Source organism: Emergencia sp. 1XD21-10, from assembly GCF_009936045.1.
Taxonomy (GTDB): Bacteria; Bacillota; Clostridia; order Peptostreptococcales; family Anaerovoracaceae; genus Senimuribacter; species Senimuribacter intestinalis.
Genome location: NZ_QWEQ01000013.1, coordinates 57,672 through 115,342, shown reverse-complemented (window position 1 = coordinate 115,342; position 57,671 = coordinate 57,672). Strand labels below are relative to the sequence as shown.

Annotated in this window: 59 protein-coding genes (1 of these 59 only partly in view); 35 read left to right on the top strand and 24 right to left on the bottom strand. The window is 40.0% G+C overall.

What is annotated here, in order from left to right:
• Positions 1-187: 187 nt before the first annotated feature.
• From D1151_RS09985 to D1151_RS09935, 12 genes are all read right to left on the bottom strand, one after another.
• Positions 188-355 carry a hypothetical protein gene (locus tag D1151_RS09985; protein WP_161908808.1) on the bottom strand — a complete coding sequence of 56 codons (168 nt, stop codon included), beginning with the start codon at positions 353-355 and terminating at the stop codon, positions 188-190.
• Between the two features lie 387 nt (positions 356-742).
• On the bottom strand, positions 743-2,743 hold the full coding sequence (locus D1151_RS09980) for a hypothetical protein (protein WP_161908807.1): 2,001 nt from the start codon (positions 2,741-2,743) through the stop codon (positions 743-745).
• A gap of 2 nt (positions 2,744-2,745) precedes the next feature.
• Entirely contained in the window at positions 2,746-3,612 is an 867-nt protein-coding gene (locus D1151_RS09975) for an ABC transporter ATP-binding protein (protein ID WP_161908806.1), read from the bottom strand.
• A 9-nt stretch (positions 3,613-3,621) separates the two neighbouring features.
• Entirely contained in the window at positions 3,622-5,025 is a 1,404-nt protein-coding gene (locus tag D1151_RS09970; protein ID WP_161908805.1) for a hypothetical protein, read from the bottom strand.
• A 439-nt stretch (positions 5,026-5,464) separates the two neighbouring features.
• On the bottom strand, positions 5,465-5,902 hold the full coding sequence (locus D1151_RS09965) for a hypothetical protein (protein WP_161908804.1): 438 nt from the start codon (positions 5,900-5,902) through the stop codon (positions 5,465-5,467).
• Positions 5,903-5,919: 17 nt separating this feature from the next.
• Positions 5,920-6,192 (bottom strand): amidase domain-containing protein, encoded by a 273-nt coding sequence (locus tag D1151_RS17355; RefSeq protein ID WP_369122403.1) that lies wholly within the window; start codon positions 6,190-6,192, stop codon positions 5,920-5,922.
• Complete coding sequence (locus tag D1151_RS17350; protein ID WP_161908803.1) at positions 6,092-6,400, bottom strand: amidase domain-containing protein; 309 nt, start codon at positions 6,398-6,400, stop codon at positions 6,092-6,094. Before D1151_RS17350 ends, D1151_RS17355 begins: the two co-directional genes overlap by 101 nt.
• 69 nt (positions 6,401-6,469) lie before the next feature.
• A complete protein-coding gene (locus tag D1151_RS09955) occupies positions 6,470-7,048 on the bottom strand; it encodes a hypothetical protein (protein ID WP_161908802.1) in 579 nt (192 codons plus the stop codon).
• Positions 7,049-7,273: 225 nt separating this feature from the next.
• Positions 7,274-8,122: a hypothetical protein gene (locus tag D1151_RS09950; RefSeq protein ID WP_161908801.1), complete on the bottom strand. Its 849-nt coding sequence runs from the start codon at positions 8,120-8,122 to the stop codon at positions 7,274-7,276.
• A gap of 12 nt (positions 8,123-8,134) precedes the next feature.
• The gene (locus D1151_RS09945) at positions 8,135-9,193 is read right to left on the bottom strand and encodes a hypothetical protein (protein ID WP_161908800.1); all 1,059 of its coding nucleotides are present in this window, start codon (positions 9,191-9,193) and stop codon (positions 8,135-8,137) included.
• 305 nt (positions 9,194-9,498) lie between these two features.
• Positions 9,499-9,714 carry a hypothetical protein gene (locus D1151_RS09940; protein ID WP_161908799.1) on the bottom strand — a complete coding sequence of 72 codons (216 nt, stop codon included), beginning with the start codon at positions 9,712-9,714 and terminating at the stop codon, positions 9,499-9,501.
• A gap of 16 nt (positions 9,715-9,730) precedes the next feature.
• Positions 9,731-10,240 (bottom strand): hypothetical protein, encoded by a 510-nt coding sequence (locus D1151_RS09935; RefSeq protein WP_161908798.1) that lies wholly within the window; start codon positions 10,238-10,240, stop codon positions 9,731-9,733.
• 510 nt (positions 10,241-10,750) lie between these two features.
• Here D1151_RS09935 and D1151_RS09930 point away from each other — a divergent pair.
• From D1151_RS09930 to D1151_RS09920, 3 genes are read left to right on the top strand one after another with little or no spacing between them, the layout of a single operon-like run.
• The gene (locus D1151_RS09930) at positions 10,751-11,113 is read left to right on the top strand and encodes a PadR family transcriptional regulator (RefSeq protein WP_161908797.1); all 363 of its coding nucleotides are present in this window, start codon (positions 10,751-10,753) and stop codon (positions 11,111-11,113) included.
• Positions 11,100-11,486, top strand: a complete 387-nt coding sequence (locus tag D1151_RS09925; RefSeq protein ID WP_161908796.1) for a DUF6120 family protein — start codon at positions 11,100-11,102, stop codon at positions 11,484-11,486. Before D1151_RS09930 ends, D1151_RS09925 begins: the two co-directional genes overlap by 14 nt.
• A gap of 15 nt (positions 11,487-11,501) precedes the next feature.
• The gene (locus D1151_RS09920) at positions 11,502-11,975 is read left to right on the top strand and encodes a DUF2083 domain-containing protein (RefSeq protein ID WP_161908795.1); all 474 of its coding nucleotides are present in this window, start codon (positions 11,502-11,504) and stop codon (positions 11,973-11,975) included.
• A gap of 98 nt (positions 11,976-12,073) precedes the next feature.
• On the opposite strand, the gene D1151_RS09915 is transcribed toward D1151_RS09920, so the two are convergent.
• From D1151_RS09915 to D1151_RS09905, 3 genes are read right to left on the bottom strand one after another with little or no spacing between them, the layout of a single operon-like run.
• Entirely contained in the window at positions 12,074-13,018 is a 945-nt protein-coding gene (locus D1151_RS09915; protein WP_161908794.1) for an aminopeptidase, read from the bottom strand.
• 9 nt (positions 13,019-13,027) lie between these two features.
• Positions 13,028-13,699: an AroM family protein gene (locus tag D1151_RS09910; RefSeq protein ID WP_161908793.1), complete on the bottom strand. Its 672-nt coding sequence runs from the start codon at positions 13,697-13,699 to the stop codon at positions 13,028-13,030.
• Position 13,700: 1 nt separating this feature from the next.
• Positions 13,701-14,639, bottom strand: a complete 939-nt coding sequence (locus tag D1151_RS09905) for a DUF1177 domain-containing protein (protein WP_160201017.1) — start codon at positions 14,637-14,639, stop codon at positions 13,701-13,703.
• 266 nt (positions 14,640-14,905) lie between these two features.
• On the opposite strand from D1151_RS09905, the gene D1151_RS09900 reads away from it, so the two are divergent.
• On the top strand, positions 14,906-16,069 hold the full coding sequence (locus D1151_RS09900; protein WP_161908792.1) for a PucR family transcriptional regulator: 1,164 nt from the start codon (positions 14,906-14,908) through the stop codon (positions 16,067-16,069).
• Positions 16,070-16,083: 14 nt separating this feature from the next.
• Here the strand turns inward: D1151_RS09900 and D1151_RS09895 are convergent, their stop codons facing one another.
• Positions 16,084-17,790, bottom strand: a complete 1,707-nt coding sequence (locus D1151_RS09895) for an OPT/YSL family transporter (RefSeq protein ID WP_243151196.1) — start codon at positions 17,788-17,790, stop codon at positions 16,084-16,086.
• 215 nt (positions 17,791-18,005) lie between these two features.
• Here D1151_RS09895 and D1151_RS09890 point away from each other — a divergent pair, with 215 nt between their 5' ends.
• Both D1151_RS09890 and D1151_RS09885 read left to right on the top strand, forming a co-directional pair.
• Positions 18,006-19,094 carry a DUF917 family protein gene (locus D1151_RS09890; protein ID WP_161908791.1) on the top strand — a complete coding sequence of 363 codons (1,089 nt, stop codon included), beginning with the start codon at positions 18,006-18,008 and terminating at the stop codon, positions 19,092-19,094.
• 11 nt (positions 19,095-19,105) lie between these two features.
• A complete protein-coding gene (locus D1151_RS09885; RefSeq protein WP_161908790.1) occupies positions 19,106-19,834 on the top strand; it encodes an aspartate/glutamate racemase family protein in 729 nt (242 codons plus the stop codon).
• Between the two features lie 41 nt (positions 19,835-19,875).
• On the opposite strand, the gene D1151_RS09880 is transcribed toward D1151_RS09885, so the two are convergent.
• The 7 genes from D1151_RS09880 to dnaA all read right to left on the bottom strand — a co-directional run bounded on the left by D1151_RS09880 (position 19,876) and on the right by dnaA (position 29,749).
• Positions 19,876-20,610 carry a sigma-70 family RNA polymerase sigma factor gene (locus D1151_RS09880; RefSeq protein ID WP_160201013.1) on the bottom strand — a complete coding sequence of 245 codons (735 nt, stop codon included), beginning with the start codon at positions 20,608-20,610 and terminating at the stop codon, positions 19,876-19,878.
• Positions 20,607-21,005 (bottom strand): ATP-binding protein, encoded by a 399-nt coding sequence (locus D1151_RS09875; protein WP_160201012.1) that lies wholly within the window; start codon positions 21,003-21,005, stop codon positions 20,607-20,609. Before D1151_RS09875 ends, D1151_RS09880 begins: the two co-directional genes overlap by 4 nt.
• Before the next feature lie 383 nt (positions 21,006-21,388).
• Positions 21,389-23,896, bottom strand: a complete 2,508-nt coding sequence (gene gyrA, locus D1151_RS09870; protein WP_161908789.1) for a DNA gyrase subunit A — start codon at positions 23,894-23,896, stop codon at positions 21,389-21,391.
• 17 nt (positions 23,897-23,913) lie between these two features.
• Positions 23,914-25,845 (bottom strand): DNA topoisomerase (ATP-hydrolyzing) subunit B, encoded by a 1,932-nt coding sequence (gyrB, locus tag D1151_RS09865; RefSeq protein WP_160201010.1) that lies wholly within the window; start codon positions 25,843-25,845, stop codon positions 23,914-23,916.
• Between the two features lie 205 nt (positions 25,846-26,050).
• Positions 26,051-27,148 (bottom strand): DNA replication/repair protein RecF, encoded by a 1,098-nt coding sequence (recF, locus tag D1151_RS09860; RefSeq protein WP_161908788.1) that lies wholly within the window; start codon positions 27,146-27,148, stop codon positions 26,051-26,053.
• A 2-nt stretch (positions 27,149-27,150) separates the two neighbouring features.
• Positions 27,151-28,266 carry a DNA polymerase III subunit beta gene (dnaN, locus tag D1151_RS09855; RefSeq protein ID WP_161908787.1) on the bottom strand — a complete coding sequence of 372 codons (1,116 nt, stop codon included), beginning with the start codon at positions 28,264-28,266 and terminating at the stop codon, positions 27,151-27,153.
• A gap of 145 nt (positions 28,267-28,411) precedes the next feature.
• On the bottom strand, positions 28,412-29,749 hold the full coding sequence (gene dnaA, locus D1151_RS09850) for a chromosomal replication initiator protein DnaA (protein ID WP_160201007.1): 1,338 nt from the start codon (positions 29,747-29,749) through the stop codon (positions 28,412-28,414).
• Between the two features lie 285 nt (positions 29,750-30,034).
• On the opposite strand from dnaA, the gene rpmH reads away from it, so the two are divergent.
• From rpmH to D1151_RS09725, 25 genes are all read left to right on the top strand, one after another.
• Positions 30,035-30,169 carry a 50S ribosomal protein L34 gene (gene rpmH, locus D1151_RS09845; RefSeq protein ID WP_160201006.1) on the top strand — a complete coding sequence of 45 codons (135 nt, stop codon included), beginning with the start codon at positions 30,035-30,037 and terminating at the stop codon, positions 30,167-30,169.
• Positions 30,170-30,176: 7 nt separating this feature from the next.
• Complete coding sequence (gene rnpA / locus D1151_RS09840; RefSeq protein ID WP_161908786.1) at positions 30,177-30,518, top strand: ribonuclease P protein component; 342 nt, start codon at positions 30,177-30,179, stop codon at positions 30,516-30,518.
• Positions 30,515-30,745 carry a membrane protein insertion efficiency factor YidD gene (gene yidD, locus D1151_RS09835; protein WP_160201004.1) on the top strand — a complete coding sequence of 77 codons (231 nt, stop codon included), beginning with the start codon at positions 30,515-30,517 and terminating at the stop codon, positions 30,743-30,745. The genes rnpA and yidD overlap by 4 nt, the downstream gene beginning before the upstream one ends.
• A 13-nt stretch (positions 30,746-30,758) precedes the next feature.
• Positions 30,759-31,463, top strand: a complete 705-nt coding sequence (locus D1151_RS09830; protein WP_160201003.1) for a YidC/Oxa1 family membrane protein insertase — start codon at positions 30,759-30,761, stop codon at positions 31,461-31,463.
• 8 nt (positions 31,464-31,471) lie between these two features.
• On the top strand, positions 31,472-32,293 hold the full coding sequence (gene jag / locus D1151_RS09825) for an RNA-binding cell elongation regulator Jag/EloR (RefSeq protein ID WP_161908785.1): 822 nt from the start codon (positions 31,472-31,474) through the stop codon (positions 32,291-32,293).
• Positions 32,294-32,340: 47 nt separating this feature from the next.
• On the top strand, positions 32,341-33,711 hold the full coding sequence (gene mnmE, locus D1151_RS09820; RefSeq protein WP_161908784.1) for a tRNA uridine-5-carboxymethylaminomethyl(34) synthesis GTPase MnmE: 1,371 nt from the start codon (positions 32,341-32,343) through the stop codon (positions 33,709-33,711).
• A 12-nt stretch (positions 33,712-33,723) separates the two neighbouring features.
• Entirely contained in the window at positions 33,724-35,604 is a 1,881-nt protein-coding gene (mnmG, locus tag D1151_RS09815) for a tRNA uridine-5-carboxymethylaminomethyl(34) synthesis enzyme MnmG (protein ID WP_160201000.1), read from the top strand.
• Between the two features lies 1 nt (position 35,605).
• Positions 35,606-36,310, top strand: a complete 705-nt coding sequence (gene rsmG, locus D1151_RS09810) for a 16S rRNA (guanine(527)-N(7))-methyltransferase RsmG (RefSeq protein WP_161908783.1) — start codon at positions 35,606-35,608, stop codon at positions 36,308-36,310.
• An 88-nt stretch (positions 36,311-36,398) separates the two neighbouring features.
• A complete protein-coding gene (locus tag D1151_RS09805) occupies positions 36,399-37,181 on the top strand; it encodes a ParB/RepB/Spo0J family partition protein (protein ID WP_160200998.1) in 783 nt (260 codons plus the stop codon).
• A 103-nt stretch (positions 37,182-37,284) separates the two neighbouring features.
• Positions 37,285-38,058 carry a ParA family protein gene (locus tag D1151_RS09800; protein ID WP_160200997.1) on the top strand — a complete coding sequence of 258 codons (774 nt, stop codon included), beginning with the start codon at positions 37,285-37,287 and terminating at the stop codon, positions 38,056-38,058.
• Positions 38,058-38,960 (top strand): ParB/RepB/Spo0J family partition protein, encoded by a 903-nt coding sequence (locus tag D1151_RS09795; RefSeq protein ID WP_161908782.1) that lies wholly within the window; start codon positions 38,058-38,060, stop codon positions 38,958-38,960. Before D1151_RS09800 ends, D1151_RS09795 begins: the two co-directional genes overlap by 1 nt.
• Before the next feature lie 74 nt (positions 38,961-39,034).
• On the top strand, positions 39,035-39,559 hold the full coding sequence (locus D1151_RS09790; RefSeq protein ID WP_160200995.1) for a SprT-like domain-containing protein: 525 nt from the start codon (positions 39,035-39,037) through the stop codon (positions 39,557-39,559).
• 138 nt (positions 39,560-39,697) lie between these two features.
• Complete coding sequence (locus tag D1151_RS09785; RefSeq protein ID WP_161908781.1) at positions 39,698-41,446, top strand: DHH family phosphoesterase; 1,749 nt, start codon at positions 39,698-39,700, stop codon at positions 41,444-41,446.
• Between the two features lie 14 nt (positions 41,447-41,460).
• A complete protein-coding gene (gene rplI, locus D1151_RS09780; protein WP_160200993.1) occupies positions 41,461-41,904 on the top strand; it encodes a 50S ribosomal protein L9 in 444 nt (147 codons plus the stop codon).
• Positions 41,905-41,938: 34 nt separating this feature from the next.
• Positions 41,939-43,255, top strand: a complete 1,317-nt coding sequence (dnaB, locus tag D1151_RS09775; protein ID WP_160200992.1) for a replicative DNA helicase — start codon at positions 41,939-41,941, stop codon at positions 43,253-43,255.
• Positions 43,256-43,289: 34 nt separating this feature from the next.
• Entirely contained in the window at positions 43,290-43,481 is a 192-nt protein-coding gene (locus tag D1151_RS09770; protein WP_160200991.1) for a DUF1858 domain-containing protein, read from the top strand.
• 12 nt (positions 43,482-43,493) lie between these two features.
• Positions 43,494-44,771, top strand: coding sequence for a DnaD domain protein (locus D1151_RS09765; protein WP_160200990.1), 1,278 nt, complete (start codon positions 43,494-43,496; stop codon positions 44,769-44,771).
• Entirely contained in the window at positions 44,741-46,315 is a 1,575-nt protein-coding gene (locus tag D1151_RS09760) for a peptidoglycan DD-metalloendopeptidase family protein (protein ID WP_160200989.1), read from the top strand. Before D1151_RS09765 ends, D1151_RS09760 begins: the two co-directional genes overlap by 31 nt.
• 112 nt (positions 46,316-46,427) lie before the next feature.
• The gene (locus D1151_RS09755) at positions 46,428-46,682 is read left to right on the top strand and encodes a YabP/YqfC family sporulation protein (RefSeq protein ID WP_160200988.1); all 255 of its coding nucleotides are present in this window, start codon (positions 46,428-46,430) and stop codon (positions 46,680-46,682) included.
• Positions 46,679-46,969 (top strand): spore cortex biosynthesis protein YabQ, encoded by a 291-nt coding sequence (gene yabQ / locus D1151_RS09750; protein ID WP_161908780.1) that lies wholly within the window; start codon positions 46,679-46,681, stop codon positions 46,967-46,969. Before D1151_RS09755 ends, yabQ begins: the two co-directional genes overlap by 4 nt.
• A gap of 17 nt (positions 46,970-46,986) precedes the next feature.
• The gene (locus tag D1151_RS09745) at positions 46,987-47,412 is read left to right on the top strand and encodes a septum formation initiator family protein (protein WP_161908779.1); all 426 of its coding nucleotides are present in this window, start codon (positions 46,987-46,989) and stop codon (positions 47,410-47,412) included.
• Positions 47,387-47,938, top strand: coding sequence for a ribonuclease M5 (gene rnmV / locus D1151_RS09740; RefSeq protein ID WP_160200985.1), 552 nt, complete (start codon positions 47,387-47,389; stop codon positions 47,936-47,938). Before D1151_RS09745 ends, rnmV begins: the two co-directional genes overlap by 26 nt.
• Positions 47,935-48,789 carry a 16S rRNA (adenine(1518)-N(6)/adenine(1519)-N(6))-dimethyltransferase RsmA gene (gene rsmA, locus D1151_RS09735; protein WP_160200984.1) on the top strand — a complete coding sequence of 285 codons (855 nt, stop codon included), beginning with the start codon at positions 47,935-47,937 and terminating at the stop codon, positions 48,787-48,789. The genes rnmV and rsmA overlap by 4 nt, the downstream gene beginning before the upstream one ends.
• A 16-nt stretch (positions 48,790-48,805) precedes the next feature.
• Positions 48,806-50,788 carry an LTA synthase family protein gene (locus tag D1151_RS09730; protein WP_160200983.1) on the top strand — a complete coding sequence of 661 codons (1,983 nt, stop codon included), beginning with the start codon at positions 48,806-48,808 and terminating at the stop codon, positions 50,786-50,788.
• A 19-nt stretch (positions 50,789-50,807) separates the two neighbouring features.
• Entirely contained in the window at positions 50,808-51,353 is a 546-nt protein-coding gene (locus D1151_RS09725) for a GNAT family N-acetyltransferase (protein ID WP_160200982.1), read from the top strand.
• 82 nt (positions 51,354-51,435) lie between these two features.
• Here the strand turns inward: D1151_RS09725 and aroB are convergent, their stop codons facing one another.
• Positions 51,436-52,482 carry a 3-dehydroquinate synthase gene (aroB, locus tag D1151_RS09720; RefSeq protein ID WP_161908778.1) on the bottom strand — a complete coding sequence of 349 codons (1,047 nt, stop codon included), beginning with the start codon at positions 52,480-52,482 and terminating at the stop codon, positions 51,436-51,438.
• A gap of 112 nt (positions 52,483-52,594) precedes the next feature.
• Here aroB and D1151_RS09715 point away from each other — a divergent pair, with 112 nt between their 5' ends.
• The 4 genes from D1151_RS09715 to D1151_RS09700 form a co-directional block, all read left to right on the top strand.
• Positions 52,595-53,314: an ElyC/SanA/YdcF family protein gene (locus D1151_RS09715; RefSeq protein ID WP_160200980.1), complete on the top strand. Its 720-nt coding sequence runs from the start codon at positions 52,595-52,597 to the stop codon at positions 53,312-53,314.
• A 4-nt stretch (positions 53,315-53,318) separates the two neighbouring features.
• Positions 53,319-53,855, top strand: coding sequence for a hypothetical protein (locus D1151_RS09710; protein ID WP_161908777.1), 537 nt, complete (start codon positions 53,319-53,321; stop codon positions 53,853-53,855).
• Between the two features lie 51 nt (positions 53,856-53,906).
• Positions 53,907-55,046 carry an aminotransferase class V-fold PLP-dependent enzyme gene (locus D1151_RS09705; protein ID WP_160200978.1) on the top strand — a complete coding sequence of 380 codons (1,140 nt, stop codon included), beginning with the start codon at positions 53,907-53,909 and terminating at the stop codon, positions 55,044-55,046.
• A 150-nt stretch (positions 55,047-55,196) separates the two neighbouring features.
• Positions 55,197-57,671: the 5' portion of an efflux RND transporter permease subunit gene (locus tag D1151_RS09700; RefSeq protein WP_161908776.1), read on the top strand. It continues 978 nt past the right edge of the window; the window shows 2,475 of its 3,453 coding nt (coding positions 1-2,475); the start codon lies at positions 55,197-55,199; the stop codon falls past the right edge of the window.

Below are 57,671 nucleotides of genomic sequence, written 5' to 3'. Positions count from 1 at the left end.
CTTTCAACAAAATACTATAATTGATTATCCTGTTATCCTCGTAATCTTCCAGCAGGTCAGCAAGACAAGCTTTCCGGGATTTCTTAATGGAAAGACTTTCAATCAACGTAGTTAACGGATAGTTGTATAAAATACAACTATCATAATCAAGAGACTGCAAAATACCAACAAGATCTAAAAATTATTTTTAATCCTTATTAAAAAATTCATCATAAAGTTTCCCCAAACAAAAAACCGAAGGTAATAAGAAACAAAAAATCCCGAAGATATTTGCCTCACCCCTGAATAATGCTGCATCTATCCACATTCCAAAAAAACCTAGAAAGAATGAAACTGGAATAATTACATATCTCATATAATCTTCCTTCCTCAAAAATCTTATTAGAAGTATTTATTTTTTTCCATGAAATTCAAAACATTTCATATCTATGTCACCTTTAACAGTTCCTGTTTCGACTATATAATCCCGAGAAAATGCAAGTCCCTCCCTTGGTTCACCGTGTAAATAGATGCTCCCTGCAAAGACCCGGTACAATATCCTCTGCCCGCTTTTTGAAATTCAACTTCTATATCAGCTTTATTATATAGGTCACCATGCACCACATATTCTAGCTTTCTTTCACTGCGAATCCAAAGGCTTATTGATCCCAAAAAAGCTTGGTCTTCATCATCAGGATTTTCAATCCATACAGATTCTATAGATTTAAGCTTCCAATCATCACTCTCTTTAAATGAGTCAACGTCATAATCCTAAATAAAACCACACTGCTACAACAGGCACTACAAGAAGCAGACTGCTTAAAAACAATACTGTACTGTCATGTGTGCATTTCCTAGATAAGTAAAACAGGAACTGCCCGACCAAAATGGCTATCACACCTTTTAACAAATAGATTAAAGTTACATAAACTCCCAACGACATCTGCCATTTTATTTGAGAGAAAAGAAGCAAACTTTGCACACTGTACTGGCTTCCAGACATTTCATAGTAATTTAAAATCTGCATCGGTCTCCATACAAAAGTAATTGCTGCAGCAACAAGAGAATACATTGTACACAAAATGGTTTTTATGTGATTGATGCCTTTAATTCCCTTTGCAGACGGTAAAATCAAGAGTTCTACAGAAGACGTTTTTTCTATAGTTCCAAGAGATGACAATGCCAAAATCATTATCAAAAAAAGCTTTGCAAAGTCGAGGAGTTCTTCTCGCCTTCCTTCCGAACCTAACAATTTATTCCATCCCGTATCATACAGATAGGCCACATTTAATCCATTTTTCCTCTGTTCTTCCACATATTGGTACTGAGTTTTCGCTCTATCAAACCCAATTTGTTCCGCCTGTCTGGGTGTCAACTTCTTAATGTAATAGTCCAATACAGTAGCACTAATTAGACCTTGCTGATATCGCTGATATTGCTTTTCAAGTTCTTCATCTAAACTCCTGAAATATTCTTCCTTCCGTTCTATCCAATCAGCTTTCTCCTTTGATAATTCTCCTGCTAGAACCTGCGAATATCTTTGGTAGTAGGCTTCTTCTTGGTCAGAGAAAAAATAATTTTCATAATAAAATAATGCCTGTATAACGAGTAGCGCTAAGAGAAGAAACAACCCCTTCTGCATAAATAACATTTTTTTACATTCTATGCTAAACAAATTTACAGAAATTCTAGTTCCACATGCTTTCATTCGAAATTTTTTCAACCATCTACTCTTTTTGGCTTCTGAAGAAGCTTCTGATATAAACAGTTTTATTGACCAAGTCAAAGAAATTATAATTGACAAAATACTTGTAACCAGTCCCGCCATTACAGCAGAAACCGGTATTCCTAAAAAGTTAAAATTCGTATAATCATTAAAAAAATGTGAAGTATCTAAAATGGCCGCTAAATTAAAATGCTTAACAGGACTGAGCCATGCATAGTCTTTTACGGTTAGCCAAAGCAACAGTTCTACACTAAGGGTTAAAATACTGCACAATATAGCATAAACATGATTACGGCAATAAATACAAAAAAGGAAAAATATACTGTTAATTGCAGTAACAGCAAGCCATTTACACAAAAGGAACAACCAAAAATATGTTCGGATATTGATTGCAAAAGGACTTGCCAAATATCCTTCTAAAGATTGAATTGCCGCATCTCCTTTCCCTAGTGAATTTATTACCGCAGCTAGAAAATAATTTGTACCATAAAACAAAATAGTAAGAATCAGTGCTCCTAAAACAAATGTCACATACTTAGCAAAAATCAGTCTGCCCTTTCCATTTAGAGTGGGCTTAAGCAAATGCAATAGACCTTCTGCTCTTTCCTGTAGCATAAGCTGAATCAACAGTGCTAAAACAGAAAAGAGAAGAAGACAATCTGTCATACGATAATCCGTCACATAACGTAATCCTGTCGGATAATCAGGTTCCAACTCAATTCCGTGAAGCCGACTATATGCGTTTTTAGTTTTTTCCAAGTTTTTTCTATTGAAGTAACTTGTATTAAAAATAGCAGTATTCTGCATATCTTCTGCTTGCAATTCAATGCTTAAGAGAAATGCTTCATAAGACTCATTTTTATTTTCACTTCTATTTTCTGTCCAACTATCTTCCTGGAAAGTTTCTTTTTTTTCAAAGTCACCTGTAATCTGTTCTAAAACTAATATTCCATTTAAAATAAAAATCAGTGGTAGAAAAATAAAAAGAAATCTCCATTGGAAGAGTTTTTTCCATTCAAATTTTATCAGATTCCCCACTCTCAAAATCCTCCAAAATAATAGAGATACACATCTTCCAGCGATGGTCTTACTTCTCTACAGTTCCATACCGAATCAGGCTTTTTTGTAATCACTCTAGCAATAATCTTTTGATCCATCTGTGAAACACCCGCAATACACCATGTAGCCGGTAAATCCTTATACTGTGCTTCCGTCAGCTCAGTTTCATACACCAGACCATACAATTGGCTTAAAATTTTTTCCTTACAATCTTTCTTAAGAATTTCACCTTCCCCCATAAGAATCAACTCTTTTGCGATAAATTCTACATCTGAAACTACATGGGTAGCGATAAGAACGATTTTATTAACAGCAATGCGAGAAATCAGATTACGTACCCCAATTCTTTGTTTCGGATCCAGTCCTGCAGTCGGCTCATCTAGGATGAGGATATCCGGATTGCTTAAAATTGCCTGTGCAATTAAAAGTCGCTGCTTCATACCTCCAGAAAGAGTTTTTATTCTACTTCCCATATGTTCCGAGAGATCAACTAATTTCAAAATTTCCGGTATCTGTCGTTTGGCTTCTTTTTTTTCCATACCCTTTAAAGCTGCCATATAACTCAAAAACTCTCCCACACGAAATGCCGGATACAATGCTTGCTGTTGTGGCATATAACCAAGCTTTCTTCTATAATCTTGATCTATTTCATTCACATTTTCTCCATTGAAATATATGGTTCCCCTATCGGCTTTTAAATTTCCTGTCAATATACCAATCAATGTTGATTTACCTGCTCCATTGGGTCCTAAAAGGCCGTAAATTCCTGGCGTCATGGAAAAAGAAACATTTTTCAACGCCTCTTTCTTCCCATAACACTTATGTAAATCCTTTATCTCAAGTTGCATAAATCCTCCCTAGAAATACTCATCCATTGTTTCAATGCGGATAGATTTTTCAAAATTCCCTTTATAATAATCATCTTTATCAAGCATATACATAGACTTCTTTGTTTCATCTGCCGTGTAATAGATGAAACAATTTTTCATTTCCCCTACAATCCGATATGGTACATTCCGAACTGTCTCATACATCTGTTCTTCCTGTTCTGTTTCAAAACAATAATAGTAATAGACGGCCTTTCCGTTTGGCTTTCTTCTTAGAAATAGAAGTTTATCATGGTCAACAATACTGCTACAATCTAATCCTCCGGCATCAAAAACATAGCCATCATCTATATGAAGAATTTTTTCTTTTGTATTCTTCTGCAAATCCCACCTATAGACTTGTTCTTTAATAATACCGGGATACTCTTCATCCTCAATAACCCCTTCTTCAAGCTTTTCAATCACCAAATCATTCTTATATACACCTATGATATAAAACGGTGGCTTTATGGCTGTTGTTTTTCCATTTTCATCCTTGACTTTTTCTAAATCTCCCATTTGCAATACATCTGTTTCTTTTTTATCTATATCAAAAATCAGATACTTATACCAACATGTTACTTCATCAAAATACCAATCACAATATGCCTCATAAGGATTCTCTGCCTTCATAATTTGAACATAATCTGCAAATTCTCCCTGCTCATACCGAGTGTAGAATTCATCTTCTGTAAAACGCTGCTCAGCATGCCCTGTCACCTTGATTATACTGTAATCCTTTGAAACCGCCTCAATAGTGCATTGCACAGGTTCTTCTGTTCTTTCCATAATTTCAATAATTTCACCTGACAGCAAATCCACGGAAATGCATTGCTGGGTCTGAATGATTTCTTCAGAGTTTTCTTTTGGATTATATAACCAGTTCAAAACTGTAATTACCTTATAGTTTGTATAATATGTATATGATAAGTCTAGATTTGCCTCCCAGTTTCCAGGCAAACTGTCTCCACAATCAATTTTTGCAATTACCTTTCGATTATTTCCATCCAAATCCATCTGAATAAATTCATATAAATTTTTTTCCTGCCGCTTGACAAAACAATACAGTTTGCCTCCATATTCAGCAAGTCCTAAAGCCCCATGATACCCGTCATACCAACCACTGCAACTACTATCATTGTGCCTGCAGTTTGCCCTGCTACAAACCACATAATCCTTCTTTGATTCGTAATCAAAAAATAGAAAATGGTTATCTTCGATGTATAATATTCCTGATTCGCCTGCAGAAAACGTTCCAAAATCATTTGCACCCTGTACAACTATATCTGACGGCGTTTCGGAAATTTTTACGGACAAATTGTCGGGTTCACTGCAGGAATAAAGGAAGAAAGTTATTGTATATAAAAATATAATGATTATCTTTTGCTTTCTCATAAATACCTCCCATCTAGTAATCCTTATAAGCCGCCCTTCTCACATACGTGCTATTCAGCTATACGATAATTGAATTGAAATAACAATCTGAATAACCTAGAAATCCTCATTTCTAAGAACTTCTAGGTCACTTTAGTACAAACCTATAACCTTTCCTACCATATAGCAGTAGTCGCCAAATCTTGATTACTTCACCATCCATACTGGCACTTCAAATTTATGAAGCTCCTAGAAATTTTTTTGGCTTACCACTACTCTTTACATTTCGGTATAAAAACTTACAGATCCTCCTTTGTATGAGAATTTATGTGTACTATATCTTGATTTGTGCATAAATTATAAAATTCTTTTCTATTTGTATGGATATTAAATGTATATAATATTTTGTATATTTTATATTATAATTATATTATGTAATTTGTTATAAATTTATGCTGTATTACTTTGAATATTCCAGTGTAGTTTCGTATTTCTTCCCGTTTTCTTCCCACTGTATTAGAACTGTGATTTCTTTGGGTTCGTCTGCGAATGCAATCATTTCACAAAAAACAGGTTCATCTTCATTAACTCTCAGTGCTAATCTCACTTTATTTTTCAACTTTCCATGAAACTCTTCCAATATCTTCATATCAACTATTTTCTCTTCACCGTTATATAAAAGTTCTACATGAAGATTCCTCACATCTCCTTTGCCTTCATAAACCAACATTCCTTCCCATCCACAGTCCTGATATTCTGAAAAAAATACTGCACGCCAATGGCCATCTACTGACTTCAGTTCTACTTTGGGCACAACTCCAATGCAAAGCATTGCAATCACAAGGACTACGGCACAAAGCAAAATCAGTCGTTTTGCAGTTTTCTTGTCCAGATTCATAAAATGTACTCCTTTACTTATGCAAATCTTAAAATTCTATATTCCGTCGCCTCTGTTATAGCTGAAATTGGCTTATCCTTTCTATTTGAAGTATGCCCACAATAATTCCAATTACCTGTTGTTCCGCTTGTTATGATAATGGAATGGTACCAAGATCCATCTTTTTTTAATTGTACAATGTCTCCTTTCTTAGCTTTTGACTGGAGCTGTGATTTGGAAAGTCCTGTAGTAACCAACCCTCCTCGAGTTTTCCAATATGTAAAAAAGTCTCCGGCATTTACACACTGCATACCTGTGATACGGTGAAATTTCTGTCCAATGCATAGAGTACCAATAAGATGTAGTTCCATACATTGATCCCAAATCCTTATAGTTGGATGGTTTAACCATGTTTTTTCCACCTGCCACAAGGCATTGTGAAACAAAGTTTGTGCAGTCTTTTAAATAACTTTCATATGCGGGTGAATTGTAACTTTCCGCCCTTAAAATTATTAGCATCATCCTTTTATAGGTTTTTTCTGAATTTCAAAATGCTTCGCCATTTAAAAGCTTTGTTTTTATAATTAACTATAGCAATTCCTCTTTTATATTGTCATATAATACTCTTGTTTCCAATTCCAAATTTTCTTCTGTTCCCGGTGATAAGATACTTTCCTTCTCATCCATTGGTATTTTACCTGCATTTACAGCTAATGGAATATACCAAGAATCAGAAGTTGAACTACGCAACAACAGTAAATATTCATGATTAGACTGCATTGCCTGATAATTGGCAATATGATAAACAATATTTGACGTTTCGTCATAACCCTGATTTTCCATGACGATTAATTCGTCTCCAATAGAAACATCACCTTTTTTCACAGATTTAACTCGAACCGTGGAAAGAGTATAAACTGCAAGAATATTTCCTGCTCCATCTTTTTGTACTACAGGTTCATCTTCAGAAATTTTTTCGCATACTGCAATAATTTCTGAGTCTGAGACTAAGGCATCTGTATCAGTATAAAAATCTACTTTTGCACTTACATTAACATGCTGGGGTTCCTTTTGTGGCTTCTCTCCAGAAAAAAGGGTAAATGTAGCGCAAATTCCTATAACCAAGAGAAGAAGCATAAGGAGACATATTCTTCTCTTTGCTTTCATAAAATTCTCCTTTCGCTAAAGTGTTATAATTAATTGATTCCTTATTACACGAGAACTTTGCTTTCGTTGCAACAAAAAAGAAATAAGTGGTCGTTTTTTCAATAACTGGTTAAAATTCGGATTTTTTTACAGTTTTTCTGTCTACATTGGGCGAAATGACGGGTTTGTAAAATCAAATGGTCTATCCTTTGAACCTTATTGAATCATATCATATCTTAAAATCCCTTAAAAAATCTCCCCTTTTATACCTCCCTCAAATACAGCGAAAGTCTCCAAATAATATCCGTCCTGCTTTTTTACCAAATAAAGAGGTTTCTGGTTTAATGTCATATTTTGGCTTTCAAAGTCCGTCTGCAGCATGGGGGACATATATCCCAATCCTTCAATATAACCTAAATACGATCCGTTAATGCCCTCTTCAATTTTCCAGCAAGCTTTGACATCATTCCACCCTTCCGGCACTTTAATCTGTTCCAGATTTAAGGCCGAACTGGATGCCACTGCTAAAAGAAACGTTGCTTTTTCCCTTTCGTAATTTGAGAATTCTACCATCAACTTCCCTAATAAGTTCTGCGCAATACTTGGAATCTGCATCTTCCCTTCTTCCACCTCTTTTGTGGAAATAAACGGAACTAAGCTGCTTTCATCAACGGAAGTAATCCAGCCTTTGCCTTTCTTTTCCGCATCGCTTTCAATTCTGACAGGCGTAATACCTTCGATGCTCCAATTCCCTTCCACGCTTCGTTTCAGCGTATAATCAGCTTCCACCTCCATCTCTAGAACCGACTTCTCTTTCGACCAGCCATAGCTGCATTGAAAGCCTCCGCGAATCACATACATATCATCCTTCATCTCAATAAAACGGAATTCCTCCGCCGAATTAATCTCATATGACATTATCGCAAAATTATCCGGAGATGTTTTAAACTTTTCTTCTATCAGGCGATGGGCCGCGTTCATCTCCTCACTGGGAGCCAGTTCATCGGTTTCTAAAAAATCATTTTCGCAGCCAAAAGAAAAGATTAAGCTAATTGTCAATAACATATAAAATATTACTATAATGCTCTTTTTCATTTTGGTATCCTTTTAAGCTACTAAATTCTCTTTAAATTTTTCCCAATCTGCTTTTAACTGTGTTTGGTATGATTCATAAGATAGAGTATTTATATATAGATTTCTTGACACATTATATTTTTTCAAAAAATCATTGTAAACCTTTTCTTCAGTTAATAAAACTCTGTATCCTTCAAAATCATTCTTAATCAGTTCTTCATAAGTCGTTCCGGCCATATTACATGCTGATTTAATCTCCTCCATATTATCAGCCTTTTGGTATATTGCGAATAACTCTTCTAAGTATTGTTCAACTTCCTCATCACCAACAGATAAGTTTTCCTGTTTTGCATATTTTAGTAAAGCCTGATATTCTTTATTCTGTTGAATGATAATTTTCTGTTGGTCCTTATTTTCAATATGAGCCTTTATAAATTTACTCATCTCCTCAATCTCGGATCTTGTCAGCTTATCATTATCTACTACAGTAATCATTTCATTTCCCATTATATCACTATTGGCACTATTTACTGTAACCGTCCCTGATGCCGTACCTAAACTATTAAATTTTAAAGTTTTTTTTGTTCCCCCGCTTACAGATTTCGGAACTCTTACTGAATAGGTGAATGTTCCATATGAATTTCCACCTGATTTCATTATTTTAACTGACGTTTTACTTCCGTTAGCTTGCGTAGAAATCCAATTAGGATCACTCCACATACTTGGATGATAAGTGACAGTACAAGTTTTAGCACTTGCATTTATTGGATATACTTTTAGTGCTCCAATACTGCAGGTTATATCATTTGTTACTTCGGGTGCATTAATACTCTTCGCAATTAACCACCATTCTTCTTTATTGTATGTTCTTGACTGCGTATCACTTGATCCATAAGAAAAATCTGCTCCTGCATTGATTGTTACTCCCACACTTGAAACAATTGGCGGATTCATTTCTTGACCAAGCATAAATACATGGTTATTTTCATACTTATAATGCACTGTTCCTGATGCAGCATATGAACTAACTGTTGACCCTAAAACTAAAAAGAAAGCCATAACTAATATTATTCCTTTTCTTAGACTCTTCATAATTTTTTCCTTTCAATTAAGTTATCTTTATAGCTTGACTTTGACTTCCCTGTAAATCAGAATAAACTTGGAGTTTTTCTTAATATATATTTTGTGGCACTACCACATCATACTTTTGAAAAGCTCTTTTTTTATTCTAAAGAACAATCTTTCAACTCTAACTTTTCTCTTTTCCCAAATCCCCATTTTGAAGTCTCATTTTCATTTTCCACTCTCATAAACATCATCTTTTATTTTGCATTCCTTTCAAAAACCAGGGATTACAGCTCTGCTCTCCCTGGTTTTGGTTTTTAGGATATATAACCTTATGAATCTTTATATCCTTTAATCATCAAGACGATTCCCACAATCAGGAATATCCATGAGCACACATAGGTGAACATCCAGCCTGACTGGGTAATTGAAGTCATGATCCCACCTTCAATAAATCCTCCATACGAATTGTTAATAATGATAACAATAGTAGAATGCCATATTCCGCCTAGAAGAGTCAGAAATCCTCCGATGATTATCTTTTTCATGATATCCTCCTATTTTTTAATTAACATTAACCAGACAATATGAACCGTGATCAATTGTTTTTACAGTGTATGTATTTGTACTAACGACTTTACTAGTTGTCATTGAGCGCTTCTCTCTAATGCCTGTTTCTACCCTATAGTATACCTTATACCCCATATACGCCTTTCGGTTTCCGCCGACGTGTAATGTGTATCCAATAGCACTCGAAATTGATGTTGAACCGGAAAAGGTTAATCCTTTTGCGCTAGATCCAATTTGAGCAGTAAAAGTTACACTTTTATTCGAAGTGATACTACCACCCGCAGGACCTGTTTCTAAATCATCAGATATCCTTTTGACGGTACTCCATTCATAAGTTACTACTGGATTTTTCTTGGTATAATAATACCCATTAAATCCTCCATCTTGCGGTTCAACATATGAATAAGTGTTTCCATATCCTTGTGGTAAATTTCCTACATTCTCTGCAGCAAAAGAAGTACATGGCAGTAAACTTACAATTACTGCTATACAAAGTACAATCATAATTCTTTTAAATGATGTTACTTTTATAATTTTCCTCCTTAAATAATTTATAATAAATAGTTAAATATAAGTTATATTATCTAATATTTATTATTTTTATGATTGCTTTTTTCGTTATTGTTGTTTATAATAATTGTAGAGTTTTTCTTAAAATATGTTTTGTGCTTGCATTCACGACGTATTTCTGAAAAGCTCTCTTTTATTCTAAAGAACAATCTTTCGACTCTAACTTTTCTCTTTTCCCAAATCCCCATTTTGAAATCTCATTTTCATCCTCAGCTCTCATACGCATCACTCCTTCCAAAGATAAAATCCCAATACCGACAGAAACGAATCAATTGCCAAATGATTTGATTCATTTTCTGACTTTTCTATATCATACTAAATTTCTGTAAATCTGTCAACTATTATATTGTTTTTCATAATACATTTTTTAAATATGATTGACACTACAGAAGTTTTTATATATACTTTGCATTGTAAGAAGACAACTTGTAAGGAGGCTTCTAAGTGGCCAGAGGTAGAAGTAGTTTTAAGATGGGAACAGTGGAGCTAATCGTTCTGTTCCTGCTGGAAAAAAGTGATTTATATGGTTATCAGCTGACAACGCTGATTGAGACGCTTTCCGACGGAAAGGTCGTTATTACAGAGAGTTCTCTATATCCAACACTTTATAAACTAAAGAATAACAACTTTATTACGGATATAGAGGTACCGATTGGAAAGAGACGTGTTCGCGTCTACTATCATTTGGAAGAGGCTGGCAGGAAGCGTCTTGCCGATTTACTGGAAGACTATGAAACCAACAGAATCGGTACAGATTTAATTCTCGCCTGTAAAAAACTGCCGGAGGAGTATTATGCAGCAGATTAGGGCTAAAGCACTCAAACAGTATTTCAAAGAAATAAAATTACTGCTTCCTATTTATTCTAAAGAGGAGAAAATATTTATTAACGACCTTAGAAAATCAGTCGACGAGTATATCGAATCCAATCCAAACTGCACCTATGAAGAAATTTTGGAGCGATTCGAGGAACCTGCTGATGTTGTTTTTAACTATATTTCCTGTTTAGACCAGCATGAGCTTTGCAAAAAGATTTCTCTGAGAAAAACGATTAAAAGAGCGATTATCATCATTGTTCTTGCCGCAATTGCGACATGTTCAATTAGAATTATTTTCCATTATATATCATATTTAGAATATAAAAACACTATCATAACACATGAAAGAGTTGTCATTGAATAGAAAGGGGACTTAAATATGAAAAAATTCACCACATTGCTCGCTATTATTAGCATGATTTTAGTACTTACATTGCAGCCTGCGTTTGCACAGAGCAACGTAATTTCTGTAGATATCGAAGAACTGCCTGACGGCAGCCGCTTCGTAACTGTAATAGAAAATGTGCCTACACCGGGCATTCAGCCTTTTGACAGAACCACTGAAACCAAATCTAAAACCGTATATTACGAAAATTCAGCAGGCAAATCCGTATGGTACGTCAGAGTTACCGGTACATTTACCTATGGAGATGGTACTGCCAGATGTACCTCTGCAACCCCATCTGCCGCATCTTTAGACTCAAACTGGAAAGTGTCCAATATTACAGGCGGTAAATCTGGAAATAAAGCGACAGCCACAGCAACCGGCACTCACTATCAAAACGGTACAGCAAGAGAAAGTATTACAAAAACCGTCACTTTAACCTGTGGTCCGACCGGTATGTTCTACTAATTATTTAGCGAATTACAAAATGTCATACTAAAAAACCTCCCGTTTAAACACCTTTCCTACGGGAGGTTTTCCTTTGAACAGATTTCTCAGCTGAAAGTTTAATAGACAAACTCTCCGTCTGCAATGATTTTTTTGCCATCCAAATACAGCGTAGGCTTCAAGATGATGCCATCCATATGGCAGTCTGCCTTATTTTTTCCGCCAAAAGAGGTATTGGTTCCAAAGGCGATATGTACCGTTCCATAGACTTTTTCATCTTCCAGTGTATTTCCACAGAGCAGCGCTTTTTCATTTGTGCCGATGCCAAGCTCAGCCACAATGCCGTTCTCCGGTTTAGTAAATAAGATTTCCAGTTTTTCAGAACCTGTGCCTGTGATTTTCTGAAGCTGACCGTCCTTCACTGTAACGTGAAGGGGCTCGACAAGCGTTCCAACGCCTACCATTGAACCGTCAATCAGAGTTTCACCATCACACCCGTCTTCCTTCGGTGCAATATACGCTTCTCCTGAGGGCAGGTTTCCGCTACTTCCACGATGTCTATATACGCCAGTACTTGGGACGCCATCTCTATTCTGCAGATTTAGCCTCATCACCAAACCATCCTTTTCAATTACAGCTTCGTTCGCCTCGGTGAGCATTTGCGTCAATTCCAACGTACGTTTTTCAACTTCTTTAAAATCAGCGGTAATTGCACCCTGTGTAAACATTTCCTCTGTAATACCCGGCATAGTACCTACACGGGCGCCTTTTTTGACGGCCTCTACTTTTGCACTCGTATGGGTTAGAGACTCTTCTGTGGGACAGATGATAACATCTGCACCCAGCATTGCATTTGCTACAGCCTCAGGAGGTTCCTCTCCGGAAACAGAGCGAGCTTCCATGGACATGAGAAGAGATTCGCACCCGAGTTCAAGACCCGCCTGATATAGGGCTTTTCCGATTTCGAATTTTAACGTATCGGTGATAACAAGCAGCGTCTCTTCCTTTTTTAAATCCATGCAACCTGTTAAAATGTCCTTTGATATTTCTATAAGTGATTTCATATTTGCTCCTTAAATCAGTTCTTTCAGCACAGCGGCAGAAAAAGTACGCGGAAGCAATACATTTTTACCGCTGCGGCTACAAAGGATATACTTCATCTCTGCGGAGTATCCCATGCAGTCCATCAGAATGCAGTCGCAGTCAATGTCTTTTAACGTAAGAGCCAGCGCCGCGAAATTCTCTTCGGCAGCAGTATACGGCGAGATAGAAAAAACGCTGGTCTCCATGCCGATACCTTCCCATTGCGCCATAGCCTCAGATTTCTGTTCCTCTTCGGGAACGAGAACTACAAGCCTTTTTCTATCACATATGGCGGGGATAATCGCCCTCAAAAGACGGTTTGGATATATCAGAGGAACATGTGCAGTGAGAAGATCTTTGAAATCTCCCGTACATAGGAACATAATCCCACTCACACCGCAAACTTCCAATTCATCGATACACCGCTGAAGATGCACGATAATTTTTTCTTCCGCCATGGAAACAGACCGCCCATCTCTAAGGGATGAAACAAGAACTGTGTCGCCAGACAGCGGTGCGATTTCCTCCAATTCTTCCTCTGAAAGGTTGTCCAAAGCCCCTTTCTGTAAAATTTCTATATCATCTCCGATTATTGGAAGAATGTCTTTCATGATATCATCTCTAGGGGACTGACCGATCGTGATAAAACCAATTTTCTTCATCTTACTTCATTCCCATTGTCTGCAGCTGCGTCATGGAGCCGTAGAGTTCTACTAAATGATTAAATTCGGCTTCGTCATAAAAACTGCACTGTTTTCTTCCATAGGCCTTGGCGGCTTCTAAGACAAATCTTATAGTCATCTCTACGTCTGCTGCGTGAGTTGCGCCGGTTCCGCATCCCGGAACAGGAACTTCCGTTGTAATTGCAACTCCAACAACAGGAGCGTTTGTGGAAACAGCAGGCTGCAGTACACTGTTCAAATGATACAGGTCATTTCCATAAGGGGTGATATCCTGTGTCGTAACAGGGAAAACCTTTGGCAGACGACCCGTCGTCATTTCCATTAAATCCAACAGATCTTCACTGGTTCGCAGAATATATCCCTCCTTTACCGTTGGAGAAATCGCAAAACCCATTGTATTGATGACTCTGTTTCCCTTTGTGGTATCGACAGTCAAAATTGCTTCCATTTCTTCACAAACCTCTTCATCATTGCACTGCTTCATGCTGATAGGAGAATCCATAAAGTCTACAGGTTCATGGGGTTCGGTAGGCGCATCGCTGCAGATGTGGGTAACCGCAATGACATCTCCTTCCAGTGTATCTCCTTTTTTCTGCATATCAAGAAGTTTTGCCGCTGCAGTCAACACCGTAAGCGCACCATCTCCATCAGATACAAAACCGATTCTCTCAGGTCTAGCACCTAGTCCCCCCAGACGGCCTATTAAGCCGAGGGTAGGGGCGTCGCCCCCTTTTATCCGTCCATTCGTTCCCGGAATCGTAACCTTTACCAAGTCGGTCTTTCCTTTATCTCCGTAAATTGTCTTCACTTCAACATCTGCATCCGATTTAATGGATCTAAAATAATTAGCCATTCTCTCACCATTTGCATGGATATCATCGAGAATATCATATACCTCAATCATTTGCTTGAATACCATTATGTACCTCCTGAAATTCGTTTTTAGTTAGTCGTTAAAATGTCAATACTCGGTATTGTTCTAATTTGCAGCACACGATCTGCGTTCTTCCTGTTTGTGTAATTCCGGTATTAATGTTCATTTTAGCAAACAGAAAAATCGAAAAGAATTGTATGTTCATATAAAATTCTTTATTAATTATTGTATGGACATATAATTCTATTTGCGATTTTTTGAGATTCTGTTATAATTATGACAGAATCAAGACGAAAAGGAAGGTTGCATATATGAAGGATATTACCGTATTAGATGTTCTGCACCTGCCAATCATGGCAAATGCAGAGCTGAAAGCTGGCCAGAACGGGCTATCTAACATCGTATCGTACGTTAATGTGCTGGATAACTATTATGATGAAACAGATTCAGAGTCTACACCAGTAAATTACGGGCAGAATCTATATTTGACGTCAATGGCTTACGGAGTGGACAACGAGAAATACATCAATGTGCTGATTCGGCATTTTATTGACATGAAGGTTTCCGCCCTTTTTATCATTGACGAATACTTGGACGAGCTTCCAGAAAGTGCATATGAATTAGCAAACACACACAAGCTTCCCATTATTTTTATCGACTCAAGTACCCCATATGCACTGATTATTTCTTCCATCATGGAGCTTAAACTATCCTATCATGAATCTGAACTTCATGAAAATCTAATCCATGAACTAGTTTCCTCCCAATGTAAAGAAGAGAGAAAACTAGAGATTATTCCTCTGCTCAATAAGAATTTTCATTCCTATATTAGAGCCTTTTACTGCGTCAATACCGACCTCTCCTCCAACAAAATCACAGCAATCAGCAACGAAGTATACTTGCTGAATAAAATCAGAGAAAACAAATTCGCCTTAGGATGCCACTATAAAAAAGGGATGTTGATTATCCGGTCCTATCACACTGCGGCAAATATTTCGTCCTGCGAAGATGAAATCCAGTTTATTCGCAGAATGCTGCCCAATGCAGTCATAGGAATCAGCGAGCTGCTTCCACTAAAGCAGTTAGACGAAGTGATTGTGCAGGCATCTATGGCAAGTTTATCCGGCGCACACGATATCAACGGCACAGTGTATTTCAGAGATATCGGATTATCAAAACTGCTCGTCAAACTCCTTTCAAATCCACTTCTTGAGGACTACTTTAATGAGTTATATTCGCCCATTGCTGAACATGACAAGAAATACCATTCCAACTTGATTGAAACAATGACAGCCTTTATTGAATGTGACCTTGATCATGTAAAAACGGGAAAACTGCTGCATATTCATGTTAATACGGTACGCTACCGCCTAAATAAAATTAGAGAGCTGATTCCGTATGGAAGGAGCTCTCTTGACTTTACGCAAACGCTGTATTTTCTGTACAAAATTATGAAAATGAAAGCGTTGACATAGCGCCTTGCGGCAACCTATTTCTTAAATAATCCAAGCATGGAAGTGGAGAAATCCCGAAGCGCGGATCCCACAAGAGCACCTGCGCCAAGGATTGCAAAAATGCTGTCTCTTTCAGGATTTTTATGGATAACAATCGCTCTGATTGAAATTGCAATCAGAATGACAACACCGGCCTCAGTCCATCCAACCAAAAAACCAGTTGCAAACAGAATTCCTGCCTGATGATTTCCGCCCAAAAGCTGAATCAGTGCACCTGGAATTGCCCAAATCGCAAGCCACTTCATTACTTCAACGGTAGATCCCGCTTCAATAGTCGACTGATAAACAAAGTTAATCGGCGCAAACATACCCTGATTGAAATAACCCTTCGCAAAAATTGCTACCATGACAAAGGCAACGCCAAACCCGAGCAATTCTGCATAGTACTGCTGTTTTCTTCCTACTTTTTCTAACTCCATATCTGCGCCTTTACCACGCAATATCCATCCTGCCTTTAAATCGTTTCCCATATCAGAGAAAGCCGGACCTGTAGCAGCTGTAAATCCTGCAAGAATTGCCAGCGGCAGTGTAGGGAAGCCAATCATCATACCAATAATCAAAAATAGCAGTGCAGTAGCAAATCCCGGAAACCAGCCTGAATGCATCGCGGAAACACCTACGATAAGCTCAGATACCAACGCTGCGACTGCAGCAAAGATGACCCATGCGATTAGCTTCACTATACCCATTTCATAGTACAGACCTGTCGCAATTGCAAGACCGATTGCAATAACAATATATGCAATAAAGCCTTTGCTCAAAGCGTTTTTCATATCACTGAGACTTGTTCCGAATCTGGATGCGGCAGAAGTTCCATTTTCTTCTTTTTTAAATAAAATTCGTGCACACTGCAATAAAGAAATAATTCCGGCACCAATCATCGCGCCATGACCAAGATAGGAAAGAGAAACGCTGTCGGCAAATGAGAAATCCGATCCGAAAATATCTGTTGCAAAAGTTCCGGTGTGACCTGCAAAGGTGAGAGAAAATTCGTTCGTAGATAAAATACCTTTCAACAAAGCACCTACACCAAAAGCACCCATCGCTACTAAACTTCCAACCCATACTACTCCAACTAAATCCATTGGAATTCCAATCATTGCACCAATCCATCCGGCAACAGAACCTACAAGCAGCAAAAGCGCTCGTTTTCCTTTGTCAGCCATAGCATAAATAGATTCGGCTACAGCAATTCCCGGAGGCCACGCACCTTCAGCCGGAAACATTGGAGATCCAAAGGACTTGTATAAAATCGTTGCATCCACAATAGTGGCAAGAGTTGCACCAATTAACATAGGAACCATCAACTGCGGCCATCCCATGATAACAGGGATACCCATAGTTAAGAACATACAATTTGCAGAAGCAAACGTCGCACCGGAAATCGTCGTCTGTACCAGATTCTGCCGGTGAATGTTTTTAAAAGGTTTTAGCCATCTGAGAGGAATTTGCGCAATAAGAATAGCAAAAATAGCGCCGACAATAGATGTATCTGGTGTAGTACCTGTATGAATCTGTACCTGAAGTCCTACAATACACCCGAGAATCGCAACAATAATAGCAACAACAAAAACTGCAGGCTCTTTTACTTTTGGCATCTGATCTGCAGTAATCTTATGTCTGTCAATTTCTTTTTGTTCCTCAAGCAGAATATTGTTCTGCTTACTTTCTGTGTTATTCATAACTTTCTCCTTTTGTTTTGATTCACAAATCAAACTGCTAACGAGAACATTATGAATATTGACATTTTAACTAAATTTAATGTATCATGGCTTCGATTTGGTGTCAAGGACTTTTTGAAATTTCAAAAAATATAGGTTGACTTTCGCCTCTGAACCCAGTATACTGGCAGTGTGTAATTCCGGTACTTGCATTATTACATGGAGGTACCACTAATATGTTAGTAAATCTTGAAGATGTTAAGAAAATTGCAATCGGAAGTCTCTTTCTCGGCGGAGGCGGTGGCGGAGATATTCGTGAAGGTCTTTCAACCGCAAGGCGCGCTTTGGAATTGGGAGAAGTGCAGATTATTCCCCTTTCCGAAGTCAGCGAAAAGGAAGGCGTCATTCTTACCATATCCGGCGTTGGCTCTCCCGCATCGGATACCGCTTACTATTCAGAGGACGTTTACGAAAAAATTCTTTATCTAATTCAATCTCAGGAAAAGAAAAAAATTATAGGTTTTATTCCCTGCGAAATGGGTGCTTCATCTTCTTTTGAGCCCTTTATTCCAGCTGCTCGCTTAAATATTCCCGTCATTAATTCTGCCTGTGACGGCAGAGCACATCCCTTTGGGATTATGGGATCTCTGGGTCTTGAGAAAGGTGATAAAAATATCACGGTGCAAGCTGGGGCTGGTGGCAGAGAATCTACCAATACATATGTTGAAGTACTTTTAACCGGCTCCATAGAAACTACCTCTGACCTGATCAGAAACGCCGCAGCAAAGGCAGGCGGCGCTATAGCTGTCGCAAGAAATCCTGTCGCTCCGTCATGGCTTGAAACTTCCGGTGCAACGGGAGCATATGATTTAGCATACAGACTGGGCGAAGCATATTTAACTGGAAAAACAGTGGAAGAAAAGATTGCAGCAGCATGTTCCGTAGTAGAAGGAAATATAATTTGCCAGGGCAGGGTAGAGAATCACACTCTCTGCACTGAAAACGCGTTGGATCATGGTTCTTTTACAGTTTGCAGCGAAAACGACAAATATCAGCTATACTTTTTTAATGAATATATGGCCGTTGATAAAAATGGGGAAAGGCTGCAAACGTTCCCTGATTTGATTACAACGATAGATACACAAACGGGAGAAATTCTGACTACTGCACAAATTGAAAATGGCTGCAATATTACAGTAGTTGCCGCATCAAAAGAGCATATGCTGCTTGGAAAAGGTCTTTTATACCGAGACGTATATCAGAGAATCGAAAACATTCTAAATATCGAAATGCAAAAATATATTGATGAAATTTATATTGATTGAGAGGAGCGCTGATGAAACTTTTATTTTTAATCCCTGTGACTGCGGAATATGAGAACAAAAAAACTGATATTCTTTCATATCTTCAGCCCTATCTTCATCCAGATACAGTCATCGAATTTGCACAAATTCCGCAAGGATACACTTCTATTGAATCGGATTTACAGGATATTTACAACGGCTGGCAAACTGTAAATCTGGTAAAAACGCTGAGTAAATCCTACGATGGCATATATGTGAATTGCTTTGATGATCCGGGCGTATCTGCTTGCAGAGAACTTGCCATTACTCCCGTTATCGGTCCATATCAGGCGGCAATACATTCTGCGCTGATTCTCGCAGATAAAATTGGTATTATTACCACCGACACAGCGGGAATTATTCACGAAGAACGAAAGGCAAAGCAAATAGGTATGCTGGACCATATCGCCTCTATTATCCCTGTTGATTTAGAAGTAAACGATATTCGTGAACAGGCGAATTTCCTGATAGACAGACTGCTTTCTATCTGCAAAAAAATGTCTGACGATTACGGCATCAAGGCAGTTTGCCTGGGATGTACTGGAATGTTTTATATTGCAAATACCCTCAATGCAAGGCTGAAAGAGGAGCACATAAATATAACCGTTATCGAACCCATGGCAAATGCTATAAAATTCCTGGAAACTATGGTTATGCTGGGATATGACAATTCCGTTTCTATCAGTCCACAGATTGCTTCAGCTAAAATTTTAAGGCTGTAAATACAAAACCTTAAAGAGCCGCAAATTTATGCGGCTCTTTTCTAGTGTTTCAGTTCCTCCTGAAACCGGCTGATAATATTTTTCTCAGCCCGCGACACGGTCATCTGGGAAACGCCGAGAGCCTTTGCAATTTCTGCTTGAGAGCGGTTATGGATAAACCGCTGCTTGCATATGTAAAGCTGCTGCTCACTGAAAGTAGCCATGACCTTTTTGATAATCTCAGAGATTTCAATCCGTTCATAGCCTTTTTCCACAAAACCGGCATACTTTTCGAGAAGCGGACTTTCCCCATCTTCTCCCATGTCATCAAAGGTTTTATCAAGAGAATAAGTACCGTAAGCCTGGGAACTTTCCTGTGCCTCGATAATCTGCTCCTTTGAAAAGCCTGTAGCCTTGCTGATTTCTTCCACCGTCGGTTTACGATGATACTCCGTGTAAAGTGTTTCCTTAGTTTCCTGCACCTTCGCGGCAATCTCTTTCAGGCGGCGGGGAACCTTTAAACTCCATTGCTTGTCCCGGAAATATTTTTTGATTTCTCCCAAAATAGTTGGTGTTGCAAAAGAGCTGAACTCATATCCTTTTTCCGGATCAAAGCGCTCCACAGCAGAAACAAGAGCAAGAGCGCCAACCTGATAAAGATCGTCATATTCTACGCCTTTTCCTAGATATTTCCGAATCAGAATGTCTACCATGTAAAGATGTTTTTCTACAATTTCGTTACGAAGTTCTCTGGTGGGATTGTCTTTGTATTTGATAAACAATTCTTGTTCCATCATAAATATTTCACCATTTTTATTGACTTTTGTCCGTTCTCTAAAACATTAATTTCTACTTCATTCATCAGTGTTTGAATAACATAAACACCGATATTTCCTTCAGTTGGGCAGTTTTTGCAAGGTTTATGCAGTTTTTCAAGGGTATGATTTTCACATCTGTCTTCTATGATGATTTCAATCCTCCCTTCCTCTACGCTGCATTGCAGTTCGTACTTGTCGGAAAATCCGTCAAAACCATGGCAGGATACCAGTTTGCAAGCCTCCGATACAGCTGTTTTTATATCTTCAGCTCCATCAAGATCAAAGCCTGCAGTTACTGCTACCGAGCTGATTGCAAGACGCAGCATTGTCAGATATTCCGGTTTTCCCGGTATTGTAAATTTTAACTGATCCATTTAAATAACTCCTCTATCAGCATAATTTTTATAAATCCAATAACTGGCTGTGAATGTACATATATTCGCAAAAAATCCCAAAAATATGCATAACGCTCTGCATATTTTTTTAAAAACTTTCAAAAATATTTACAGTCAAAGCTGTTGAAAGGCAATTTCATTGTTCATTCGGCAGCTTTTTTAGTTCTTAGCTGCGCAAATGTGCATATTAAAGGCATTTTTTCTTAAAATATGCACACAGGAGTGCATATTATCGACAAAATCCTCCAAAATATGTACAGAAAAATATAAGTGAAAAGAAACGATGTGCAGCGCCAAAAAGAAGAAAGCTGTCGCTCCATCTAAACGAATCTTTAAACTGTGCGACAGCCTTTTATTTTTAATTACAGAGTAAGCTGTTCGTCACCGTCTTCTTTCGGTGCTTCTTCCTTTGCAGGTTTTTCTTTTACTTCCTCTTCCTCATCTTCTTTGATTACTTTTGCCATAGCGACAATTTTTACTTCGTCTTCGACCTTCATAATCTTTACACCCTGGGTTGCTCTGCCCAGTTTGGATACTTCTCCAGCTCTGATTCTGATGATGATTCCATCTGAATTAATCATCAGAGCTTCGTCATCTTCATCGACAACCATTGCACCGATAAGAGCACCGGTCTTTTTGAACTTGGATTTATCATAAGTCAAAAGACCTTTACCGCCGCGCACCTGAATCTTATAGTCTTCTACAGGAGTTCTTTTACCGTAACCATTTTCTGTTACTACCAGCAGCTCCTGACCCGGTTCAACAAGTTCCATTGCTACAACTTCATCATCTTTTTCAAGCTTAATTGCACGAACACCACCGGCAATTCTACCCATGCTTCTTACATCTTCTTCAGAGAAGCAGATACATTTACCATTTTTGGTTACTATGATTACATTGTTGCTTCCAGTAGTTTCTTTGATACCGATTAACTGGTCGTCATCCTTTAAGTTGATAGCAATAAGACCAGTCTTTCTCTGCGTATCAAACTGAGAAAGCGGTGTCTTCTTAATCGTACCGTTCTTAGTTACAGCAATGAGGAATTTATCATCTGCAAATTCCTGTACCGGAATAATTGCTGTAATTCTTTCTCTCTGCATCAGATTCAGGAAGTTGACAGCCGGCGTACCCTTAGCTGTTCTTGTCGCTTCTGGAATTTCAAATGCTTTAATCTTATGCGCTTTTCCTGTATTGGTAAAGAACATGAGATAGTCGTGAGTAGAGGTCATAATCAGGTCTTTTACAAAGTCGTTTTCTCTGGTCGTAATGCCTGTAATGCCCTTACCGCCACGTCTCTGTGCTTTATAGGTGTCAGCCGGAACTCTCTTGATATATCCAAGATGCGTCAAAGTAATCGCTACTTTTTCTTCTGCAACTAAGTCTTCATCGTCAAATTCATCTACATCTGCAACCATCTTGGTTCTTCTGTCATCACCGTATTTTTCTTTGATTTCCAGAAGTTCATCTTTTACAACACCCATGAGCAGTTTTTCATCAGCAAGCAGCGAATTAAAGTAAGCGATTCTTTCCATCAGCTCAGCATACTCTTTGTCGATTTTTTCTCTTTCCAGTCCTTGCAGTCTGGCAAGTCTCATATCCAAAATTGCCTGAGCCTGAATTTCTGAAAGTCCGAAACGTTCCATCAACTTTTCTCTTGCGTCATTATATGCGCTTCTGATGATTTTAATAATTTCATCAATATTATCAAGAGCGATACGCAGACCTTCTAAGATGTGGGCTCTGGCTTCGGCTTTTTTCAGGTCAAATTGAGTTCTTCTGGTTACAACTTCCTTCTGGAATTTCAAGTACTCTGAAATAATGTCATAGAGATTAAGAACCTTTGGACGACCGTCTACCAAAGCAATCATAATCATGCTGTAGCTTTCCTGCAGCTGTGTATGCTTATATAATCTGTTCAGCGTAATCTGAGGATTTGCATCTCTCTTCAGTTCGATGACGATACGCATACCGTTACGATTGGATTCATCTCGGATTGCAGAAATGCCTTCGATTCTCTTATCCTTTACAAGTTCTGCCATCTTTTCGATGAGTCTAGCTTTGTTTACCTGATAAGGAATTTCCGTTACAATAATTTGTGAACGCCCTCTATCAGTTTCTTCAATTTCGCAACAGGAACGAACCTTTACCTTACCGATACCGGTTTTGTAGGCTTCTCTTACGCCGTTCTTTCCAAGGATAGTCGCACCCGTTGGAAAATCTGGTCCTTTGACATATTTCATCAAATCTTCTACAGTTGCTTCTTCGTTATCAATCAACTCTACTGTAGCATCGATGACTTCACTGAGATTATGCGGCGGAATGGAAGTTGCCATACCTACGGCGATACCGTTGGAACCATTTACTAAAAGGTTAGGAAATCTACTTGGCAGCACTACTGGTTCTTTTTCTTCACCGTCAAAATTATCTACAAAGTTTACCGTTTCTTTTTCAATATCCCTGATCATCTGCAGAGAAAACGGCGTCATTCTTGCTTCTGTATAACGCATTGCAGCGGCGCCGTCACCATCGACGGAACCGAAGTTTCCGTGACCATCTACCAACATATATCTGGTAGAAAAATCTTGTGCCAGTCTTACCATAGCATCGTAAATAGAGCTATCGCCGTGTGGGTGATATTTACCCATTACTTCACCGACAATACGGGCGGATTTTTTATGCGGTTTATCCGGTGTAACGCCCAGCTGGCTCATACCGTAAAGAATTCTTCTGTGAACCGGCTTCAGTCCGTCTCTGACATCAGGAAGGGCACGTCCTACAATAACACTCATGGAGTAGTCGATGTAGGATTTTTTCATTTCTTTAGATATCTCATGCTGTTCTAATTTTGTATCTTCTAATAATGTATTCATATTTTTGCCCTCCTTTCTTAAATGTCAAGTTCTGCTAAGTGTGCATTATCTTCGATAAATTTCTTTCTAGGCGGAACCTTATCTCCCATCAACACTGTAAATACTTCGTCTGCAGCTGCAGCATCGTCGATGGTAATCTGAATTAAGGTTCTGTTATTGTAGTCCATCGTGGTTTCCCAAAGCTGATGGAAGTCCATTTCACCAAGACCCTTGTATCTCTGAATGTCTATTTTACCTGCTTTTCCGTCTTCCTTCAGCTTTGCCATCAGTCTGTCCTGCTCAGGTTCACTGTACGTATAGTAAACCTCTTTGCCTCTTTTTGTCAGGAAAAGCGGCGGTTTTGCAGCATAAACATAACCACCTTCGATCAATGGCGTCATATATCTGAAGAAGAAAGTCAGCAACAGCGTTCTGATGTGCGCACCGTCGACGTCGGCATCGGTCATGATGATAATTTTGTGATATCTCAGCTTGTTTTCATCAAATTCGTTGCCGATACCACAGCCAAACGCAGTAATCATATTCTTGATTTCATCAGAATTTAAAATCTTGTCCAGTCTTGCTTTTTCTACATTTAAGATTTTACCACGAAGCGGAAGAACAGCCTGTCTCAATCTGTCACGACCTTGCTTTGCGCTGCCACCTGCGGAGTCACCCTCGACTAAGAAAATCTCAGACTTTGCCGGATCCTTTTCAGAACAATCGGCTAGTTTTCCTGGCAAAGCAATACTGTCAAGAGCACTTTTTCGTCTTGTCAATTCTCTTGCTTTTCTTGCAGCTTCTCTGGCTCTTGATGCACGGAGACATTTTTCTAATATAACTTTCGCCTGAGTTGGATTTTCTTCAAGGAAAGCTGTTAAATTTTCACTGGTAGAAGTTTCTACGAAACCTCTCATCTCAGTATTTCCCAGCTTTGTCTTAGTCTGTCCTTCAAACTGAGGTTCTGTCAGTTTTACAGATACGATGGCTGTAATACCTTCTCTTACGTCTTCGCCGGCAAGGGAATCGTCATTGTCTTTTAAAATCTTATTTTTTCTTGCATAGTCGTTGAATACTCTTGTAAGCGCTGTACGGAAGCCTGCCATATGGGTACCGCCTTCTGTAGTACTAATATTATTGGCATAAGAAAGAACCATTTCGTTATACCGATCAGTATACTGCATGGCAACTTCAAGTTCCATATCCTTTTTGCTTACTTCAAAATAGATGATTTCCTCATGGAGGGCATCTTTATTATTATTCAGATGCTTTACAAATTCCTTCAGACCGCCTTCATAATGGAAAACTTCTTTCTTTTTCTTTCCTTCTCTTTCATCAGAAAGAACAATCTTAATTCCCTTGTTAAGGAACGCCATTTCTCTAAGTCTGTGCTGCAGAGTATCATAATCGTACTCTGTAGTTTCCTGAAAAATTTCAGGATCCGGCCAGAAAATTGTCTTAGAACCTGTCTTCTTGGATTCCCCTACGATTGCGAGAGGTGCAACAGTTTTACCTCTTTCATATTCCTGTCTGTAAATGTTTCCGTTTCTCTTAACTTCTACTTCCATTCTAGTAGAAAGGGCATTAACAACGGAAGCACCTACACCGTGCAGACCGCCGGAAACCTTATATCCTCCTCCGCCGAATTTACCGCCGGCATGAAGGACTGTATGAATAACTTCCACAGCTGGAATGCCAAGTTTCGGGTGATTATCAACCGGCATACCTCGACCGTCATCTTCTACCATAATAGAATTATCTTTCTGAATGGTTACATTGATAGATTTACAGTAACCAGCAAGTGCTTCGTCCACACTGTTGTCAACAATTTCGTATACCAGATGATGGAGCCCTCTAGGTCCGGTACTGCCTATGTACATACCAGGTCTTTTACGAACTGCTTCAAGACCCTCCAGTACCTGAATTTGGGCGGCGTCATACTGATTTTGATTTTTCTCTTCTTTGCTCATCTTACACCCACCTTATATCAATTTTTATTTTCTCTGTTAATTTTAAGCGCTTTTTCCATTATACACTAAAACAAGCGATTTTACAAGAAAATAAGTGTATTTTATCATTTTCACCTTAACTCTATTAAAAAAGCCGCAGAAACGTTAATTTAGTACGAAAAAACCTATTAAAAACTGTCGATATATATCGTAATTCTTAATAGGTTTAATTTTCTCTCATTTCCCCTTTCTCGATGTAAATCACTTTTGCTTCGGGAAAGGATTTTAAAATTTCACCGGAAATATCAGTCGTAGTAATAAAAAGCTGATTATTTTTCAAGGTTTTGATTAGATATTCCTGTCTTTCAATATCCAGTTCACTCATCACATCGTCAAGGAGCAGAATCGCATCTTCTTCGGTTTCTTCTTTAATCAGATTCAGCTCAGCCAGCTTCAGTGAAAGAGCACAGGTACGCTGCTGACCCTGAGAACCAAAACTTCTCATATCAATCCCATTGACATAAAATGAAATATCATCTTTATGAGGTCCTTTTGTAGTAGTGCGCTGGCGAAAATCATTTTTAAAGGCTTTTTTGATTTCATCATAAAAAAAACCTTCCAAATCTTCTAGCGATTCCATATATGCAACATTAGGATTATACTCCAGAAAAAGACTCTCTTTTCCATTAGTAATGCTGCTGTGGATCTTTCCACTGAAATTACTGATTTTTTTGATGAACTTTTCTCTAATATGAATGATTCGTGCGCCGTAATGAGCAAGCTGGGTATCCCACAAATCCAAAATGCTGCTATCTATATTTTCTTCTTTCAGATAAGTGTTTCGCTGAACCAATGTTTTCTTATAGTTAGTCAAGCTGTCATAATAGAGAGGTTGTATCTGACAAAGCTCTCTATCTATGAACTTTCTTCTCTTTTCCGGCTCATCTTTGACGATTTTCAAATCCTCCGGCGAAAAAATTACAATCAGGATATTTTCAAGAAGTTCAGACGTTCGTTTGATATTGATGCCGTCTTTTTTTATGGATTTCTTGGCGTCTTTTTTAATGGTAATTTCTACAGAAGTGTCAAAGACTTCTTTTTCAGCTTCTACCTTAACTTTTGCTATGGATTGATCAAATTTTACAAGATCGCTGTCCTTATTGGTTCTAAAAGATTTACCAATAGAAGTAATGTATATACTTTCCAGTAAATTAGTCTTTCCCTGGGCGTTATTACCCAGGAAAAGATTTACATTTTTATTAAAATCCACTTTTAAATGGTTATAATTTCTAAAATTAGTTAACTCTATATTTTTAATGTACATAATTAATTGTTGGTGATTCTAACAGGAAGAATCAAGTATTCAAATGCTTCCCCTTCAATTGGCTCTACAAGGCAAGGGGTAATTGGTGTGTTGAAGTACATATATACTTCTTCATCATCGATAGATTTCATCACGTCGAGGACATATTTTGCATTGAATCCGATATCCAAATCTTCTCCTTCTTTAGAAATGATAACTTCTTCTTTTACATTTCCCTCTTCAGACTTAGAAGTGATGGTAACGATGGTATCTTTGATGGACATTTTAATGAGATTGTTCTTTCCTTCTTTAGAAAGCAAGGAAGCTCTTTCTATACTTTCCATCAAATCTCCTTTGTTGACTTTCACTTTTATTTTATTGTCTTTTGGAAGCACATCCTTGTATTTGATGAACTCACCGTCAAGAAGTCTGAGGACAACCTTTACGCTGCCAATCATAAAGATAGCTTTTTTATCACTCATGAAAAGTTTTACATTTTCATCTTCTTCTGATGCATCACTTAAAATCTTACTGATTTCGTTCATAATTTTTGCAGAAATAATGACGTTCTTTTCTTCTTTATTAATCATAGCTTCTCTGGTGATTGCCATTCTGTAGCCATCGATTGCAACCATGTTTATACCATCTGCTAAAAGCTCAATAAGAATACCTGTAATAACACCTTTTGATTCATCAATGCTGGCAGCAAAAGATGTTTTTCTAATCATCTCTTTTAAAATTGTTTTATTGAATACGATATTGTCTTGATTTTCTTCTATATCTTTTATATTTGGAAATTCATCAGGAGAAAGACCTATGATACTGAACTGAGAATTCATGCATTTGATGATTACATTTCCTTCTTCCTGTTCCACACTGACATCGGCATTAGGAAGCTTTCTGATAATATCGCCAAAAAGTTTTGACTGTACTACAATGGAACCGCTTTCGGTGTTTTCAACTTCAATTGTTTCTTCTATCGTAATATCTAAATCTGAGGCTGACATTTTTAATGTGCCGTTATCAGATACTTCTAAAAGGATACCTTTTAAAATTGGAATAGTGGTTCTCGATGTGACCGCTTTGGACACGATATTTAATGCTTTGGTGAGAACTGATTGGTTGCATGTGAATTTCATACTTAAAACCTCCGAAATGCCATCTTTTTCTTATATTAATTTAGTAGTAATAGTAGTAGGGGCTGTGGATTCTGTGGATAACTTTTCTGCCCCTTGCAATATCTTAAAAATTTAAAGTTAAAAATTTGTGGATAAGCTGTAAAAGTTATTCAGAAATATCCTTTTTTAGGTTTTCTATAATTTCTTTGACTGATTCATTGCTTTTTATTTCATCCTGAATTTTGTCACAGGCATGCATAACTGTAGTGTAGTGTCTGCCGCCAAAGAGATTTCCAATCTTAGGAAGGGAATAATCGGTTAATTCTCTACAGAGATACATGGCAATCTGTCTTGGAAATGCAATATTGCTGGTTCTCTTAGAGCTCTCCATATCAGAAACCTTGATTTTAAAGTATCTGCTGACAATTGTTTTGATTTTCTCAGGAGTAGGACTGGTTCCGTTGTTTTGAATGATGTCCTTGAGAATTCTTTTTGCAAAGGTTTTATCGATTTTTTCTTCCATAAGGGTGGAAAAACTAACGATTCTATTAAAGGCACCTTCCAGTTCTCTGATGTTATCTTTGATTTTTTCAGCGATGAGACAAATGACTTCGTATAATTCGTCGTCCATTTCAATGTTGGCATTTTCTGCTTTTTTCATTAAAATTGCAACTCTGGTTTCATAGTCAGCCGGCTGTAAATCAGCAATCAGGTTCCACATAAATCTGGATCTCAGTCGTTCTTCCAGTTTGTCCAGTTTATTCGGCGCCCGGTCACTGGAAATGACAATCTGCTTATTTAGATCATACAGAGAATTAAAGGTATGGAAGAATTCTTCCTGCATGGTATCTTTTCCCTCCAGGAACTGAATATCATCGATGAGAAGAACATCGACTTTTCTGTATTTGTTTTTAAATTCTCTGGTTTTGTTTTCTCCCAGCGCCTTGATAAACTCATTGGTAAACATCTCGGAAGATACGTAGAGAACGTTGAGATTCTCGTTGTTTTCCAGAAGATAAATACCAATAGCATTCATCAGATGCGTTTTTCCAAGTCCGGAACCGCCATAGATGAACAGCGGGTTATATGCTTCCGATGGAGATTCGGCAACGGCAAGGGCTGCTGCATGGGCATACTTATTGCTGCCGCCTACAACAAAATTATCAAAGGTGTATCTTGGATTAAAAATTTTCTGCTTGCGCAGCTTTGGATCCATTAAAACTGGCTGCTGCGGAGCCTCCTCCTTACTGGATTCATAGTCGCTGCTATTTTTGATTACAACGCGGTATTCTTCTCCGGTTACAGTTTTGAAACTGGACTCAATCAGCTGTAAATAACGGTCTTTTAAAACTTTGATAATGAAATCTTCATCGGTTTCTAAATAGACGATTTTTACATTTTTGTCAATGTTGTTGATTTTAAGTGGTTTAAACCAGGTATTATAGCTGATTGATGTTGTATTTTCTTCAATGATATTTAAAACTTGATTCCATATACTTTTCATTTTCTGCCCTCAATTTCATGGTGTAGTTTTATTGTACCTAATAAGTTATCCATATACAAGTACAAATTTAAAAGGTTGAAAAATAAAATTTCCATATAGTTATCCATATCTTGTGGATAATTTTACGCACATACCTGTTTTTATATAGCAGCATGGCAATTTAAGAACAAAAAAAGACAAAATCATTGACAAGCCAAGCCTTTGTAAGTATAATAGTAGGGCATATGTGCGCATATTGGAATTTAGATTGCGTATGAGTTTACAATTTATAAGGAGGTAAAACCAATGAAACAGACTTATCAGCCTAAAAAAAGACAGAGAATGAAAGAGCACGGCTTCAGAAAAAGAATGAGCACCAAGAATGGCAGAAACGTTCTTAAGAGAAGAAGAGCAAAAGGCAGAAAAAAATTAACTGCTTAATTTTGAAATGCTTAAAAAAAATGTTTTAAGAAGAAAAAGTGACTTTACGTCTATTTATAATAGAGGTAAATCTGTAGGGGACAGATATGTGGTCGTTTTTTACAGAAAAAATAACCTTCCCTACACCAGAAAAGCTTTTTTAGCTAGCAAGAAAGTTGGCAATAGTGTCAAAAGAAATAGAGCCAGACGTTTAATGAAAGAAAGTTTTAGACTGACAGATTTTAGAATTCCGGAAGGCTATGATTTGATTTTTATTGCTAGAAATACTATTGTCAACGCTAAGTGCCAAGATGTGAAGAAGTCTTTAGAATCAGCACTGAAAAGAACCGGGGTAACGAAAAAAGCATGAAATATATCAGCAGATTTTTTAAAGGAATCATGATTTTCCTGATTCGGGTATATCAGAAATGTATTTCGCCCTTGTTTCCGCCTACCTGTAGGTTTTATCCTACTTGCTCCACCTATTTTATACAGGCTCTGCAAAAATACGGGGCAATCAAAGGTAGTTACTTAGGAATAAAACGAATTTTAAAGTGTCATCCGGGAAATCCCGGCGGCTATGACCCTTTAAAATAACGGAGGAAATTTAATGTTTATCTTTAACATATTAGCTACTCCTTTGGGATGGCTTCTGACGCAGCTGTATAATATCATTGGAAATTACGGCATTTGTTTGATTATTGTTACCTTAATCGTGAAAATTGCCCTTTATCCAGTGTATAAGAAACAGATTTTTTCGACTGCGGGTATGGCTGAAATGCAGCCAAAGATTCAGGAGCTTCAGAGGAGATATGCAAATCAAAAAGAAGTTCTGAATGAAAAGATGGCAGAGCTTTACAAAGAGGAAGGTTTTAACCCTATGAGCGGTTGTCTGCCTATGATTGTGCAGATGATTATCATTATGGGACTCTTTGCACTGCTCAGAAACCCTATGATTTTTATTTCGGATGAAAGTATGTATTTTGCAATACATGAACCATTTTTGTGGATTAAAGATCTAAGTCAGCCTGATTTGTGGATTTTGCCAATAGCGGCTGGTATTGCTACTTTCTTCTCTTTCTGGATGAATCAGCAGACCAATCCTAATCAGATGGCTGGAGGTAACTTCATGACTAACATGATGAAGTACTTCTTCCCGATTATGATTGTATGGTTAGCAAGATCTTATCCTTCTGGGCTTGCAATTTACTGGTTTATGAGTCAGTTTATTCAGATTTTCTTTAATTTGCGTTTTAACATGCTTAGAAAGGCTCTGAAAGAAAATAAAAAAAATAACAAAAAGAAAAAGAAGTAGTAAGAGCTATGGAGGAAAAAATTAATATGGAGTTTTCGGAAAAATGGGGAACCGATGTGGAAACAGCTGTAAAGCTGGCATTGGATGAACTCAAATTGACCATAGACGAAGTTGATGTAAAGGTTTTAGAAGAACCTTCCAGAGGTTTTTTTGGAATTGGTTCTAAACTGGCATTAGTCAGAGTTGAGAAGAAGAAACCGGTAGAAGAACCAAAAGAAAAGCCTGCTGTAAAAGAAGTAGTTTCTGAAGTAAAGAAACCGGCTTCTGAAGAAATCAAAAAACCAAAGGCTGAGGCGAGAAAAGCGCCAAAAACTGAGAAGACTGAAAAAAAGGCAAGACCTGAGAGAAAATCTTCTGTAGAAAAAGAAGCAGGAGAACTTTTTCCCGTAGAAAATCATATCGCCCTGGAATTTCTTTATGAAGTAACAGAGCAGATGGGTTTAGAAATTGAAATATCTGCAAGAGCAAATGAAGAAAATGTATTTATTGATATTCAGGGTAAAGACTCTGGTACCATCATCGGTAAAAGAGGACAAACCCTTGATGCAATTCAGTATTTAACAAGTCTGGTTGTAAATAAAGATACAGAAAACTACATTAGAGTCGTTGTCGATGCAGAGAATTACAGAGCTAAAAGAGAAAAGACTCTCGAAAAATTAGCAAATAGACTTGCCGACAAAGTAGTAAAAACTAAGAGAAGTGTAAGACTTGAACCGATGAATCCTTATGAACGTAAGGTTATTCATGCAACTCTTCAGCATAATTCCCGCGTTACAACAAGAAGCGAGGGACAAGATCCGTACAGAAGGGTTATCATTGAGCTCAAATAATTTATAGCCCGCAGCAGATGCGGGCTTCTTTTTTCAAGGAGAAATAAATGGAAGATACAATTGCTGCAATTGCAACCGCACCAGGAGAGGGCGGTATTGGAATTATCAGAATCAGTGGAGAACATGCTTATAATATATTAAGACGTGTATTTCGTCCTGCACATCCTGAATCCTTAGAAAATAGAAAAATGTCCTATGGACATATACTAAATCCACAGACAAATAGTATCATAGATGAAGTACTTTGTGTCTATATGAAAGGTCCAAAGACCTATACTACAGAGGATGTGGTAGAAATCAACTGCCATGGTGGCATGGTGCCGCTGCGCAAGACTTTGGAACTGGTACTGCAAAGTGGTGCAAGAATGGCAGAGCCGGGAGAGTTTACCAAGCGTGCATTTTTAAATGGTCGTCTGGATTTGTCTCAGGCAGAGGCTGTTATCGATGTGATTCGCGCAAAGACCGATAAGACCTTTGATGTTGCAATGAATCAGCTGGAAGGCGTATTTTCTGGTACCATTAAAGAGATTAGAAAAAAACTGGTAGATATTTTAGTAAATGTCACAGTCAATATAGATTATCCTGATGAGGATATCGAAGAAATTACTTATGAAAAGTTAGAAAAGGATTTAATAGAAGTAAAATCTGAAGTGAATCGTTTGCTGGCAAGCGCAGAAACAGGAAGAATGATAAAGGATGGACTTGCAGTAGCAATTATAGGAAAACCTAACGTTGGAAAATCTTCACTGATGAATAGTCTTCTTCGTGAGTCCAGAGCTATTGTAACTGAAATTCCTGGAACTACCAGAGATACCATTGAAGAGTATCTCAGTGTAAAGGGAATCCCTGTAAGACTGACCGATACCGCCGGCATCAGAGAAACCAGTGATATTATAGAGCAAATTGGTATTGAAAAATCAAAGGAGTCTTTCAATCAAGCCGATTTAGTTATTTTCATTTTAGACTGCAGTAAAGATTTTTCTGCGGAAGACAGAGAAATTATGGAGCAAATTGATGAAAAGAAAACAATTGTAGTTTTAAATAAAATTGATCTCCCTGCGAAAATTGATGAAAGTGCAGTTAGAGACATTTTACCAAATGCTTATGTGATGAAAACTTCTATGGAAACGCAAGAGGGAATCGGTGACATCGAAGAAAAAATTGTTTCTATGGTGTATGATGGAAAGGTGAGTCAAAATAATAGTCTCATCGTAACTAATGTAAGACATAAAGATATTTTGGTTAAAGCTGAAAAATCTTTGGGTGATGCTATTAATATGACACAGATGGGAGAGGCTTTAGAGTTTATTGAAATTGACATTAACAGCGCCTACGCATCTCTTGGTGAGATTATAGGCGAGACAGTTCAGGATGATATTATCAATGAAGTTTTTTCAAGATTTTGTTTAGGAAAGTAAGTTAGGAGAAATATGGAACAAGTATTTATGGGTGAATACGATATTATTGTTGTTGGTGCAGGTCACGCAGGATGTGAAGCTGCACTGGCTTCTGCACGTATGGGTAATCGCACAATGCTGTTTACCATTAATCTGGAAGCAATCGCCATGATGCCTTGCAATCCATCTATTGGAGGAACTGGTAAAGGTCACTTGGTTCGAGAAATTGATGCTCTTGGCGGCGAAATGGGAAAAAATATTGATAAAACCTTTATACAAAGCAGAATGTTAAATACAGCAAAAGGACCGGCGGTGCACTCGCTGCGTGCGCAGGCTGATAAACATAGATATCATACCGAAATGAAGAAAACCATAGAACAGCAGGAAAATCTGCATGTAAAGCAGGCTGAAATTGTGGATTTGATCATAGAAGAGGGAAAAGTATGCGGTGTAGTTACAATGACGCATACATATTATAAGGCGAAGGCAGTGGTGCTGGCTACAGGCACGTTCTTGCGCGGTAAAATTTTTATTGGAGACAGCGCTTATGCAAGCGGTCCAAATGGACTCGCACCTTCTATAGAGCTGGCAGATAATCTGAAAAAACATGGCATGAAGCTGCGCAGATTCAAAACCGGAACACCGGCAAGAGCGCTTGCTTCTACCTTTGATTATACAAAGATGACAGAACAGAAAGGCGATGAAAGAATTGTACCTTTTTCTTTTATGAACGATGAACTGGAAAAAGAACAGGTTTCTTGCTGGCTCACTTACACCAATGAAGAAACCCATACTGTAATTCGAAATAACTTTCATCGATCTGCTTTATTTGGAGGACAAATAGAAGGTGTAGGACCTAGATATTGTCCATCTATCGAAGATAAAATTAACAGGTTTGCAGATAAAGAGAGACATCAGACATTTATTGAGCCAGAGGGACTGGATACTGAAGAAATGTATATCCAAGGTATGTCTTCCAGTTTACCTGAAGATGTACAAGAGAAATTTTATCATACTATACCAGGACTTGAAAATATTATTATAACAAGACCTGCTTATGCAATTGAATATGATTGCATTGACCCACTTGATTTAAAGCCTAATTTAGAAAATAGAATGATTAAGAATTTATTTTGCGCTGGCCAGTTTAATGGAAGTTCCGGTTATGAGGAAGCAGCTGCACAGGGATTGTTGGCGGGAATCAACGCTTCCTTGGAAATAAATGGAAAAGAACCGCTTGTTCTGGACAGAAGTGAGGCTTATATTGGCGTTCTCATCGACGATCTCGTGACTAAAGGTACAAATGAACCTTACAGAATTATGACCAGCAGAGCGGAATATAGGCTGGTTTTGAGGCAAGACAATGCAGATTTGCGTTTAACGGAAAAATCTTACAGGTTAGGATTGGCAGATAAAGAAAGATATGACAAATTTCTCGAAAAGAAGAGAATCGTTGAAGAAGAACGTCAGAGAATGGAAACGACTTATATTTATCCGAAAGATGCGAATGCCTTTTTAGAAAGTGTAGGCAGCGCACCGCTGCAGAATAAGGCAACTTTGGCAGAACTTCTGAAACGGCCAGAAGTAACCTATGAAAATATGGCAGTGATAGATTTTTCTCGAAGAGTGCTGACTTCTCATGCAAAGACTCAGCTGGAAGTGCAGATCAAATATGAAGGATATATTGCCAAGCAAATGGCGCAGATTGAAAAGTTTAAAAAACTTGAGAATAAGGCCCTTGATGAGAAACTAGACTATACTGACATTGAAGGACTTCGTCTGGAAGCAGTGCAGAAGCTGAACCAGCTGAAACCTAGATCAGTAGGGCAGGCATCTCGCATTTCCGGTGTATCCCCGGCAGATATTAATGTAATTTTAGTTTATTTAGAAAAGATTAGAAGAAAGAAAGCATAATATGAAAGCATTAACTGAAGCATTTGAACAATTGCAGATTCCATGGGAACAGGATATGGAAGAGAAATTTGTCGGCTATATGGAAGGCATTTTGGAATGGAACGAAAAGATTAATCTGACTGCGATTAAAGACAGAGATGAATTTATAGTAAAGCATTTGGTCGATTCCATACTTTGCGTTGGTTTTCCAGAATACCAAAACAGTGAGAGCATCATAGATGTAGGGACAGGAGCAGGGTTTCCGGGTGTACCCCTTTCTATCGTTAGTCCTGATAAGGGGTTCCTTTTGGCGGATTCTCTGAACAAAAGATTGAAAGTAATCGACGATTTGACTGGCAAGCTGGGAATATATAATGTTGAAACGATTCATGGAAGAGCAGAAGAGCTAGCAAGAAATAAGAATTACAGGGCGCGATTTGATCTTTGTGTTTCCAGAGCTGTTGCTAATATGGCAGTACTTGCAGAATATTGTCTTCCTTTTATCAGAAAGGGTGGATATCTCCTTGCATATAAAGGACCTGATGCAGAAGAGGAACTGAAGAATGCGGAAAAAGCTATTAAAATACTTGGCGGAAAAATTATACGAATAGAATCAACGCCGCTGGAAGGATACGAACATAATATAGTCGTAATTGAAAAGATTAAAGATACTCCTGCGAAATATCCTAGAAAAGCAGGAACTCCGGTGAAAGAGCCCATATTGTGATAGAATATGGGTTTTTTTGTTGGGCATTTTTTCTACATTTCCCTGGAAAACATGGTATGCTGTTATTAGGAAAAGAAAGGGGGATTATATGTTACAAAGGAAAAGTGTAGAACTGCCCATAGGTTCTATCAGAGCCAATCCGGAGCAACCGAGAAAGCATTTTGCGGAAGAGGAATTGAACGATCTTAAAAATTCTATTGCTGAATATGGGGTATTGCAGCCGATAATTGTCAAAAAAGATAAAAGTGGGTCTTTTTTTCTTATTGCAGGGGAGAGAAGACTTCGTGCTGCAAAGCTTGCAGGGCTCACGAAGATACCAGCTCTAATTAAAGACTTCGACGATAAGGATACAGCATTGATTGCGGTAGTAGAAAATGTTCAAAGAGAGAATCTCAGCTACATAGAAGAAGCTTATGCTTATAGAAAACTGATCGAGGATTTTGGTCTGACACAAGGAGAACTTTCTGAGAAGATTGGAAAGCGCCAGTCTACAATTTCTAACAAATTGAGAATCCTTACGCTTCCACCTGATATACAGCAAAAGCTGATTGAAGCAAAGCTGACGGAACGACACGCCAGAGCGCTGCTTAAAATAGAGGATTCAGTAATTCGAGAAAAAATTCTTCAAAGGGTAATCAGTCACAATCTCAATGTAAAGCAGACAGAAAAACTGATTGATGATTATCTGACAAAAGATGAAGCAGAATATAGGAACAGAAGAAAAATTAATTATATCAGCTATAAAATTTATACTAACACAATTCGAAAAGCTTTTGCACAAATTCACGATATGGAGGAGAATTCTAAGATGACAGAAGAGGATAAGGGTGCATATATAGAACTAAAAATCGTGATACCAAAAAATCAATGATGTTTCACGTGAAACATCATTGATTTTTTTTCGTAAAACAGTAGCAAAATTGCAGCGAATCATATATAATGTCTATAGTACATTCTTTGCAGGAGGAAAAACATTGGGAAAAGCAATTGCAATATTTAATCAGAAGGGTGGCGTAGGTAAGACTACAACCAATATCAATTTAGGTGCAAGTTTGGCGCTGAAAGATAAGAAAATCCTAATGCTGGATATAGACCCGCAGGGAAATACTACCAGCGGAATCGGTATTTCTAAAAAGGATTTACCTTATACGGTATATGACCTGCTCATTGAAGATAACTTTGACACCCGCAAAGCGATTATTCATACGAATATAGAAAATCTGGATATTATTCCGGCCAGCATTGATTTAGTTGGTGCAGAAATTGAAATGGTAGCCCTGGAAGGCAGAGAAAGACGTCTGCGAAAAGCGATAGAGAAGGTTAAGGACTTCTATGACTATATCTTTATCGACTGCCCCCCATCGCTGGGACTTTTGACGATAAACTCGTTGACAGCTGTAGAAAGTGTGCTGATTCCAATTCAGTGTGAGTTTTATGCGCTGGAAGGTGTAAGTCAGCTGGTGAATACAATTGAACTTGTAAAAAAGAGCCTCAATACTTCCCTGGAAATTGAAGGAGTTATTTTAAGTATGTTCGACGGCAGAACAAATTTATCTATTCAGGTTGTACAGGAAGTAAAGAAGTATTTCGGCTCTAAAGTTTATTCAACAGTAATTCCTAGAAACATCAGACTGGCAGAAGCACCTAGTTTCGGTATGGCAATTACAGAGTATGACCCAAAATCTAAGGGAGCAGAAGCATATCGTGACTTTGCGGAAGAATTTCTGGAGTGGGAGGAAAATAAATAATGGCATCAGGAAAGACAAAGAACAGGGGACTGGGAAGAGGACTTGATGCGCTGTTTGCTGATCAGGCGCCAGTGGTGCAGCCAGAAGAGACTGTGAAAGCACCTACTATGGCAGATGAAGAAAACGCAGTAGTATATATTAATATTAATGATATCAAACCCAACGAAAATCAACCACGAAAGGTATTCAATGAGGAAAAAATCAGCGAGCTGTCTGATTCAATTTTAGAACATGGAATCATTCAGCCACTGGTAGTTAGAAAGAGCAGTACTGGGTATGAGATTGTTGCCGGTGAAAGAAGATGGCGAGCTGCCAGAAAAGCAGCACTGAAAGAAGTCCCATGTCTGATTCGTAAGTTTAACGATGAAGAGAATATGCTCATTGCAATTATAGAGAATATGCAGCGTGAAGATCTGAATCCGATTGAGGAAGCGGAAGGACTGAATCAGATGATTAAAACCTACGGCTTGACGCAGGAGGAAGTTTCCAAAAGTGTCAGCAAAAGCAGACCGTACATTACCAATGCGCTGCGTCTTTTAAAACTGCCGCCTCAGATTCAGGATTTGGTAACGGAAGGAAAAATTTCAACCGGACATGCAAGAGCGCTCATTTCGATAAGCGATAAAAAGTTGCAGGCAGAGCTTTGCAGAAAAATAATAGAAGAAGGACTGTCTGTTCGTAAGATAGAGCAGTTGGTACAGGCTGCGGGAAAACCAAAGAAGCGACCTGTAAAAAAAGTGAAGGGTGCAGATACGGTTCACGTAGAGAATGAACTAAAAAACATTTTCGGCACTAGAGTTTCCATCGAGCAAAAAGGGAAAAAAGGAAAGATTGAATTAGAGTATTATAGTGCGGAAGAATTAAATCGTTTAATAGAATTATTGAAATCTGTGGAATTATAATATTTGTTTCACATGAAACATCAAGGAAATGCCTCTTGAAGCAAGAGGCATTTTGCTATATCAGGATGAAGAGTATGATAGAATTTGAACATAGAATCAGAGTGTTGATGAAAGAGGCAGAGGAAGAACTGCGCAGCATAGGTATTAAACCTTCAAGTAAAATACTGGAAATTAAAGCGAACCACAGGGCCAAAAAGAGACTTGGCTGCTGCAAGGTAGAGAAAAAAGGTCTTGGACAGGTTTTCCGAATTGAGATTTCCACTGCGCTAGCAGATGCCAGAGATAAAGCTTTGAAGCAGGTCATCCTTCATGAGTTGCTCCACACCTGTCCAGGCTGCTTCAACCATGGAACAAAATGGAAAAAACTGGCTAAAATGGTGAATCAGACATACGGATACCACATACAAAGAATGAGCACCTCAGAAGAGCTGGGAATAACAACTCCGGCAGCGGAGCAAAGGGTTCATTATAAATATTGTATTCGCTGCAAAAGATGCGGTAGTACCAGCTATCGTATGAGAAAAAGCAGGGTCGTGGATGAACCGCAAAAATACCGGTGTGCAAAGTGCGGTGGTGCATTAGAGGTAGACCAAATTTAGAAAATGTGGTATACTATACTGTAAACCCTATGAGTAATCCCTAGGGAATTATCACAGAAACAACACGAAGAAAACCAGCTAATGTGATATATTAATGTATATTGCACTGGTTTTATGCGCTAAAAAGAGGGACGAGAAATGGCAAAAATTTTGTTTGAAAAAGAAATTTCATCTAAAATACCTTTACCTGTCTGCATTATTAACAGTAAAGGGAAAGTGGTAAGCGCCAATGAGCACATCGGAGATGTGTTTATTTATGACGGAATTGAAGATGCGGACTTTTTTGCCTTAACCGGAATAAAGACCTCTGATTTATATAGCAAGGTGGACGAGGGAACACACTTCTTTCTGGAAAGAAACGGGAAGCAATTTAAGCTGATTATCAGTAGAGAAAGTGGGGAAGAGGACGCGAACCTTTTGGTATTTTTCTATGATATAACCAACTTTGAGAATTTGAAAGATCGGTATAACGATGAACGCGTATGCGTGCTTAGAATCGTTATAGATAATTACGATGAGTTTGAGGCCAGCACTCTGCCAGAAATGCGGATGCGCATTACCGCTGCTGCCGATAGTGTGATTCGTCAGTGGGCTGCCAAAAACGAAGGCTCTATCAACAAACTGAACAATTCACAGTATGTCATGTACTGCCAGTATTCTCATTTAGAGAATATTATCGAAAATAAGTTTGGTATTTTGGACGAGATTAGACAGATTGAGACGGAAGCGGATTTTCCGATGAGTCTGAGTATCGGGGTAGGCGTTGGAGGAAAGAACCTGATTACCACAGAGGAATACTCCAGAGCCGCTATGGATCTTGCACGAGGACGCGGAGGCGATCAGGCTGTCATTAAACGTGTCAGCAAAATCGAGTATTATGGCGGGAAAATGCAGACTGTAGAGAAGGGAAACAAAGGAAAATCCAGAGTTATCGCCCATGCATTGAAACAGCTGATTGAGCAGTCAAAGAAAGTGATCATCATGGGTCATGTTCACCCGGATATGGACTGCTTTGGCTCGGCGCTGGGCATTCACAGACTGTGCGCTATGTGCGGCAGAACTGCATATATTCTTCTTGACGAAGTGATAGGATCTTTGCAGGAAATTTATGAGCAGGCTAAAGAAAGCGATAATTATATTTTTGTTAACAACAAAAAAGCTGAAAGCCTGGCTGATGAAGACACGCTGTTGATTATAGTAGATACCCATAGACCTAGTTATGTTGAAAACAGAAATTTGCTTACAATGACAGAGCGAATTGTGGTTATCGATCATCACAGAAAAGCAGAGGATTATGTGGAAAATCCGATTTTGTCCTATATTGAATCCTACGCTTCTTCAACAGCAGAGCTGGTCAGCGAGATTCTGCAGTATGCAGCGCCAAAGAAAACACTTATTAAGCTGGAGGCAGAAGCGCTCCTTGCAGGAATGACAATCGATACTAACCGCTTTGCTGTAAAGACCGGCGTCAGAACTTTTGAGGCTGCGGCATGGCTCAGACGATCCGGCGCAGACACTGCAGAAGTAAAGCGATTTTTCCAGACTGATCTGGAGGCATTTAAGATTCGTGCAAAGTGTATTGCAGCTGCGGACTTTCACGAAAAAGGCGTTGCAACCTCCATCTGTGAAGGCTGCAATGAAGATGCGCAGGTAGTAAATTCTCAGGTTGCAGATGAGCTTTTGACTATCAAGGACATTAAAGCTTCCTTTGTGGCAGGAAGAACTTCACAGGGAAAAACAGTAATAAGCGCCAGATCTTTGGGGGAAATCAACGTACAAGTAATTATGGAAAAACTGGGCGGGGGCGGACATCTAACCACGGCGGGTGCGCAGGTGGACGGCAGCCCTGAGGAAGTTATAGAGAAAGTGTTGGAATTACTAAAATAAAAGGAGAGATAAAGATGATTGTAATTTTAAATAGAGATGTAAAAGGTACTGGTAAAGCTGGTGATGTAGTAAAAGTCAGCGATGGATACGCAAGAAACATGCTGCTGCCGAAAGGGTATGCAACCGAGGCGACCGATGGCAATATCAGAAGTCTTGAGAAGCAGAAAGAACTGCTGGCACAGAAAAAGGCAGAAGAAAAAGCGGCGGCAGAAGAACTTGCAAAGAAGCTGGAAGATGTAACTGTTATTATCAAGACTAAGTCCGGTGAAGGCGGCAGACTTTTCGGCTCCATTACTTCCAAGGATATTGCTGACGAAACGAAAAAGCAGACCGGTCTTACCATCGATAAGAAAAAAATTCAGATGAAAAACCCAATTAAGAGTATTGGCAGATTTGAAATTGATGTGAAATTGTATCCGGAAGTATCCGGTAAGCTGACCGTTGAAGTAACCGACTAAAACTGATTGACTGATAGTATAGAGAGGAATCTACATGGTTGAGAAAATTCCACCCCATAATACGGAAGCGGAGAAGTCTGTTTTAGGCTCAGCCATGCTGAGCAAGGACGCGCTTTCCGATGTTATTGACCATATTACACCAGAGGATTTTTATGACGCAGCGCATAAAGAGATTTTCACTGTGATGATTGAGCTATTCAGAAATAATGTACCGGTGGACATTGTAACGGTCTGTGAGGAACTGCGCAAGAGAAAGTCGCTTGAAATGGTCGGCGGCAGAGTCTATATCGCCAGCTTGTCATCGGTTGCTCCTGCACCCAGCAGTGCTGCGGAGTATGCCAAGATTGTTTCTGAAAAAGCCTCTATGCGCAGACTGATTCAGACCGCTGAGGATATCAGAGAGAAAGGCTATGAAGAATCCATGGCGGCTTCTGATATTTTGGACTACGCTGAAAAGGGCATTTTTGAAATCGCCCAGAAAGGTCAGCGCAGCGATTTTGCGCCTATTAAAGAAGTTCTCATAGAAAATGTAGCGATGATAGACAGAGCAATACAGACGCAGGGACAGGTCATCGGACTTTCCACGGGATTTAAACGGCTGGATGAGCTGACAAGCGGGTTGCAGCGATCTGACCTTGTTATTATTGCGGCAAGACCTGCTATGGGAAAGACTGCCTTTGTTTTGAATATCGCCCAGAACGCAGCAGTAAAATCCGGTGCCAGCGTGCTGATTTTCAGTTTGGAAATGTCCAAAGAACAGCTTGGACAGAGACTTCTGGCTATGGAGTCCCGCGTAGAAATGCAGAAGTTGAAAACGGGAAGTCTGGAGCGAAACGACTGGGACAGAATTAATATGGCGCTGGACTCTTTGTCCAAAACCAATTTACATATTGACGATACACCAGGTATCAGTGTACTTGAAATGAAAAATAAGTGCCGAAGACTGAAATCTGAAAAGGGTCTGGATCTTGTCATTATCGACTATCTGCAGCTGATGAAGGCAGAGGGGAGAGCAGACAGCAGACAGCAGGAAATCAGTAATCTGTCCAGATATTTAAAATTGCTGGCAAGAGAGATGGATTGTCCTGTAATGGTACTTTCTCAGCTTTCCCGTGCACCGGAACAAAGACAGGATCATAGACCGATTCTGTCTGACCTGCGTGAATCCGGATCTATCGAACAGGACGCCGATATGGTTATGTTCCTGTATCGTGACGACTATTATAATAAGGAAAACTCAGAAAAACCGGGTGTCTGTGAGGTGAATCTTGCAAAACACAGAAGTGGGCCGACCGAAACCTTTGATTTGACTTGGGTGGCAAGATACACCAAGTTCAGTGATAAAGCGTAGTTTATAGTGATTTGTATCTGAAAGAGAGTTGCTTATGAAAATTACAGGGGATATGAAGGTTTGTGATGTTTTGAATCTTAACGAAGAGATGGAATTGATTTTTGAAGAGTATGGACTGCTTTGCACCGGTTGTCCCGGAGCAGTGCAGGAAACTTTGCATGAAGCGGCAGAGGGACATGGTCTTGACATAGAAGAATTGCTTTGCGCGCTGAATAAAGAAGCATAAGGGCGAGTATTTATGAACTTTATAAAAGAAAAAATCAAAGACTTTTTTCTGCTGGATACAAAAGTAGAAAATATTTTTATCAACGAATATATGCCATCCGCGCCCGGAGATTTTGTGAAGGTATATCTGTATGCGAGTATGTATGCAGAACACGGTCTTGAAATTACGGAAAAAGCGATAGCAAAACAGCTGGGACTTTCTGAGGAGAAAGTGCGGGAAGCCTGGGAATATTGGGAAGAGCGAGGCGTTATAAGAAAGCGTTACTTTGATACACAGGGCAACGTTAGCTTTATTGTGGAATTTCTCAGTCTGAAGGAGCAGCTGTATGGGAAAAACACTGCACCTGTACGGGGGGAAGCAAGCAGACCGAAAGGTGACAATGTCTTCGGAAATCCGGAAGTCAAAGTTATGTTTAAAGATATCGAGAAAGCTTTGGGACGGACTCTGGACTCTTCTGAGCTGGGTCAGATTATGAAATGGCTTACCGATTACGGCGCTAGCCCTGAGGTGGTTTTTACAGCAGTAAAATATTCTATCGACAAGAACAAGACCAGCATGCGGTATATCGAAAGTGTGGTAAAAGGATGGACCGAAGAAGGGCTTCAGTCCACAGATCAGATTAGCGAAAAACTGCAGGAGATGGACGAAAAATATTACCGCTACAGAAGAGTGCTTAAAGCTCTTGGTTTTACCAGAAATGCTACAGAAGCAGAAAAAGAAATGATGGATAACTGGTTTGAGCGTATGGGCTACTCTATGGACAGGGTGTTGGAAGCCTGTACAAAGACAGCCGGTATATCCAGTCCGAATTTTAACTATGTCAACAAGGTTTTAGAAAACTGGAGAGACGAAGCGCAGAGCAAAGGCGTGGATGTCAACACCAAGATTGTGGTGACTCAGGCAGTGCTCAACCAGTATTACGATTACTTGCGGGATAAGGCAGAGAAAGAGGCGGAAGAGAGAAAACAGGAAGTTTATCAGAAGCTGCCTAGAATTAAAGACATTGATGAGGAAATCCGCAGGATGGGATCCCAGCTTTCTAAGGCGCTGATTTTAGGCTCTTCAGAGAACGAGAGTAAGAAGATAAACAGCATTATGGACGAGCTGGCAGCAGAACGTGCAGTGGTGCTGACGGAAAACAATTTTGAGATGGATTACACCGACATAAAGTACGCTTGTGAGAAGTGCAGCGATACTGGAATGACAGATCTGGGAGAGCGTTGTTCTTGTATTAAGCAGCGTACGGAAGAGGCGGAAATATGGATAAAGAAAAAAAGTTTAGAAAAATAGTGGACGTTGCGGCAGGGATTATTACCTGGCATGACGAGGCGCAGATTCGCTTCGACAAATGGCTTGTTTCCTTTTGGCAGCTCATCATTAGCGGTGCAGCTGGCGTCGTGACGTTCCATGATCATACACAGGAACGAGTGGACAGGCTGTGGCTTATCATGAGATATCATACAGCCAGCGCCATTCACAGGAACCGGAAGAGCTTTATCGACCATAAAAAGAGTATTTTAAGCCACTTTGCAGGATTTGTGCTGGTAGCGGTTGCCATGGTAGCTATGTTCAACTATGCTACAGGTTTTCAGTATTCTTATAACGGCAAAGTACTGGGCTATGTAAAGAATCAGGAGGATGTCATTAAGATTCTGGATTTGGTCAGTGCCGAGCTGAGTAAAGAGTACGGGTCACAGATTCATATTGAAGCTGATGAAAACATCAGCTTCAAAAATGTGGTAGTTTTGGATAAGGATATTGATGACATTGACACGGTACTGAAGAGACTTACTTACATGACCGACATGGAAGCACAGGCTTACGGCATTTATATAGACGGACAGTGTTTTGTCATCTGCGAAAGCAAGGATGCTGCTAATGCTGCACTGCGCAATGTGCAGAAATCTTTCATGGACGGTGAAGGTGAGATAAAATATCTGCGTGTTGGTTTTAAAGAAAACGTAGAAATCAGGCAGATGGACACGAAGCTTGCTTATATCAGCGGCAAGAAGGAAGCCGTATCAAAGATTATGGACGGCGGTTCCAAGGAGAAGGTTTATGTAGTAAAGGCAGGCGACACTTATTCGGGAATTACCAGCAAGTTTGATACGACCTTTGAAGAACTAAAGGAAAACAATCCAAAATTGAAAGAGGATTCTCTTTTCCCAGGTGATGAAATCCTGATTTCTCAGGCAGTTCCAGCATTAACTGTAGTGACGGAAGAAGAAGCAACCTATGCGGAAAAGGTAAAATATAAGACAGAATATAGGGAAGATGATTCCCTGTACGAAAATGTGACTAAAGTGATTCAGAAAGGCGTCAACGGAAAACGAGTGGTGACGGCTAGAATCATCAGAGAAAACGGGGAAGAAGTCGGAAAAGAAGTTTTAAAGACGGAAACCATCAAAAAATCCGTAAAGAAAATCGTAATAAAAGGAACCAAGAAACTGCCGAAGACGGCACCGACAGGTACCTTTATTATGCCGGTATCTGGGTATACACTGACGTCGGAATTCGGATGGAGATGGGGACGTAATCATGACGGACTGGATTTGGCATGTCCGACAGGTACACCGATTCATGCTTCAGACGGAGGTACAGTGGTTTACGCAGGCTGGTATAGCGGCTACGGGCTATTTATAGAAATTGACCATGGCAGCGGAATGAGGACCAGATACGGACACTGCAGTGCAATTAATGTCAGCGTGGGTGACAAAGTATATCAGGGTCAGAAAATCGGAGAAGTAGGAAATACAGGAAACAGCTACGGATCTCATTGTCACTTTGAGATTGTAAAGAATGGTACTGCTGTAGATCCATTTAACTATTTATAAATACGCTGTTTTTTAAGAACACCAGCATGTACCTAAATGCAGGCGGCAAAGTCTTTTCGGGAAAATTTCGGATTTTCCGGCATATACTTACCAATAAAAGGAGGTCTGTGCGATGGAAAATCATGTGATTGAGCTGGAAAACAAGAGCCGGCTTATGGTGAGCGCAGTGACAGCGGTAGATGCATTTGATGAAGAAACAATTCTGGCTGATTTAGCAGATGAGGGACTAGTAATTTCCGGAAAAAATTTGCATATTGAAGTGCTGGATTTGGAAGAGGGGAAGTTAGTCGCCACAGGCGAGATTGAAGCGCTGACCTATACAAAGAAAAAAGCAAAGACAAAACTTTTTGACAGGTTTCGAAAATGACAGCGCTGATTCAGAGAGAACTGTTTCAGCTGCTGATTATGTTCGGCTGTGGAATTGGCATCATGATTACCTTTGAAGCGAGGAATTATTTGATGAAATGCTGCGGAAACAGACGGCGGGTTCAAATAGTTATCTACTTTGCTTTTTGGATATTTGCAGCGTTTCTGTTCTACAGGTTTTTGTATAGGGCGTCTCATGGCGTTGTGACTTTGTATGGGCTTGCGGCTATGCTAGGCGGCATATTCTTGTGGAAGAAAGGCATTTGTGGTATACTGAAAGAGAACTAAAAGTTGGGTACACAGGTATGAAGAAGAGGAAAAAAGGGAGAGTTAAGCAGTTTACGGAAGCAGAAATGCGAAAAGGTGAAACAGGCAAAGCCGAAACTGTCAGCACTGCCGGCACTGTCCGAAAGAAAAAAAGAGTAAAACTGAATCAAGGCAGATTAATCCTGACCGTTATAGTAGTGATACTAATAGCGGTCGTTGGAATGTCCATAAAAAATGTCTTTGATTTGAGGGCAGAGCAAAAAAGCCTGCAGGAAGAAAATCAAAATCTTTTGCAGCAGCAAGAAGCATTGGAAGCTGAACTTGAAAATGTAAACGATTTGGAATATATTGAAGAACAGGCGAGAATTCAGCTGCGCATGATTAAACCAGGAGAAATTTTATTTGTTTTAGATAAAGAACAGGACAAAGATGACAGCAATGGAAACGACGAAAAAGACAATTAAAGAGGCTATCATTGTAGAGGGCAGAGACGATACGGCGGCAATCAGGCGGGCAGTGTCAGCAATGACCATTGAAACGCACGGTTTCGGTATGCCGGATTCTATGTGGCCTCTCATCGAAAAGGCGTATAATGAACAGGGCATAATTATATTTACAGATCCGGATTATGCCGGCGAAAAAATTAGAAGAAAAGTGGCGGAGCGTTTTCCAGGCTGCAAGCAGGCCTTTCTGCCTAAGGGAAAGGCACTGAAGAAAGGCAATGTGGGCGTAGAAAATGCAAAACCTGAAGATATCATAGAAGCGCTGGAACACGCGCGCTGTACAGCGTCCGATTCTCAGCAGCTTTTTACCATGGAGGATTTGACTGCTTGCAGATTGGCGGGAACGCCGGAGGCTAAGGAGCGGAGAGAACAGCTTGGGAATCTTCTTTCCATTGGCTATGGAAATACGAAGACATTCCTGCGGAAACTGAACCAGTTTCACATTACAAAAGAGGAATTTTATCAGAGAGTAAAGGAACTTACATGAAATTATATGCACCCTCGACCATTCGAGAAATTAAGGATAAATACGGTTTTAAGCTGTCAAAAAGTCTTGGTCAGAATTTCTTGACTGACAAGAACATCATCGACAAGATTATTGAAGCCACGGAAATTACTGATGAGGATTTAGTCATCGAAATCGGGCCGGGAATTGGTGTTTTGACTGCAGAGGCGGCGCAGCTTGCGAAGAAGGTTGTCGCTGTTGAAATCGACAGGAATCTAATTCCGATTTTGCGGGATACGCTGAAGGAGTTTGACAACATTGAGATTATCAATAAAGATGTGCTGAAAGCGGATTTAAACGCAGTTATTGCAGCTTCAGGCTGTAAGAAAACGAAAATTATAGGCAATCTGCCTTACTATATTACCACGCCGATTATCATGGGGCTTTTGGAAAGCCATGTAGCGGCGGACAGCATTACCATCATGATGCAAAAGGAAGTGGCAGACAGAATCAAGGCTGGGCCAGGCACCAAGGCTTACGGCGCTTTATCTGCAGCGGTGCAGTATTACTGCACGGTGGTGACAGTGGCAACAGTACCAAAGGAAGTGTTCTTTCCTGCACCGAAGGTGGATTCAGCGGTGCTGCGTCTTGACCTTAGATTGGAAAAGCCGGTAGAACTTGTGGACGAGCAGTTGTTTTTCCGCTGCATTAAGGCGGGCTTTGGACAGCGAAGAAAGACCCTTTCTAACTCATTATCGCAATTAGGCGATTTTACAAAGGAAGAGATAAAAACGTGTCTGGCAGGCACTGGGATTGATGAAAAGAGACGGGCTGAGACTCTGTCATTGAGTGAATTTGCAGCGATTGCAAACCACCTGGCAAAAGGGAAATAAAGTGAGGGATAGTAACATGGAGAAATTGCAGCAATTTTATCAGAAAAGATTAAAAAACAGTTTTGCCTTCTGCGCAGTATGGGCTTTTGTACTTAACTTTGCCATAGAAACACTGGCAAGAAAAGGTCTTGGAGGTTTTGAGTTTTTACTGCACAGTCCGGTTGTATTCTTTTATAATACGCTGCTGATCTTTGCAACTTTGATTATTGCAACCCTTTTTAAACGAAGGGTATTTGTGGTAACGGTGGTCACCATCGTATGGATGGGAATCGGCATTACCAACGGTATTATTCTCATGCAGAGAATGACACCGTTTACAGTAAAGGATTTGAGCAATCTCGCCGACGGGGCAACGATTTTAACCAATTATTTCAGCAAAACCGAAATTATTCTTATTGCTGGCGGCATTTTGCTGGCGGCAACAGCGCTGCTGCTTCTTTGGATTAAGGGACCGAAGAAGAAAGAGCCAATACAATGGAAGAGGAATCTGACCGCTGCAGTTGTAGTCATTGCATTGACCTTTGTGATGACTTTTGGGCTGATTCGTATCGGAGTACTGAGTACTTTTTTTGGAAATCTGGCGTATGCCTATGAGGACTACGGTGTGCCGTACTGCTTTGTGAACACCTGGCTCAATACCGGAATTGCAAAGCCTGCAGGATACGATGAAAAAATGATTAAGGGCCTCTTTGATAAGGATCAGTACAATGAAGATGGTACCATGAAGCTGGTTGAAAGTGACGAGGATGAAAATCACCCGAATATTCTATTCCTTCAATTGGAATCTTTTGTGGATCCATCCATGTTTAAGCATATTGAGCTTTCAGCGGACGCGGTGCCGAACTTCCGCAGAATGAAGCAGAAATATACCACTGGCAAACTCACCGTTCCTGCCTGCGGCGCGGGAACTGCCAACACGGAATTTGAAGTGATGACCGGAATCAGCGTTAAGTTCTTTGGACCGGGCGAATATCCGTTTAAGTCCATTCTGAAAGAGAGGACCGGGGAGAGCCTTGCCTTTGACCTAAAATCCTTGGGCTATAAGACCCATGCGGTGCATAACCACAGAGCCCTTTTCTATAACAGAAATGATGTGTTTGCCAATATCGGTTACGACAGCTTTACTTCACTGGAATACATGAGTGACGTGCCGAAAACGCCGAAAAACTGGGCGAAGGATAGCATATTGACGGAACAAATTCTGGAAACCATGGAGCTGACTGAGGAAAGAGATTATATCTATACCATTTCCGTACAGGGACATGGAAAATATCCGACTGAGCAGATCATCAAGAATCCAAAAATCCAGGTCACGGATGCGCCGAATGAAGATATCAAATGGCAGTATGAGTACTATGTCAATCAGATTTATGAGATGGATTTGTTCATTAAGGAACTGACGGAAGCCCTTGAAGCTTATGATGAGGACGTAATTCTGGTTATGTACGGTGACCATATTCCGGCACTGGATATAACGGAAGATATTTATGCCGAGGACAATCTGTACCAAACGGAATATATCATGTGGAGCAATTTCCCGATGGAAAAAAGGGATAAAAATTTAGCGGCATATCAGCTTGCAGCAGAAGTTTTGAACCGGGTAGATATTCATACCGGAACTACTGTAAAGTATCATCAGACAAAAGACCATGATGCAGCAGATTATCTGGATAATCTGAAAGCGCTGGGGTATGATATGTACTATGGAAAAGGCTATATTTACGGCGGAGAAAATCCGTTTGAAAGGGCCAAAATGACTCTGGGTGTAAAGAAAATCAAAATTGATAAGGTAGTCAATATCGGTGGAAAGTATTACATTAAAGGACAGAACTTTACGGAATACAGCAAGGTAACCCTTAACGGAGAAACCTTGAGAACCATTTATCTTGGACCGAGTCTTCTGGGACTGCAGGAGGAAGTTGACCCTGCTGACGCAGAAAATATGAAGGTCAGCCAGATAGATAAGTCTAATAAAGAAATTATCAGTACTACAGAGTAAACGCGAACGGAGGAAAACCATGAAATCTTTGGAAACAGAACGACTGAACCTTAGAATGTTTACCCCTGAAGACGCAGAAGATGTGTATGCTTATGCGAGCAATCCTAACGTAGGACCGCCTGCAGGCTGGGCGCCTCATAAAAGCGTGGAAGATTCCAGAAAAATTATAGAGGAAATTTTTATGCCGCCTGAAGCTTGGGCGATTTGTATTAAAGGCGATGACAGAGTGGTCGGCGTTATTGCGCTGGAGCCAGATAATATCAGACCTGAGGCTAACAGCAGGGAACTGGGATATAATCTGGCGGAGGAACACTGGGGCAAAGGATATATGACAGAGGCGGCAAAGGAAGTGCTTCGTTTTGCCTTTGAGGAACTGGGACTGGATCAGGTTGGAATCTGTACCAGCAGAGTCAACAGGCGTTCTCAGCGTATTATTGAAAAGTGTGGCTTTACCTATGAGGGTACCATTCGCAGATACTATAAAATCTATGATGGAAGTCTGCGTGATTCGATGGTGTTTTCCATGCTGAGAGAAGAATTTTTTGCGGGAAAAGACAGCAAATAAGTCTGTATCACCTAATAAGAAGTTAAAAGAAAAGAGCGTGTATTGTCAGTGACTCACGCTCTTTATATACTTTAAATCGTATTTATGGCTGCAGACCCAGCTCTATGAACTTGTGAAGCTCTGAAAGGGAAATCTTCTGAAGTCTGCATTTTCCGATAGCTTCGGGAATAATCATGGTAATCTTGTCACCGCTGATTTTTTTGTCCATCAAGGCGAAACGGTATAAATCCTCGAGGGGATAATCGACAGACAAATCGAAGCCGAGATTGGTGAGAATTTCGGTCAGATCGCCGCTGATATCTACATTGGTGAGGCCTTGCCTGAAAGCAGCTTTCGCTTCTACGACCATGCCTTTTGCGATGGCTTTTCCGTGAGGTATGGAAAAAGCACTGAGTTTCTCAAGACCGTGCCCGATAGTATGACCGAAGTTTAGAATCTGGCGCAGACCCATGTCCCGTTCATCAGCTTCGACAACGGATTTTTTGATAGAAACGCAGCGTTCAATGACGTATTCGTAATCTTGTGCTTTAATATGTTCAATCAGAGATGACTCTGCGACGACAGCGCATTTAATGGCTTCCGCAACACCATCCTGTAGTTTGGAAGGCGGCAGACTGTCAAAGGTTTTGTAGTCGCACAGTACCAGGGAAGGCTGCCAGATAGCACCGACCAGATTTTTTCCGGAGAGCAGATTGATGCCCGTTTTGCCGCCGACAGCAGCATCTATAGCAGACATATAAGTGGTCGGGATTTGAATGTACGGAATGCCGCGCATATAGGTGGCAGCAACAAAGCCTGCCATATCGCCGACAACGCCGCCGCCGAGGGCGATAATGCCGTCGGAGCGGTTGAGACTTTCGTCCGCCATAGCTTCCAGGATATTGGAGTAAGTGTTCAAATTCTTGGAATGTTCGCCTGCAGGAAAAACTACTTTGGAGGTGCGGTATCCGTGCTCCATTAATGATGTCATGATGACCTGGGAATAAATACTGTTGACCGTGCTGTCTGTAATAATGCAAAGATGGCAAGGAGGAATACAAGTGCTGATATAAGCACCTGCGTCCTTGAGTAAAGCTTCGCCGATTAAGACTTCGTAAGGATTTTCAGTTGAAATAAGAAATTTTTTCATTTTGTAGAGCTCCTGCCGCAACGGCTGTTATTGATAATATATAGTCCCATATGTTATACTATAAACGATTGTAACATATTTTTCAGTTTTTTGCAAAAACCATATACAAGAGGTGAGTAAAATTAAGAAATTCATAGGCAGATGTATTTTTGCAGTCATCGCCCTTGGCTGCATCATCGGAATTGCCAGTATGACTATAAATAACCATATCGTAAAATCGCAGAAGGATAATATCCTGTGCGCCGTTACTGAGGAGGAGCCTGTGCTTGCTTCTTCGGATATCGAGAGACTTAAGGATAAAGGCGCAGACTGCATTTTAGTGCTGGGCGCGGGAATTAAAGATGACGAAACGCCGACGCCGATGTTAAAGGACAGACTGGACTTGGGCATTATGCTTTACCAGGAGGGCGTTGCGCCGAAGATTCTTCTTTCCGGCGACAACGGAACGGAAAGTCATAATGAGATTCATGTCATGCTGAATTATGTAAAGAAAGCCGGTGTGCCGGAAGAAGACATTTTCTGTGACCATGCGGGATTTTCCACTTATGACTCCATGTACCGGGCAAAGGACATTTTTTCGGCACAAACTATCATTGTAGTGACCCAGACCTATCATGAATACAGAGCACTGTATATCGGTGATGAACTGGGGCTGGATGTATTTGGCGCTGCTTCAGATCAGTTTACTTATGCGGGGCAGCCTATGAGAGAGATTAGGGAAGTTATGGCACGAGTGAAGGATTACTTTAAGGTTATGGGGAAACCGGAATCGGTGCTGGGGGGAGAAGTGATTCCAATCAGCGGCAGCGGTATCATATCACACGGAGAGTAGAGAAATGGACTATCAGCTATACGAAATTTTACTTTTGTTTTCAATTTACAGCATTGCGGGATGGATTTTTGAAGTGTTTCTGTTTGCGCTGCAAAACAAAGGCTTTCAGAATAGGGGAGTTTGCTACGGACCTTATTTGAGCGCTTTTGGCTTTGGTGCCCTGGGAATTCTATATGGAAATGCTTTTCTTGAAGAGAATTTTACGCTGAATCCGGCGGTCTCTTTTATCAGCATTTTCGTTTTGGGAATTGCTGTGGGGCTTGTAATGTGGCTTTTGAGCGCCCTTGTGATTAATGGATTTTGCGGTGCAAAGGTGATTCACTTAAAATGGTACTATCCAATTTTGGCAGGTTTCGGTGCATGGATATTGATTTTGCAATTGAATCCGCTGCTGGTGGTGTTCATAAAACGGCTGCCGTCTTGGATTCATATGGTATTTTTGCTAGTTTATTGGGTGAGATATTTTCCGGAATTGGTAGATGGTATCATGGAAATGAAAAAATTTAAAAAAACACACACATTGCATAGACACGCGGAATAAGATAATGGAGGAGATAAAATCCTCCATTATTTTTTTTGCGGGGTGAAACGGATGATATATCTTGACAATGGAGCAACGTCATTTCCCAAACCAAAGGGTATGACCTATATAATGGAAGACTGCATGCTGCATTATTGCGGAAATCCAGGCAGGTCAGGTCATGCTATGTCCATGAAGACAGGGGAAAAGATTTATGAGGCAAGAAAACAGGTGGCAAAGCTTTTTAGTATTAAAAATCCAGGCAGACTGTTATTTACAAAAAATACCACGGAGAGTTTGAATCTGGCAATGTACGGATTCTTGCGCAATGGGGATCACGTTGTCACCACCTCCATGGAACATAACTCAGTGCTGAGACCTTTGAAGGCGCTGGAAGATAGAGGGGTGCAGCACTCCATTGTATGTGGAAATATAGAGGGGTGTGTGAGCGGGCAGGCGATAGGAAATGCCATCACAGAAAAGACGAGACTTATTGTGATGACGGCGGCATCCAACGTGACAGGAAGTATCATGCCAATCAAAGAGGTTGCCGGGATTGCCAAAGAAAAAGGAATTCCGCTGCTTTTGGACGCTGCCCAGGCTGCGGGCTGTATGCCTTTGAACGTGGAGGAACTGGGAATTTCCATGATGGCTTTTCCGGGACACAAAGGATTGCTTGGACCTCTTGGCACCGGATGTCTTTATGTTTCCGAGGAAATAGAACTGCAGCCGCTGCTTTACGGAGGAACCGGAACAGAATCAAGAAGCAGACTGCAGCCTGCGGATTTTCCGGAAGGCTTTGAAGCAGGCACTGTCAATGCACCGGGAATCATAGGGCTGGGCTATGCGGCATCAGTAGTGGAAAAAGTGGGAATTCACGCGATTGCGTACCATGAAAGACAGCTGATTTGTCAATTTGACAATGCGATTCGCAATATGAATTGTGTAGATTTATATGGGCCGGTGTCGGAGCAGAAGACAGGAATCAGCTTGTTCAATATTCGCGGCATTGAGTGTGAGGAAGTTGCAGACAGACTGAACAGAGAGTTTGGAATTGCAGTCAGAAGCGGCTATCACTGTGCAGGCCTTGCGCACAGAACGATTGGAACTTGGGATACCGGTGCCGTTCGACTTAGTGTTGGACCATTCAACACGGGAAAGGACATCAAAAGGGCCGTTGATGCAGTTTGGAAAATATCACAGAAAAAATAAGTTTTTTTATGTGAACTTTGTGCGAATTTTACTGAAAGAACGGTTGATTTCATTGACAATAGACACTCTGCCATATATAATTTTAAGTTGTGGCTGAGTGTCGTTTTTTGAGACAAAGCCTTAAAATTTGGGTATAAGAAAGGGAAAAACATGTCGAGATTTAGCGTTAAAAAGCCATTTACGGTTTTTGTTGCAGTCATCCTTATTTTAATGACGGGAATCGTATCATATACGAAGATGACGCCAGATTTGTTTCCGGATATCGATATGCCGTATGTAGTGGTTGTAACGCCGTATCCGGGTGCGACACCGGAAAAGGTGGAAACCGGAGTAACCAGACCTATGGAGCAGAGTCTGGCAACTTTGACGGATATAAAAAGTGTACAATCTGTTTCCAATGCTAACTATGCTATGGTAGTTCTGGAATTTGAAAATAGTGTGAATATGGATACTGTTTCTTCAGATATTTTACAGAAAATCAATCTGGTGGAGGGTAGCTTTGATGATGGGGTAGGTTCTACCACGATTATGAAAATTAATCCCAACATGATTCCAGTCAGTGTTGCTGCAGTAGATTATGAAGGAAAAGAAAGAGCGGAGTTATCCGCTTTTGTCAGTGATACGCTTTTGAATAGATTAGAGGGAACTGCTGGTGTTGCAAGCATAAATTCCTCCGGGATTCTGGAAGAAAAAGTAAACGTTGTCATCAGTCAGGACAAGATTGACAAACTGAACAACAAGATCTTAGCGTCAGTCAACAGTCAGCTTGCCGATGCCCAGAACCAGCTGGACAGCCAGAAGGCTAAGGTGACCGACGGCAAGAAAAAGCTGGAAGAGGGAAAGAACCAGATTGCCGAAGGTAAGGAAGAACTTAAAAAGGCAAAAGAACAGCTGGAAGCAGGCAAGGATTTTCTGCCGGAGGGCGAGTATGAAAAGCAGACGGCTGCCCTTAAAACGGCGGAAGCGGAGCTTGCAAAGAATGAAAAACAGCTTGAAAAGACAAGTTCGCAGCTTTCCGAAGCGGATAAGCAGTTAAAATCTGCACAGGTGCAGCTGGATTCTCAGTCCAGCAAAGCGCGAGAAAGCGCCAATATCGGAGATAAAATTACGACTGATATGATTTCCGGCATTTTGCAAGCGCAGAACTTTTCCATGCCGGCTGGCTATATCGTGGAAAATGGGAATAATGTGCTGCTCAGCGTAGGCGATCAAATAACCACAGAGAAGCAGGCAAAGAATCTGTTCCTCTTTGATTCCGGTGTGGACAGCGTAGGAAAGGTTTACGTCAAGGATGTTGCTGATGTATTCATCAGCGATAACAGCGAGGACCTTTATGCAAAGATTAATGGGGAAGATGGCATTGTGCTGACTTTCTCAAAACAGTCGAATTTTGCGACGGCGGAGACCTGTGAAAATCTGCAGGAAAAGTTTGATCAGCTTGCCGAGGAATACGAAGGTCTGCATTTTACAACGCTGATGGATCAGGGTGATTACATAAAGCTGGTTGTAACTTCCATCTTGAGCAGTTTGCTTTGGGGTGCGCTCTTTGCGATTATCGTGTTGTTCCTGTTCCTCCGAGGAATCAAGCCGACGTTGATTACGCTCTGCAGCATTCCAATCAGTATCATATTTGCTATACTTTTAATGTATTTCTCCGGCATTTCCATCAACCTGATTTCTATGTCAGGGCTTGCAGTGTCTGTAGGAATGCTGGTCGACAACTCCGTTGTTGTGATTGAAAATATCGTTCGTCTGCGGCGGCAGGGGGTTCCTGCTCCAAAGGCAGCAGTGGCAGGTGCAAAACAGGTGGGTGCTGCTATTACGGCGTCAACGTTGACAACGGTCTGTGTATTTGTGCCGATTATCTTTACGGATGGACTTACTAAACAGCTATTTACCGATATGGCGCTGACAGTGACATATACCTTGGCAGCTAGTTTGATTATTGCACTGACTTTAGTACCGGCTATGGCCTCTAAATTACTGGTAAAGACCAGAGAAACGGAAGGGAATTTTTTCCTTGCAGTTCTGGAAAAATATAAGCAGTCCGTTACCTTTGTGCTGCGTCATAAGTTACCGGTACTTCTTCTTGCAGTAGTACTTTTGGCAGGTAGTGTATATATGAGCCTGTCAAAAGGATTTATATTCATGCCGGAGATGAGTTCGCCGCAGATTCAGGCAACGGTAACAATGCCGAAGGGCAGCACCTTAGAGGAAACCAAAGAACAGGCAGACGAGGCTATCAAGCGGATTCAGAACGTGAATGGCGTAGAAACGGTTGGCGCAATGATGGGCGGCGGCAGCATGATGGGAGATTCCTCCTCAGAGCAGTCCGTATCCTTGTATATTATGCTGGAGGCGGAAAGTGAGACCGGCAGCAGTGCCATTGCAGCAGAAATTAACAGCCTTTGCGAAGATATGGAAGCAGAGGTTACTGCCTCTGGCTCTTCCATGGGCGACTTTACCACTGCCATGGGTGGCGCAGGGGTTTCCATCAAAGTCTACAGCGGTGATCTTGACAATCTGCAGGAAGCGGCTCACGGAATCACTGACGTTTTGGAAACTGTTGAAGGAATCGACGAAGTTGAAAGCGGTGTGCAGGAATCTGACAAAGAGTACCACTTT

What these genes read in the sequence shown, in the direction of transcription:
- D1151_RS09895 (WP_243151196.1), bottom strand. Translation starts at nt 17,790, where the DNA reads ATGAATAACACAGAAAGTAAGCAGAACAATATTCTGCTTGAGGAACAA.
- gyrA (WP_161908789.1), bottom strand. Translation starts at nt 23,896, where the DNA reads ATGAATACATTATTAGAAGATACAAAATTAGAACAGCATGAGATATCT.
- D1151_RS09805 (WP_160200998.1), top strand. Translation starts at nt 36,399, where the DNA reads ATGTTACAAAGGAAAAGTGTAGAACTGCCCATAGGTTCTATCAGAGCC.
- D1151_RS09785 (WP_161908781.1), top strand. Translation starts at nt 39,698, where the DNA reads ATGGCAAAAATTTTGTTTGAAAAAGAAATTTCATCTAAAATACCTTTA.
- D1151_RS09920 (WP_161908795.1), top strand. Translation starts at nt 11,502, where the DNA reads ATGAAAAAATTCACCACATTGCTCGCTATTATTAGCATGATTTTAGTA.
- D1151_RS09875 (WP_160201012.1), bottom strand. Translation starts at nt 21,005, where the DNA reads ATGGATCAGTTAAAATTTACAATACCGGGAAAACCGGAATATCTGACA.
- D1151_RS09955 (WP_161908802.1), bottom strand. Translation starts at nt 7,048, where the DNA reads ATGAAAGCAAAGAGAAGAATATGTCTCCTTATGCTTCTTCTCTTGGTT.
- D1151_RS09880 (WP_160201013.1), bottom strand. Translation starts at nt 20,610, where the DNA reads ATGATGGAACAAGAATTGTTTATCAAATACAAAGACAATCCCACCAGA.
- D1151_RS09985 (WP_161908808.1), bottom strand. Translation starts at nt 355, where the DNA reads ATGAGATATGTAATTATTCCAGTTTCATTCTTTCTAGGTTTTTTTGGA.
- mnmG (WP_160201000.1), top strand. Translation starts at nt 33,724, where the DNA reads ATGGAACAAGTATTTATGGGTGAATACGATATTATTGTTGTTGGTGCA.
- D1151_RS09965 (WP_161908804.1), bottom strand. Translation starts at nt 5,902, where the DNA reads ATGAATCTGGACAAGAAAACTGCAAAACGACTGATTTTGCTTTGTGCC.
- D1151_RS09935 (WP_161908798.1), bottom strand. Translation starts at nt 10,240, where the DNA reads ATGATTGTACTTTGTATAGCAGTAATTGTAAGTTTACTGCCATGTACT.
- dnaN (WP_161908787.1), bottom strand. Translation starts at nt 28,266, where the DNA reads ATGAAATTCACATGCAACCAATCAGTTCTCACCAAAGCATTAAATATC.
- D1151_RS09885 (WP_161908790.1), top strand. Translation starts at nt 19,106, where the DNA reads ATGAAACTTTTATTTTTAATCCCTGTGACTGCGGAATATGAGAACAAA.
- D1151_RS09730 (WP_160200983.1), top strand. Translation starts at nt 48,806, where the DNA reads ATGGAGAAATTGCAGCAATTTTATCAGAAAAGATTAAAAAACAGTTTT.
- rpmH (WP_160201006.1), top strand. Translation starts at nt 30,035, where the DNA reads ATGAAACAGACTTATCAGCCTAAAAAAAGACAGAGAATGAAAGAGCAC.
- recF (WP_161908788.1), bottom strand. Translation starts at nt 27,148, where the DNA reads ATGTACATTAAAAATATAGAGTTAACTAATTTTAGAAATTATAACCAT.
- D1151_RS17355 (WP_369122403.1), bottom strand. Translation starts at nt 6,192, where the DNA reads ATGCAGTGTGTAAATGCCGGAGACTTTTTTACATATTGGAAAACTCGA.
- D1151_RS09905 (WP_160201017.1), bottom strand. Translation starts at nt 14,639, where the DNA reads ATGGTATTCAAGCAAATGATTGAGGTATATGATATTCTCGATGATATC.
- rnmV (WP_160200985.1), top strand. Translation starts at nt 47,387, where the DNA reads ATGGAAACGACGAAAAAGACAATTAAAGAGGCTATCATTGTAGAGGGC.
- jag (WP_161908785.1), top strand. Translation starts at nt 31,472, where the DNA reads ATGGAGGAAAAAATTAATATGGAGTTTTCGGAAAAATGGGGAACCGAT.
- D1151_RS09830 (WP_160201003.1), top strand. Translation starts at nt 30,759, where the DNA reads ATGTTTATCTTTAACATATTAGCTACTCCTTTGGGATGGCTTCTGACG.
- D1151_RS09770 (WP_160200991.1), top strand. Translation starts at nt 43,290, where the DNA reads ATGAAAATTACAGGGGATATGAAGGTTTGTGATGTTTTGAATCTTAAC.
- aroB (WP_161908778.1), bottom strand. Translation starts at nt 52,482, where the DNA reads ATGAAAAAATTTCTTATTTCAACTGAAAATCCTTACGAAGTCTTAATC.
- D1151_RS09795 (WP_161908782.1), top strand. Translation starts at nt 38,058, where the DNA reads ATGGCATCAGGAAAGACAAAGAACAGGGGACTGGGAAGAGGACTTGAT.
- D1151_RS09755 (WP_160200988.1), top strand. Translation starts at nt 46,428, where the DNA reads ATGGAAAATCATGTGATTGAGCTGGAAAACAAGAGCCGGCTTATGGTG.
- D1151_RS17350 (WP_161908803.1), bottom strand. Translation starts at nt 6,400, where the DNA reads ATGCTAATAATTTTAAGGGCGGAAAGTTACAATTCACCCGCATATGAA.
- dnaB (WP_160200992.1), top strand. Translation starts at nt 41,939, where the DNA reads ATGGTTGAGAAAATTCCACCCCATAATACGGAAGCGGAGAAGTCTGTT.
- D1151_RS09945 (WP_161908800.1), bottom strand. Translation starts at nt 9,193, where the DNA reads ATGAAGAGTCTAAGAAAAGGAATAATATTAGTTATGGCTTTCTTTTTA.
- D1151_RS09970 (WP_161908805.1), bottom strand. Translation starts at nt 5,025, where the DNA reads ATGAGAAAGCAAAAGATAATCATTATATTTTTATATACAATAACTTTC.
- rsmA (WP_160200984.1), top strand. Translation starts at nt 47,935, where the DNA reads ATGAAATTATATGCACCCTCGACCATTCGAGAAATTAAGGATAAATAC.
- D1151_RS09790 (WP_160200995.1), top strand. Translation starts at nt 39,035, where the DNA reads ATGATAGAATTTGAACATAGAATCAGAGTGTTGATGAAAGAGGCAGAG.
- D1151_RS09915 (WP_161908794.1), bottom strand. Translation starts at nt 13,018, where the DNA reads ATGAAATCACTTATAGAAATATCAAAGGACATTTTAACAGGTTGCATG.
- yidD (WP_160201004.1), top strand. Translation starts at nt 30,515, where the DNA reads ATGAAATATATCAGCAGATTTTTTAAAGGAATCATGATTTTCCTGATT.
- rplI (WP_160200993.1), top strand. Translation starts at nt 41,461, where the DNA reads ATGATTGTAATTTTAAATAGAGATGTAAAAGGTACTGGTAAAGCTGGT.
- D1151_RS09725 (WP_160200982.1), top strand. Translation starts at nt 50,808, where the DNA reads ATGAAATCTTTGGAAACAGAACGACTGAACCTTAGAATGTTTACCCCT.
- D1151_RS09900 (WP_161908792.1), top strand. Translation starts at nt 14,906, where the DNA reads ATGAAGGATATTACCGTATTAGATGTTCTGCACCTGCCAATCATGGCA.
- D1151_RS09950 (WP_161908801.1), bottom strand. Translation starts at nt 8,122, where the DNA reads ATGAAAAAGAGCATTATAGTAATATTTTATATGTTATTGACAATTAGC.
- D1151_RS09910 (WP_161908793.1), bottom strand. Translation starts at nt 13,699, where the DNA reads ATGAAGAAAATTGGTTTTATCACGATCGGTCAGTCCCCTAGAGATGAT.
- dnaA (WP_160201007.1), bottom strand. Translation starts at nt 29,749, where the DNA reads ATGAAAAGTATATGGAATCAAGTTTTAAATATCATTGAAGAAAATACA.
- mnmE (WP_161908784.1), top strand. Translation starts at nt 32,341, where the DNA reads ATGGAAGATACAATTGCTGCAATTGCAACCGCACCAGGAGAGGGCGGT.
- yabQ (WP_161908780.1), top strand. Translation starts at nt 46,679, where the DNA reads ATGACAGCGCTGATTCAGAGAGAACTGTTTCAGCTGCTGATTATGTTC.
- gyrB (WP_160201010.1), bottom strand. Translation starts at nt 25,845, where the DNA reads ATGAGCAAAGAAGAGAAAAATCAAAATCAGTATGACGCCGCCCAAATT.
- D1151_RS09710 (WP_161908777.1), top strand. Translation starts at nt 53,319, where the DNA reads ATGGACTATCAGCTATACGAAATTTTACTTTTGTTTTCAATTTACAGC.
- D1151_RS09890 (WP_161908791.1), top strand. Translation starts at nt 18,006, where the DNA reads ATGTTAGTAAATCTTGAAGATGTTAAGAAAATTGCAATCGGAAGTCTC.
- D1151_RS09705 (WP_160200978.1), top strand. Translation starts at nt 53,907, where the DNA reads ATGATATATCTTGACAATGGAGCAACGTCATTTCCCAAACCAAAGGGT.
- D1151_RS09925 (WP_161908796.1), top strand. Translation starts at nt 11,100, where the DNA reads ATGCAGCAGATTAGGGCTAAAGCACTCAAACAGTATTTCAAAGAAATA.
- rnpA (WP_161908786.1), top strand. Translation starts at nt 30,177, where the DNA reads ATGCTTAAAAAAAATGTTTTAAGAAGAAAAAGTGACTTTACGTCTATT.
- D1151_RS09975 (WP_161908806.1), bottom strand. Translation starts at nt 3,612, where the DNA reads ATGCAACTTGAGATAAAGGATTTACATAAGTGTTATGGGAAGAAAGAG.
- D1151_RS09940 (WP_161908799.1), bottom strand. Translation starts at nt 9,714, where the DNA reads ATGAAAAAGATAATCATCGGAGGATTTCTGACTCTTCTAGGCGGAATA.
- rsmG (WP_161908783.1), top strand. Translation starts at nt 35,606, where the DNA reads ATGAAAGCATTAACTGAAGCATTTGAACAATTGCAGATTCCATGGGAA.
- D1151_RS09765 (WP_160200990.1), top strand. Translation starts at nt 43,494, where the DNA reads ATGAACTTTATAAAAGAAAAAATCAAAGACTTTTTTCTGCTGGATACA.
- D1151_RS09745 (WP_161908779.1), top strand. Translation starts at nt 46,987, where the DNA reads ATGAAGAAGAGGAAAAAAGGGAGAGTTAAGCAGTTTACGGAAGCAGAA.
- D1151_RS09760 (WP_160200989.1), top strand. Translation starts at nt 44,741, where the DNA reads ATGGATAAAGAAAAAAAGTTTAGAAAAATAGTGGACGTTGCGGCAGGG.